Below are 55,353 nucleotides of genomic sequence, written 5' to 3'. Positions count from 1 at the left end.
CCCTGTCGAATTCCGGCCAGCGTGGTTTAACGGGGCGCCTAAGATCAAAAGCAGATCAAGAGCGGCTCGCTTCGCATCGTGGTTACCGTTGAGCTAACAGAGTTATGTAGATACCTATGCTGCGATGGCGCGAGTGGATTCAGCACCGCTATCGCAGGCAAGCCAGCTCCCACAGGGGTAGTGATCAGTTTCAGGTCGCATCGGCATGGCTGACCATGCCCTTGATCACCACCGCTGCCGTGGCCAAGGCCGCCGGTATCACCAATGCGGTGAGCACCTGCTCGAAGTTCCAGCCCAGGCCCAGCAAAGTAGCGCCCATCCACGCCCCCAGGATCGCGCCGAAGCGGCCAATGCCGAGCATCCACGACACCCCGGTGGCACGGCCTTGGGTGGGGTAGAAACGCGCCGCCAGCGACGGCATTGCCGATTGCGCACCGTTGACGCACATCCCGGCGACCAGCACCAGGGTGGCCAACAGCGTGATGTTGCCCAGGCTCTGCCCCACCGCGTAGGCAAACACCCCGGCCAGCAAATAGAAAGTGCCGATCACTTTGTGCGGGTTGAACCGGTCCATCGCCCAGCCCACGCCCACCGCGCTCAGGACGCCACCAAACTGGAACAGCGCGCCGATAAACGCGGCCTGCTCCATGCTCGCGCCGCTGTCACGCATCAAAGTGGGGAGCCAACTGGTCAGCAGGTAAACAATCACCAGGCCCATGAAGTACGTGAGCCACAACAGCAAGGTGCCAGCGCTGTAGGTGCCCGAGAAAATCACTGCGAACACATTGCGGGCCTTGACGGTTTTTTGCTCCGGTACGCTGAAGTGAGTGGCCTGGGCAACGATGTCTGGCTCGATGGGGGCAAGGGTCTTGCGTACCTTGTCGGTGCCGCGATTGCGTACCACCAGGTAGCGGGCAGACTCCGGCAGCCACACCAACAGCACCACCGCCAGGATCAACGGCAAGATGCCGCCTATCAGCAACAGGCTGTGCCAGCCGAACGCGGGAATCAGCTTGGCCGAAATAAACCCACCACCGGCCATGCCGAGGTTGAAGCCACAGAACATGCTGGTCACCAACAAGGATTTATGCCGCTCGGGTGTGTATTCAGACAACAAGGTGGTGGCATTCGGCATGCCGGCGCCCAGGCCCAGGCCGGTGAGAAAGCGCAGCACCAGCAACTGGTCGACATTGGTGCTGTAGGCCGACGCCAGGCTGAACGCACCAAACACCAACACCGCGCCGACCAGCACGACTTTGCGGCCAAAGCGGTCGGCCAGAGGGCCGGAACCGAGTGCGCCAAACACCATGCCGATCAACGCGGCGCTCATCACCGGGCCGAGGCTGGCGCGGTCGATGCCCCAGTCCTGGGACAGTGCCGGCGCGATAAAGCCCATGGCGGCTGTATCGAGGCCGTCGAGAAAGACAATCAGGAAACACAGGATCACCACGCGCCACTGATAGCGCGAAAGTGGCTGGGTGTTGATAAAGGACTGTACGTCCAGGGTGGTACCGACAGAAGGCTGATTCATTATTTTTATTCCACACCGATGGCGGGCTGACGACCTGGGGCCGTCATTCTTATTGGGCAGCTCCTCAGAGCGCTGCCGCACATTAATAAGCCAAGGGAAACACCGTCAATCGAGCCCGCCGGGATCTGTGCGGTCACCGAACAGCTTAGGCAAACAGCTGCGCACTCAGCTCACGGCTGGCGCTGAGCATGCTCGGCAAAAAGCGCTGCTCCAACTCGCTGCGGCTGACCCGACCGGCGTGGGTGCTGACATTCAGCGCGGCCAATACCTGGCCGGACGCGTCATACACCGGCACCGCGATGGAGCGCAGGCCCTGCTCCAGTTCCTGGTCGACAATGCACCAGCCCTGCTGACGCACCTGTTGCAGGCATTCGAATAACGCTTGCGGTGTTGTCAGGGTGCGGCTGGTCTTGGTTTGCAGGTCGGCATGGTCGAGATAATCCTGCAGCGAGGCATCGTCGAGGGCGGCCAGCAGAATGCGGCCCATGGACGTGCAATACGCAGGCAGGCGCCCGCCCACCGACAGGTCAACCGAGATCAGGCGCTGGGTGGTGGCGGAACGGGCGATATAGAGGATGTCATCGCCTTCCAGGGTAGCCATGTTGCAGGCTTCATGGAGCTGCTCGCTCATGCGGTCCAGGTAAGGCTGTGCCGAAACGGCCAGCGGTGTGGACGACAGATAGGCGTGACCGAGGGTCAGCACCTTGGGCAACAGCGAGTAGGTGCGCCCATCCGTGGTGGCGTAGCCGAGCTTGATCAAGGTGTGCAGGCAACGGCGCACGGCGGCGCGGGGAATTTCGGTGCGGTGGCTGATCTGGGCGATGGTCAGGTGACGTTTGCGCTCCTGGAACGCCTGCACCACGGCCAGGCCACGGGCCAGGGACGTCATGAAATCCGGATCACCGGTGAATGCCTGGATGCGCTTGGCCGGTGAAGCCACGATCGGCGGCGCCACTGATGCAAAGGAGTTGCGCAATTGATCGTTCATTTCAACGGGCCTTCTCTTGTTATCACCACGGGAGGGTTGGCGGCTATTACAAGCCGTGCCGGCCGCCCTGCACAAGTCAACGCCGGTAACATTGGGCGATTATCGGACAACCATGCGATTATCGCAATTTGGCCGGCATGGGTGCAGATCCCGCAGATAACGTTCGAGATTTAGCTGATGTCGCCGAAAAGTGTAGGCATTTACCCTTCTATCAGTATGAATACAGATATGAAGATGACGCTGTTCACAAATACGTCGGCGATATGTAACAAAACCCAAGCACGCCGTTGACGCTTTTTAACTTCATGATGATAGTGTTATTCAAATGCGCCGCTATAATGCAACCTGTGCAGAGGTCAGCCCGGTATCACTATCGGGAGGGGAGCTCACCAGGTATTGCAGGCTGCAGGCAACGCCGGTCACAAGTACTCGCTTAAAAGAACGGCCCTCAGGCCCGTATACCAACTTGAACGGTTCGACTGTTCTATTTGGAATCGCCCCGAGCACGACTTTCAGGCATGACACTGCGCAATCAATAACTCAACTCAATTAGGTAATACTGTGACGAAAGATGAACTGCGCGCGGAACTTGAGCGCCAGGAGCAACGTTACAAGGACGTCTACGGCGGGGAAGTCACCACCTACGCCGCGCAACCTGAGCCGGAACGCAAACCATGGCGCAAACGAGCCAGCCTGCTGGATCAGGCATTTGCCCAGGAAATCCAAAAAATCGAGCAGGAACTCAAGACCGAGGAGCCCTGAGCACTTCGGTCGAGTTCAGCGCCTTGCAGTCGCTGCCGGTCAAGCACTGGTTCAGCGGCCGCTGGTCAGTAACCTACAGCCACCCACGAAATTTCATACAAATGTTTCAAGCATGGCATTTTCATGACAAAAGTCCGCCTTCTGCGGCCTGCGCTTTATAAATCAAAGACTTGCCAAAGCCCCGAAAACCCTGGGATACGTGTGTCTTACCGGTTTTTTTTCCAGGAAGATTGTTACCGATGAGCAGCTAATGCATCGATTACTGATGTTTTCTGGCATAATCGCGCCCCCTTACGACCGGGTCAGAAAACCTTCATGATCGATTTATTCAGCGGACTGGATGCTTGGGTTCTCGTGAGCCTGTTGCTCGCCCTGGCCTTTGTCCTCGCCTTCGAGTTCATCAATGGCTTTCATGACACCGCTAACGCGGTGGCCACAGTCATCTATACCAAAGCCATGCCGCCACACCTGGCCGTGTTCTTCTCCGGGGTGTTCAATTTCCTCGGGGTATTGCTCGGTGGTGTCGGTGTCGCCTACGCCATCGTGCACTTGCTGCCGGTGGAGTTGCTGATCAATGTGAATACCGGCCATGGCTTGGCAATGGTCTTCTCGTTGTTGGCGGCGGCGATCACCTGGAACCTGGGCACTTGGTACTTCGGTATCCCCGCCTCCAGCTCCCACACCCTGATCGGCTCGATCCTCGGTGTCGGCCTGGCCAATGCATTGATCAACGACATCCCCCTGGCTGACGGTGTGAACTGGCAGAAGGCCGTGGATATCGGCGCCTCCCTGGTGTTCTCGCCGATGGCGGGCTTCCTGGTCGCCGCCCTGGTGCTGATCGGCCTGAAGTGGTGGCGCCCGCTGTCTAAGATGCACAAGACCCCCGACCAGCGCCGCAAGCTCGACGACAAGAAGCACCCGCCGTTCTGGAACCGCCTGGTCCTGGTGATTTCGGCCATGGCTGTAAGCTTCGTGCACGGCTCCAACGATGGCCAGAAAGGCATCGGCCTGATCATGCTGGTACTGATTGGTATCGTGCCGGCGCAGTTCGTATTGGACCTGGGCAGCACCACTTACCAGATCGAACGTACCCGCGACGCCACCCTGCACTTGAACCAGTTCTACCAGCGCAACCACGAGACCCTCGGTGAGTTCCTGGCCCTGGGCAAAAGCGTGAAGGATGACCTGCCGGGCAAGTTCCGCTGCAACCCGCAGCAGACCGAACCGACGATCAACGCGCTGCTGGGCACCCTCAAGGGCGTCTCGGACTACCACTCGCTGACGGCCGACCACCGCATCGAAGTGCGTCGCTACCTGCTTTGCCTGGATGACACCGCGAAAAAGGTCGGCAAGCTGCCAGGCCTGGACTCCCGTGAGAAGTCAGACCTCGACAAGCTGCGCAAAGACCTGACCGCCACCACCGAGTACGCCCCGTTCTGGGTGATTCTCGCGGTCGCACTGGCCCTGGGCCTGGGCACCATGGTGGGCTGGAAGCGCGTGGTACTGACCATCGGTGAGAAGATCGGCAAGCAAGGCATGACCTATGCCCAGGGCATGTCAGCGCAAATCACCACGGCCACCATGATCGGCTTTGCCAATATCTTCGCCCTGCCAGTGTCCACCACCCACGTCCTGTCTTCTGGCGTGGCGGGCACCATGGTTGCCAACAAAAGCGGCCTGCAAGGTGGCACCGTCAAGACCATCCTGATGGCCTGGGTATTGACCTTGCCAGCGACCGTAGGCCTCTCGGCCGGTTTGTTCTGGTTGGCGTCCAAGGCTTTGGGCAACTGATAGCCAGCCGGCAATAAAAAAGGTGCGATCCGCGAAGGTCGCACCTTTTTTTATTCAAGTTAATTGATGGCAGAAGGTAAAGATGTGGGAGCTGGCTTGCCTGCGATCGCGGTGGGTCAGCTCATATATTTATCAACTTTTACTGCGCTATCGCAGGCAAGCCAGCTCCCACAAGTGGACTGCGGTGCGCTTTGCCAAAAAAAAAGGGCGACCGAAGTCGCCCAAAATGCCTTGCGTGCTCATGTAACCCGGAAAGACTTAAGGTTTTTTACGCTTGTTCGCGTCTTTCCAGATAAAAAATCCAAACCCTACAAAAAACAGCACCATGAGGCTAACAGTCAGCACTCCGGCGAAAACCACATTATCGAAAAACATGACCGGCCTCCTGCACTTGCCCTGTTGCGATAGGGCTAAGTTAATGGAGAAGGCGCAGTGGGAAATTGACCAGGATCAATGTCGCCCACAACGGGGCGTAAAGAAGGGGAATAACTGACCTGCATCAATGGATGCAGGGCGTTTCAACGCTTTTTCGGCTTGTTCTTGGACTTTTTCTTGGGCTTGCCCAAGGGCATGGCTTGTTCAAAGGCTTGGCGCACTTCATTCAAGCGTTTGTCATTGAGGTCGTGCACGCGCTTGGCACGTTCGGCGTTCAGGTCGATCAGCTTGTCGTCATCACTCATGGCTTGGCTTACGTCGTGGCGGGAATGCCTCAATAATGCGGCCTGCCCCGCCCGACGGCAATTAAGCGGGCGACAAAATGCAGGCCATCGACCAAAATCGGCACTTTCTACCCTGCCCAGGAGGCGCATCCAGGTGGCCTTGCACAACGACCTTCCACCGCTGCTGGCCCTGCGCGCCTTCGAGGCCGTGGCGCGGCACTTGAGTTTTATCAAGGCGGCCAACGAGTTGTCGGTGACCCAAAGCGCGCTGAGCCACCAGGTACATAAGCTCGAACACCACCTGGGCAAACCGTTGTTTATCCGGCGCACTCGTGCGATTGACCTGACGTTGGCCGGGCAAGATTACTACGCGCAAATCCGCCCTGCCCTGGACGCCATCGCCGCTGCGACGCGCAACCAACGGGGTGCGCCCAGCGCCAGTGTGTTGCGTATCGGCTTGCTGGCATCCTTTGCCACGTTATGGCTGGCGCCGCGCCTGGCCGAGTTTCTACGGTGCTACCCGCATATCCAGGTGGAGTTGCTGCCCGCCATTCAACTGGCCAACGTCGCCACGGCCGAGGTTGACCTGGCCATCCGCTACGGCAAGGGCGACTGGCCCGAGGTGCGCGCCACACGCCTGATGGCCGAAACCCTGTCACCGGTATGCAGCCCTGGATTCAAAGCCAGGCAGATCGCCAGTGGCGCGCTGTTGATGGCGACCTCCCACCGCCCTTTCGAGTGGACCGATTGGTCGGCCCATTACCAGGTCAACCTTGATCACCACCCCCGCGTGATGCTGCATGACTACAACATCGTGGTCGAAGCGACCGTGGCCGGCCAGGGGATCGCCATGGGCCGCCATCGCCTGATCGAACGCAGGCTCCAGGACGGCAGCCTGGTAGAGGCCTTTGACTGGCCGCCCTATCACAGCGATATCGGCTATTGGCTGATCGCACCTCAGCGCCCGCTCAGTGAGGCGGCTGAGTGCTTCAGCCAGTGGTTGAAGCAGGCGTGTGCCGACGCGTGAGGTTTTTCGATACGTCGGTTGAGATCTATCCGTTTGTCGCCCCTCGCCACCGCCAACATGCTGGAACCTTCTGACACCAGAGGATTTCACCATGACCGATTCCATCCGCCAGCGCGTACACGCCCTCGGCCTGACACTGCCCACGCCCAGCCAACCCGCTGCCAACTACGTCAATCATGTGATCAGCCAACACCAGCTGTTCATCTCGGGACAAATTCCCATGACCGATGGCAAACCTGCCTACCTTGGCCGGCTGGGCGATTCTCTCAGCGATGAAGATGGCGCCCAAGCGGCGGAATTGGCAGCGCTGGGCCTGCTGGGGCAATTGAGCGATGCGCTGGGCGATGACCTGTCGCGGGTGGTGCGCACCCTGCGCCTGGGCGTGTTCATTGCCAGCAGCGCCGACTTCCAGCGCCAAAGCCTGGTCGCCAATGGCGCTTCGAACCTGCTGGTCAACGCCCTCGGCGACAAGGGTCGACACGTGCGCACCGCCGTAGGGGTTTGCAGTCTGCCGGCTGGTGTCGCCGTGGAAGTGGACGCCATTTTCGAGCTGCAGCCATGACCCCGCTGCAAGTCCAGCACTTGCGAGAAGCCACGCCCGGTTGCCAGTCCGGCATCGTGCACTTCAACCACGCCGGGGCGTCCTTGCCCAGCCAGGCGACGCTCGACGCCATCATCGAACAGCTGCAACGCGAAGCCCGCGACGGCCCGATGGAGGCCGGAGAACAGGGTGCCGTCTTAGTGGAAAAGGCCCGCCGAGCCGCCGGCCAACTGCTCAATGCGCCCGCCTCATCGATTGCCTTCGCCAGCAGTGGCTCGACGGCCTGGAGCATGGCCTTCCAGGCGCTGGGGCCATGGCAGCCGGGCGATCGTATTCTAGTGGGGCGCCACGAATGGGGCGGTAACCTGGCGAGCATGGAACTGGCCGTTCAAGCCGGGGCGCGGGTGGACGTCATCCCGTGTGATGCCAGCGGCGCGGCCTGCCCGGTGGCGTTGGAGGCGATGCTGGATGCCAAGGTGAAGCTGATCGACCTCACCTGGCTGCCGGCCAACGGTGGCTTGATCAACCCGGCCCAGGCCATCGGCGATGTGGCCAGGCGGCATACCATTCCCTACTTCATCGACGCGGGCCAAGCCGTCGGCCAGGTGCCGGTGGATGTGCAAGCGTTGCAGTGCGATGTGCTCAAGTCCGCCGGCCGCAAACACCTGCGCGGGCCTCGCGGTACCGCGCTACTGTATATCAGGCCAGATTTTCTGCCACATCTGAACCCGGCCCAACGCGACGTGTTTTCAGCGCCCTGGACCGTCGAGGGCTTCGACCTGCGCAACGACGCCCGGCGCTTTGAAACCAGCGAAGTCTCTTTCGCCCTGCTGGCCGGCCTGGGCAATGCGTTGCACGAGATCAATCAACTGGGGATTGAGCAAGTATGGCAAAGGGTCTCGAAGACCAGCGCGCGAATCCGCGAGGCACTGCGTCAGATACCGGGAATTACCTTGCATGACTTAGGCAGAACGCATTCAGGCTTGATCGCGTTCAACCTGGCCGGCTGGGACAGCTTTGAACTCAAGCAACGCCTGGCCTGCAAGCGCATCAACATCGGCGCCAATGGCGTGGCCTACACCCCGCTGGATATGCAAGCACGTGGGTTGAACAGCATTGCGCGCATCTCCGTCAGCCCGCTCAACACCGATGACGAGATTGAGTTACTGGTGAAGGCGCTGCGCGAACTGAACGATTAAACCTCGATATCCACCCACAGGCCCTGGCGCGGCGCGTCTTCGATCAGCGGCGCCACGGGCACGGTGTTGTCAGCGTTGAGCAAGTCGCCGGGAATCGGCAAATGCTGCTCCGCGTCGTCGTCGGCTTCACGCCGGCGTTTCTGCTGCTCCTGCTGGCGACGCTGCTCTTCGCGCAGCAGAAAGGTCGATTGCTCGGCATCGCCTTTTTTCAGGTCGATCGTGCTCTCGTTGGAGCCCGGTTGAACGGGCACCACCGGCGGAATATCCGGTTTCTGGCGTGCCGGGTCGAGTTGCGACGTGACCGGCACAACACTGACGGGCAGCATGGGTGGCAGCATGATAATTATTCTCCTGATCAACAGGCTGTCGGCGGGTGGCAGGGCGACTTGAGCACCCGCGTGCCAAGCTGTGACTCAGTCGACACTCTCAAGTGCCCGCCACCCGTCGATTCAATTTCCGCCTGCCCGTACAAACAGCGTAGTTTTTGTCAGAGTTCTTGGGCGCCGGGCCGTGTTCCGTTAACATAGTCGGCTTTTTCACGGCGGGAGTCAGGCAGCATGGCGCAGCAGTATCAACCGGGGCAACGCTGGATTAGTGACAGCGAAGCAGAGCTGGGGTTAGGCACCGTTCTGGCACAGGACGGCCGCTTGTTGACCGTGCTCTATCCGGCCACTGGCGACACTCGCCAGTATGCGCTACGGAATGCGCCCCTCACTCGCGTGAGGTTTTCGCCGGGTGACACCATCACCCATTTCGAAGGCTGGAAAATGACCGTACAGGAAGTCGACGACGTCGATGGCCTGCTGGTCTACCACGGCCTCAATGGGCAGAACGAGCAGGTCACCCTGCCAGAAACCCAACTGTCCAACTTCATCCAGTTCCGCCTGGCCAGTGATCGCCTGTTCGCCGGGCAGATCGACCCGCTGGCGTGGTTCTCGCTGCGCTACCACACCCTGGAACACACCAGCCGCCAGTTGCAGTCCTCGCTGTGGGGCCTGGGTGGCGTACGCGCCCAACCGATTGCCCACCAACTGCACATCGCCCGCGAAGTCGCTGACCGTATCGCGCCACGCGTGTTGCTGGCGGACGAAGTGGGGTTGGGCAAGACCATCGAGGCAGGCCTGGTGATCCATCGCCAACTGCTCTCGGGCCGTGCCAACCGCGTACTGATCCTGGTCCCGGAAAACCTGCAGCACCAATGGCTGGTGGAAATGCGCCGCCGCTTCAACCTGCAGGTTGCGCTGTTCGATGAAGAGCGCTTTATCGAAAGCGATGCCACCAACCCGTTCGAAGACACCCAGCTTGCACTCGTTGCGCTCGAATGGCTGGTGGACGACGAGAAGGCCCAGGACGCGCTGTTCGCCGCCGGCTGGGACTTGCTGGTAGTCGACGAAGCCCACCACCTGGTGTGGCACGAAGACAAGGCCAGCGCCGAATACTCGCTGGTCGAACAACTGGCCGAAGTGATTCCTGGCGTGCTGCTGCTGACCGCCACCCCGGAACAACTGGGCCAGGACAGCCATTTTGCGCGCCTGCGCCTGCTGGACCCGAACCGCTTCCACGATCTGCAAGCCTTCCGCGCCGAGAGCGAAAACTATCGCCCGGTGGCCGAAGCCGTGCAGGAGCTGCTGGACAAGGGCCGCCTGTCGCCGACCGCGCACAAGACCATTCAAGGCTTCCTCGGTGACGAAGGTGAAACCCTGCTCACCGCCGTCAACGATGGCGACACCGAGGCCAGCGCACGCCTGGTGCGTGAACTGCTGGACCGCCACGGCACCGGCCGCGTGCTGTTTCGCAACACCCGTGCCGCGGTGCAAGGCTTCCCCGAGCGCAAGCTGCACGCCTACCCGCTACCGAACCCGGACGAATACCTCGAACTGCCCCTGGGCGAACACGCCGAGCTGTACCCGGAAGTCAGCTTCCAGGCGCAACCGGACATCGAGGAAGAGAACCGCTGGTGGCGTTTCGACCCTCGGGTCGAGTGGCTGATCGACCAGTTGAAAATGCTCAAGCGCACCAAGGTCCTGGTGATCTGCGCCCACGCCGAAACCGCCATGGACCTGGAAGACGCCCTGCGTGTGCGCTCCGGCATCCCGGCCACGGTGTTCCACGAAGGCATGAATATTCTGGAGCGTGACCGCGCCGCTGCCTATTTTGCCGATGAAGAGTTCGGTGCCCAGGTGCTGATCTGCTCGGAAATCGGCAGTGAAGGCCGCAACTTCCAGTTCTCCCATCACCTGGTGCTGTTCGACCTGCCGTCCCACCCCGACCTGCTGGAACAGCGTATCGGGCGCCTGGACCGGATCGGCCAGAAACACGTGATCGAACTGCACGTGCCGTACCTGGAAACCAGCCCGCAAGAGCGCCTGTTCCAGTGGTACCACGAGGCGCTCAATGCCTTCCTCAACACCTGCCCGACCGGCAACGCCTTGCAGCATCAGTTCGGCCCACGCCTGCTGCCCTTGCTGGAAGCCGCCGACGACGGCGAGTGGCAAGCCCTGATCGACGAAGCCCGTGCCGAGCGCGAGCGCCTGGAGCAGGAGTTGCACACCGGTCGCGACCGCTTGCTCGAACTCAATTCCGGCGGCGCCGGCGAAGGCGATGCACTGGTCGAGGACATCCTCGAACAAGACGATCAGTTCGCCCTGCCGATCTATATGGAAACCCTGTTCGACGCATTCGGCATCGACAGCGAAGACCATTCGGAAAACGCGCTGATCCTCAAGCCCAGCGAAAAAATGCTCGACGCCAGCTTCCCCCTGGGCGACGACGAGGGTGTAACCATCACCTACGACCGTAACCAGGCGCTGTCGCGCGAAGACATGCAGTTCATCACTTGGGAGCACCCGATGGTGCAGGGCGGCATGGACCTGGTGCTGTCCGGTTCCATGGGCAACACCGCTGTGGCGCTGATCAAGAACAAGGCGCTCAAGCCAGGCACCGTATTGCTTGAACTGCTGTATGTCAGCGAAGTGGTCGCCCCGCGCTCCCTGCAACTGGGTCGCTACCTGCCACCGGCCGCCTTGCGCTGCCTGCTGGATGCCAACGGCAATGACCTGTCGGGCCGCGTGTCGTTCGTGACCTTGAATGACCAGCTGGAAAGCGTGCCACGGGCCAGCGCGAACAAATTCGTGCAGGCGCAGCGCGACCAACTCACACCGCGCATCAACGCCGGTGAAGAGAAGATCGCCCCGCGTCACGCCGAGCGTGTGGCCGAAGCCAAGCGTCGCCTGGCCGCGGATACCGACGAAGAACTGGCGCGCCTGACCGCGCTGCAAGCGGTCAACCCGACCGTACGTGACAGCGAGTTGGTCGCCTTGCGCAACCAGCGCGAGCAAGGCCTGGCCATGCTCGATAAAGCGGCACTGCGACTGGAAGCGATTCGGGTGTTGGTGGCGGGCTGATAATCCGCAGCCAATTAGGAGGCCCGATTAGTGCGGGCCTTTTTATTGGTCTTGAGGGCCTCATCGGGGCATAGGTATCTACACAACTTTGTAGGCTGTAGCAGCCGACGGTAACCACGATGCGAAGCGAGACGCTCTTGATCTTGATCTGCTTTTGATCTTAGGCGCCCCGTTAAACCACGCTGGCCGGAATTCGACAGGGATTTGGGGGGTAAACCGGCAGGGATGCCGGTTTAGCCGCCCCGCGCCATGGATGGCGCGTGGCGGCGACCCCCCAAATCACTGGCGGATTACGGGCACACCGAGCCTGGGCGAGGTGCCGAGTGGTGGGGCAAGAGCGTTTTGCTTACTTTGCCGCTTTTGCAAAGTGAGCCGCCGTCAGGGCGGAACCTTAAGTGGCCGTTACCGCAGGAATGGATATGTACACGGTCCGACTGTGTTGACTGTCAAGCCGTCTTCGCAGGCAAGCCAGCTCCCACAGTTGGATCGCGGTGCGTCAGTTAGATCAGCGTCGGCTGCCAGGCCGTCGCGGGAGCAAGCTCCCTCGCCACAGGTTTAGCGTCGTACCGAAGTTGTGTAGATACCTATGCTCATCGGGGGCAAGCCCCCTCCCACGCTGACCGAGTAGAGTTCAAACAACTCGGTCAAATGTGGGAGGGGGCTTGCCCCCGATAGGCATGGGTATCTACACAACTTTTGTAGCCACTGCCGATGCTAACCACGATGCGAAGCGAGCCGCTCTTGATCTGCTTTTGATCTTGATCTTAGGCGCCCCGTCAAACCACGCTGGCCGGAATTCGACAGGGATTTGGGGGGTAAACCGGCAGGGATGCCGGTTTAGCCGCCCCGCGCCATGGATGGCGCGTGGCGGCGACCCCCCAAATCACTGGCGGATTACGGACACACCGAGCCTGGGCGAGGTGCCGAGTGGTGGGGCAAGAGCGTTTTGCTTACTTTGCCGCTTTTGCAAAGTGAGCCGCCGTCAGGGCGGAACCTTAAGTGGCCGTTACCGCAGGAATGGATATGTACACGGTCCGACTGTGTTGACTGTCAAGCCGTCTTCGCAGGCAAGCCAGCTCCCACAGTTGGATCGCGGTGCGTCAGTTAGATCAGCGTCGGCTGCCAGGCCGTCGCGGGAGCAAGCTCCCTCGCCACAGGTTTAGCGTCGTACCGAAGTTGTGTAGATACCTATGCTCATCGGGGGCAAGCCCCCTCCCACACTGACCGAGTAGAGTTCAAACAACTCGGTCAAAGGTGGGAGCTGGCTTGCCTGCGAAAGGGTCACCTCGGTCTCAAGCTGTAGCCGCAGCCGTCGGCACCTCAACCGCACTCAACCCTTCCTTCATCCGCTTGGCATCACGCACAAAACTGCGCGAGGCCTGGAACAGAAACAGCATGGTCAAGAACAACGCCACTGGAATCAGGTACATGGCGTCATGCAAGCCTACCGCTTTGTAAGCCTCTGTCATCTGCTGCGCCCCAGCCGCATACATCGCCGAATGGGCAAAGTGATCGGACAACGCCCCGACCACCACCGGCCCCATGCCACCGCCGAGCAGATACAGCCCGGCAAAGAACAGCGCCATCGCCGTTGCGCGCAAGCGTGGTTCGACCACGTCCTGGATCGCGGTATACACGCAGGTATAGAAGTTGTAGGCAAACAACCAGCCCACACTGAACAGCGCGACAAACACCCCGATTTCGACACGCCCGGCATGCAATGCCCAGGCGGTGGTGACCGTGGAGATGATCAAGCTGAAGGCGGCGAACAACAGTCGGCCATTGGCGACCCGCTGATGAATCTTGTCGGCAATCCAGCCCCCCAGCGTCAAGCCCACCAAACCGGTCAGGCCGACGATGACACCCGTCGCGACGGCCGCGTCCTGCAACGGCATGAGGAAATAGCGCTGCAGCATCGGCACCAGGAACGAGTTGCACGCATAGGTGGCAAAGTTAAAGCACAACCCGGCCAGCACCAGCCACAGAAAGGTCGGCACAGCCAGCACGCGACGGATCGGGCGGTCGACGCGCTCTTGGGAGACTTGCACGGTTTCCGCCGCACCACGCTTGGGTTCTTTTATGTAGAACATAAACACCGCAAGGATCAGACCCGGCACCGCCGCAATAAAGAAGGGCGCGCGCCAGCTGTCGAACGCCTTGACCATCGCACCGATCGTAAAGAACGCCAGCAACAGGCCCAACGGCAGGCCAAGCATGAAAATCCCCATGGCTCGGGCACGGCGGTGGGCGGGAAAGAGGTCGCCAATCAGCGAATTGGCCGCGGGTGCATAGCTGGCTTCGCCGATGCCAATGCCCATGCGCACCAGCAGGAAGGTCCAGAAACTGCCGACCATGCCGTTGACCGCCGTCAGCCCACTCCAGGCGAACAGGCCCCAGCCCATCAACTTGCTGCGTGAACCGGTGTCGGCCAGGCGCCCGAGCGGCAGCCCGGCAATGGCGTAGACGATGGTAAAAGCGGTGCCGATGATACCGAGCTGGAAGTCGCTCAGGTGCCACTCCATGCGGATGGGCTCAATGATGATCGCGGGAATGGTGCGGTCAAAAAAGTTGAACAGGTTAGCGAGGAACAGCAGGAACAGAATGCGCCAGGCATTCGCCGCTTGGGTCGAGTTCTGCATGGGTCCGTCTCTTTTATTGTTATGAGAGCTGCGATGCCCGATGCATCCTGCTCAGGTCACTGCAACATAGTCAGGCTGGCAGTGATTGTCTGTAATGATTCGTAAAGCTGATAGGGCATGATTTCACCCAGCCAACAGCGGATTTTGCCCACGAAAATATAAGTGCGTGCCCCTCTTCCCAATGGCGATGGCACGGATAGAATGGCGAGCCTTTCGTAGCACCCTCCTCCTACTTTTCTTATTGATGACGCCCATGTCCGAAGCCAGTCCGTGTCTGAATTGCGGTGCCTGCTGTTCACACTTTCGCGTGTCTTTCTTCTGGGGTGAGTGCGCCTCGTCCGGGGGCACGGTGCCCGATGACCTGGTGGTGCAGATCAACCCCAGCCGCGTGGCGATGATCGGCACCGATCAGAAACCTGCACGGTGCTGCAGCCTTGAAGGTGAAGTCGGACAGGCCACCAGCTGCTCTATTTATGAGCAACGCTCCAGCGTATGCCGTGAGTTCGACTCGTCCTGGAGCCAGGGTGTGCAAAATGTCGATTGCGATGCCGCCCGTGCCGCATTCGGCCTGGCGCCGCTGGAAGCCCCACACTTCGAACTCGACCTGCCCATCAGCGCTTAGCACCAAACGCTATGGAAGGCATGTCAAAATAATTTGAGATCAAAACGCCATTACCCATGGCAAATCTTCGGAGACTTCTATACTCGACCCCATCGGTCATCGCCTCTGGCAGTGACATGGCTCTATGACGGGATACGCTATGGAATGGCTGGGGCAGCACTTTTTTACCGACCTTCCAGACAGTGGGCATTTATTACTCAATTGCAGTCATAACCCCTTTCTGGTGCTACTGGCGTACCTGGTCGCCTGCGCAGCGGGCTTCGGTACGCTGGACATGGCCGAACGTGTGGGCCATGTCGAAGACCCCACCGCCCGCCGCCATTGGCGCTGGCTGGGCGCGGGTTGTCTGGCAGGCGGAATCTGGTCGACCCATTTCATCAGCATGCTGGCGTTCCAGGCCCCCATCGCCATTCACTACGAATTGATCATGACGTTCGCCTCGCTGCTGATCGCCCTGATCGCCTCGCTGCTCGCCATGCAGACCCTCAGTCATACCCACCTGCGCTTTCATCAGTACCTGGTGGCTTCGGTGTGGATGGGACTGGGGATCGCGCTGATGCACTACGTGGGCATGTCGGCCATGCGCTCCCAGGCCCAGGTGTACTTCGAAACACGGCTGTTCCTGGCCTCGGTGGCGATTGCCATCGGCGCCAGCCTGGCGGCATTGTTGCTGTCCAGCTACCTGCGCAACGGAACCGGCATGTTTCACCAACTGCTCAAATACGCCGCCAGCCTGGTGCTGGGGGCCGGGATCCTGAGCATGCATTTCACCGGCATGGCGGCCATGCAAATGCTGGTGCCCGCTGGCGCGGATCTTTCATTGCCGGTGGATGGCAGTCCGATTCAACTGGGGTTGTCGGTGGCGGTAATTACCTTGCTGGTGATCGGCAGTAGTGTCAGCGCAGCCCTGGCAGATAAAAAGCTGCAACACAAAGAACGGGACCTGCGCCGGGTCAATGCGCTGCTCAGCGAACTCGATCAGGCCCGCGCTTCACTGCAACAAGTGGCCCACTTCGATGCGCTGACCAGCCTGCTCAACCGCCGTGGTTTCAATCAGATCTTCGCGGAAAAGGTTGCGGAAAAAACCCGAAGCCAAGGCATGCTGGCGGTGATCTTCCTCGACATTGATCACTTCAAGCGCATCAATGACAGCCTCGGCCACGATGCGGGCGACCAGTTGCTCACGGTGCTGGCCGGGCATATCAAGGGCTCGATACGCAGCCATGAAGATGTGGTGGCACGCTTTGGCGGCGATGAATTCTGCATCCTGATCACTATTCATCACCGCGACGAAGCTCGGCAGATGGCCCAGCGCATCATGCAGAAGATGAAAGAGCCCATCGAGCTGGCTGGCCGGCGCATGGTGATGACCACCAGCATCGGCATCAGCCTGTTTCCCGAGGACGGCCACACCTGCGAAGAGCTGCTGAAAACTGCCGACCTGGCGCTGTACCAATCCAAGGACGCCGGGCGCAACAGCTTGCACTTCTTCAGCTCCAACCTGAAAACACGCGCCTTCCTTGAGCTGCAACTGGAGGAAGAACTGCGCGCCGCCTTGCGTACGCACAACCAGTTGGTGCTGTTTTATCAGCCGATCTTCGACATGAAGCTGGGCAAGGTCACGCGCCTTGAAGCCCTGGTGCGCTGGCAACACCCCCAACACGGGCTGCTGGCCCCGGACCGCTTTATCGGCATTGCCGAGAACAACGGGCTGATTGCCGAGCTGGACCACTGGGTATTGCGCCAGGCCTGTCACGACCTGAGCCTGTTGTCTGACCGGGGCTACACCGAGTTGATCATGGCGGTAAACTGCTCGGCGTTGAACCTGGCGCGTGACGAACTGGCCGATGAAATCGAAGACGCCCTGCGCTTCGCCGGCATAGGCACCAACCGACTTGAACTGGAAGTCACTGAAAATGCGCTGATGGGCAACATCAGCAGCACCCTGGCACTGTTGCGGCAAATTCGCGCCCTGGGTGTGTCACTGGCCATCGATGACTTCGGCACTGGCTATTCGTCGCTGGCTTATCTCAAGCGCTTGCCGCTCAACACCTTGAAGATCGACCGCTCGTTTATCCAGGACATTCCCAAATCCACCGCAGACAGTGAAATTGTCCAGGCGGTTATCGGCATGGCCCACACCCTGCACTTGCAGGTGGTCACCGAAGGCGTGGAAACCCAGGCACAGTTCGAGTTGCTGCTCAAGCATGGCTGTGACTACATCCAAGGCTACCTGCTCAGCCCGGCGGTGCCTTTCAATGACATCATCGGCGTGATGCAGGGGATTGCCATGCGCAATCCGCTATATCCGCTCAGCGTGGAGAACAACGACGCTCCACAGCCAAAAGACCCGACGCCAGGGCGTATCGGTCCGCCGTCTATTGTCAGGCCGATTCGCTGAGACCCAGGCACGGGGAGTGATGGTGTGATCGCGGCTTCTCTTCACACCGGGTCATACCTGGAAACAATTGCGCCACACATTCCTTCGGACCTCAACTGTTCCCGTGACGTTTACGTCACCCTCGGCTGTGACCTTTCTCTACGGCAAGGTGCCATCACGCGTTCAGCGGTTACTCGGCTACACACTTCAGCGCGTGAAAAATACGCACCTTTTTCGTGCGCGACATTCTTATGCCGCCCTTTCCTGGATCAGGATCCATGGCGAGACCACCACCGCCCATAAGCTTGGATCCCGTTCGACCAGGTCCAATGCCCGCGTCGCAGACACCTCGCCAAGGGCACCTGCAGCCAGCCAGGCGGCGACTTTGTCACGGTTGTCTTCGGCCATTCCTTCGGCGGCCTCGATCAAATCCAGGCCGGCATCGACCCACAATAGGGCACCCTTGGCAAAGAACGGTTCAAGCTCCTTCCAGGAAATTTCGGCGGTTTCACCGAGCAGCTTGGCATAGAGGGTGCTTGGTTCTTGCGTCATGGGAATTCACCTGAGTAAAAAATCGGCGCAATCATAGCCCCGTCGCTCAGGCAGAAAAACCCAGTAGCAAATGAAGTAGCGATTGAAACTGCCAGGAAAGCCAAGGAATGCCTTGAAAGCGGTTAGCAGCCCGGCGCAATTCTGTCTTTTTCTTTCACTTAAGCGACATACCCAGGTTTTGCCCCCAGCTGCCAGCTTTTCAAGCGATCAACCGGCGCTCTACACTGTACCGGTACAGTTGCCAGGGCAATGCCGGGGGGATATCCGCGATATCTGATCCGGTTCTGCAGCTCACAAGGCCGCTAGAACTATAAAAAATACAACAGTAAGAGTGGAGCACTATGAATAAGGCTACTAAGCAGATTTCCAAACTGTTTGCCGCTATGGTCCTGGCTGGGGTTGCCGGCCATTCGTTCGCAGCCGACACCATCAAGATCGGCATCGCCGGTCCCAAGACCGGTCCGGTGACGCAATACGGCGACATGCAATTCATGGGTGCCAAGCAAGCCATCAAAGACATCAACGCCAAGGGCGGCGTAGACGGCAAGATGCTTGAGGCCAAGGAATACGACGACGCTTGCGATCCAAAACAAGCCGTGGCCGTTGCCAACAAAGTGGTCAATGATGGCGTCAAGTTCGTCGTTGGCCACCTCTGCTCCAGCTCCACTCAGCCAGCATCGGATATCTATGAAGACGAAGGCGTCATCATGATCACCCCCGCTGCCACCAGCCCTGAAATCACTTCCCGTGGCTACAAGCTGATTTTCCGCACCATCGGCCTGGACAGCGCGCAAGGCCCAGCGGCCGGCAACTACATCGCCAACCACGTGAAGCCGAAAATCGTTGCCGTACTGCACGACAAGCAGCAATACGGTGAAGGTATCGCCAGCGCCGTGAAGAAGACCCTTGAAGAAAAAGGCACCAAGGTTGCCGTCTTCGAAGGCCTGAACGCCGGCGACAAAGACTTCTCCTCGATCATCCAGAAACTCAAGCAAGCCAACGTCGACTTCGTCTACTACGGCGGTTACCACCCTGAGCTGGGCCTGATCCTGCGCCAAGCCAAAGAAAAAGGCCTGAACGCCAAGTTCATGGGCCCAGAGGGCGTGGGGAACGACTCTATCTCGCAAATCGCCCAGGGCGCTTCCGAAGGCCTGCTTGTGACCCTGCCGAAGTCCTTCGACACCGACCCAGCCAACAAAGCCATCGTCGAAGAGTTCGCCAAGAACAAGCAGGACCCAACCGGTCCATTCGTGTTCCCGGCCTACTCGGCGGTTGAAGTCATCGCCGGCGGTATCGCTGCTGCGAAGAGCGAAGACACCGCCAAAGTGGCCGAGGCCATCCACGCCGGTACCTTCAAGACCCCTACCGGCGATCTGAGCTTCGACGCCAAGGGCGACCTGAAGGACTTCAAGTTCGTGGTATACGAATGGCACTTCGGTAAACCAAAAACCGAAGTTTCCCCTCAGTAAGCCAGGCGTTACTGGTCAACAAGCCCACTGTGCAAGCAGTGGGCTTTGTTTTACGAGGTTTATGGGCCATGTCACCCGCGATCCGGGCGCTGGCTCACCTGAAAATCTTAAAACCGTCACCAGCGGTTCGCTGGCAAACGCTTCGTGCAACCTGGTCACAGAACAGGGCACCGAGCCGGAAATGACTCCACCAGTGAAATGCGTATCGGGTTTTTAGGAGCGCTGTAATGCCTGAGATCTATCATTTTTTCCAACAGCTGGTTAATGGCCTGACCATTGGCAGCACCTATGCCTTGATAGCCATTGGCTACACAATGGTTTACGGCATCATTGGAATGATCAACTTCGCCCATGGCGAGGTGTACATGATTGGTTCCTACGTGGCCTTTATCGCCCTTGCCGGGCTGGCCATGATGGGGATCCACTCCCTGCCGCTATTGATGACCGCTGCGTTCCTGGCGTCGATCATCGTAACCAGTGCCTATGGCTACAGCATCGAGCGGGTTGCCTACCGTCCCCTGCGGGGCAGCAACCGTTTGATCCCGCTGATTTCTGCCATCGGCATGTCGATTTTCCTGCAGAACACCGTATTGCTGTCCCAGGACTCCAAGGACAAGTCCATTCCCAACCTGATTCCGGGGAGCATCTCCTTCGGCCCGGGTGGCGCACAAGAAGTGCTGATTTCGTACATGCAGATTCTGGTTTTCGTGGTCACCCTGGTGGCCATGCTGGGCCTGACGCTGTTCATCTCCCGCTCCCGTCTGGGGCGCGCCTGCCGGGCCTGCGCCGAAGACATCAAGATGGCCAACCTGCTGGGCATCAACACCAACAACATCATCGCCCTGACCTTCGTCATTGGTGCTGCGCTGGCGGCCGTGGCGGCCGTGTTGCTGAGCATGCAATACGGCGTGATCAACCCCAACGCCGGTTTCCTGGTGGGCCTCAAGGCCTTTACCGCAGCGGTATTGGGCGGCATCGGCAGCATTCCGGGCGCCATGCTCGGCGGGCTGGTGCTGGGTGTGGCCGAAGCCTTTGGCGCCGATATCTTCGGTGACCAGTACAAGGACGTCGTCGCGTTCGGCCTGTTGGTTCTGGTGTTGTTGTTCCGTCCGACCGGCATCCTGGGCCGTCCGGAGGTTGAGAAAGTATGAGCAGATATCTTAAATCGGCGTTTTTCAGCGCCTTGCTGGTATGGGCCGTGGCCTTTCCGGTACTCGGTCTCAAGCTGAGCATTGTCGGCATCAACCTGGAAGTGCATGGCACCGGGCCCGTCACCCTGACCGTCATCGCGCTGTGTTCGGTGCTGATGTTCCTGCGTGTACTGTTCACCCAGCAGGTCGGCGCCTTGTTCAAGGGCAACCGTGGCCCGTTGGTGTCGCCCAAGGTCAGCCAATTTCTGACCCTGCCGCGCACCCAGCGCTACATCATCATCGGGTTGATCATCGCGGCGCTGATCTGGCCGTTTTTCGGCTCGCGCGGCGCGGTCGACATTGCCACGCTGATCCTGATCTACGTGTTGCTGGGCCTGGGCCTGAACATCGTGGTGGGCCTGGCAGGCCTGCTCGACCTGGGTTATGTGGGCTTCTACGCCGTGGGTGCCTACACCTACGCGCTGCTCTCGCACTACCTGGGCTGGAGCTTCTGGATCTGCCTGCCGTTGGCGGGTATGGCGGCGGCCACGTTCGGCTTCCTGCTGGGCTTCCCGGTGCTGCGCCTGCGCGGTGACTACCTGGCCATCGTAACCCTGGGCTTCGGCGAAATCATTCGCCTGTTCCTGCGTAACCTCACCGATATCACCGGTGGCCCCAACGGTATCAGCAGCATTCCCAAGCCGACGTTCTTCGGGCTGTCGTTCGACCGCACCGCGGCCGAAGGCATGCAGACCTTCCACGAGTACTTCGGGATTGCCTACAACCCGGTGAGCAAAGTGGTGTTCCTTTACCTTGTGGCGCTGCTTTTGGCGTTGGCGGCACTGTTCGTGATCAACCGCCTGCTGCGCATGCCCATCGGCCGTGCGTGGGAAGCGCTGCGCGAAGATGAAATCGCCTGCCGTGCCCTGGGCCTGAACCCGACCATCATCAAGCTTTCCGCATTCACCCTGGGCGCTGCATTCGCCGGTTTTGCCGGCAGCTTCTTCGCCGCTCGCCAAGGCCTGGTGACGCCGGAATCGTTCACCTTTATCGAGTCGGCGATCATTCTCGCCATCGTGGTACTGGGTGGCATGGGCTCGCAACTGGGCGTGATCCTGGCGGCCATCGTGATGATCCTGCTGCCGGAAATGATGCGTGAGTTCAGCGAATACCGCATGTTGATGTTCGGCGCCATGATGGTGCTGATGATGATCTGGCGCCCTCAAGGCCTGCTGCCCATGCAACGTCCACACATGGAGCTGCGCAAATGAGCCGCGAGATCCTGAAAGTCGAAAACCTGAGCATGCGCTTCGGCGGTTTGCTGGCGGTCAATGGCGTGGCCCTGACCGTCAAAGAGAAACAAGTGGTAGCGCTGATCGGCCCCAACGGCGCCGGCAAGACCACGGTGTTCAACTGCCTCACCGGTTTCTACAAGCCGAGCGGTGGCAGCATCCTGCTGGACGGCCAACCCATACAGGGCCTGGCCGGCCACGAAATCGCCCGCAAAGGCGTGGTGCGTACCTTCCAGAACGTGCGGTTGTTCAAGGACATGACGGCGGTCGAGAACCTGTTGATCGCCCAGCATCGTCACTTGAACACCAACTTCTTCGCCGGCCTGTTCAAGACCCCGGCGTTTCGCAAGAGCGAGCGCGAGGCCATGGAATACGCAGCGTACTGGCTGGACAAGGTCAACCTGACCGAGTTCGCCAACCGCCCGGCCGGTACCCTCGCCTACGGCCAGCAACGTCGCTTGGAAATCGCCCGTTGCATGATGACCCGCCCGCGCATCCTGATGCTCGACGAACCTGCCGCGGGCCTGAACCCCAAGGAAACCGAAGACCTCAAGGCGCTGATCAGTGTGCTGCGTGAGGAAAACAACGCCACGGTGCTGTTGATCGAACACGACATGAAGCTGGTCATGAGCATCTCCGACCACATCGTGGTGATCAACCAGGGTACGCCGCTGGCCAACGGGACGCCGGAGCAGATCCGCGACAATCCTGAAGTGATCAAAGCCTACTTGGGGGAAGCGTAAAATGCTGCAATTCGAAAACGTTTCCACTTTCTACGGCAAGATCCAGGCCCTGCACAGCGTCAATGTGGAAGTGCGCCAGGGTGAGATTGTCACTCTGATCGGCGCCAACGGTGCCGGCAAATCGACCTTGCTGATGACCTTGTGCGGTTCGCCGCAAGCCTACAGTGGCAGCATCCGCTACATGGGTGAAGAACTGGTGGGCAAGCACTCCGCCGAGATCATGCGCAAGAGCATTGCGGTGGTGCCGGAAGGCCGCCGGGTGTTTTCGCGCCTGACCGTGGAAGAGAACCTGGCCATGGGTGGGTTCTTTACCGACAAGGGCGATTACCAGGAGCAGATGGACAAGGTGCTGCACCTGTTCCCCCGCCTCAAGGAACGCTTCAGCCAGCGCGGCGGCACCATGTCCGGCGGCGAGCAGCAAATGCTTGCCATCGGCCGGGCGCTGATGAGCAAGCCCAAGCTGTTGCTCCTGGACGAGCCTTCCCTGGGCCTGGCACCGATCATCATCCAGCAGATCTTCGACATCATCGAACAGCTGCGCAAGGACGGTGTGACGGTGTTTTTGGTGGAGCAGAACGCCAACCAGGCGCTGAAAATCGCTGACCGTGCCTATGTGCTGGAGAATGGCCGGGTGGTGATGCAGGGCACGGGTGAGCAATTGCTGACCGATCCGAAGGTTCGGGAGGCGTACCTCGGCGGCTAAGAAAGAGTGAGTTCAGAGTGGGAGCTGGCTTGTGTGGGAGCTGGCTTGCCTGCGATAGCATCACCCCGGTGTATCTGAAAAACCGAGGCGTTTGCATCGCGGGCAAGCCCGACTCCCACATTTGCTTTGTATAAGTCATTAAACAGGTGTTGTTTGCAGTTTTTTTCGATGGCTTTGTAACGAATTCCCTCCCCCTTTCTCTAGTGGTGCATGCAGGCAATCAAGCCTGCGCATTCAACCACTGCTGGAGACACACCATGACCACCAAACTGTCCGCTGCCACCCTCGTCCTGGCCCTTGGTTCTGCCCTGAGCCTGTCCGCCCTGACCACCACCGCCCACGCGGCCGACGACATGCAGAAATGCTTCGGCGTGGCTGAAGCCGGCAAGAATGACTGCGCCGCGGGCGCCGGTACTTCCTGCGCTGGCACCTCCAAAACCAAAGACCAGGCCAATGCCTGGAAGCTGGTACCCGCCGGCACTTGCACCAAGACCCCAAGCACCACCTCGCCGACCGGTTTTGGCCAGGAAGCGGCCTTCACCGCCAAATCCTGAACCCCGCGCAGCCTGAGTACTGATGATGACGCTTACAGCCCAACACGCGGTCTCACCGGCTCAGGTGCCCGGCCTCCCCTATCGGGCCGGGCTGGGGCTCAAGACCGAGCACTTCACCGAGGTGCTCGAGACCCGCCCCGACATCGGTTTCTTCGAAGTACACGCCGAAAACTACATGGTGGCCGGCGGCCCGTTTCATCACTACCTGGGGTTGATTCGTGCGCAGTATCCCCTGTCACTGCACGGCGTCGGCCTGTCCATCGGCGGCGAAGCCCCCTTGGATCGCGAGCACCTGGCACGCTTGGCCACGCTGATCGAACGCTATCAACCCCAGTCTTTTTCCGAACACCTGGCCTGGTCCAGCCACGGCCCGGTGTTTCTCAACGACCTGCTGCCCCTGGCCTACGACGCCTGCACCCTGGAGCGGGTATGCGAACACGTGGATCAGGTACAGAGCGCACTCAAGCGACCGATGCTGCTGGAAAACCCCTCCACTTACCTGCAGTTCGAACGCTCTACCCTGGACGAAACCGACTTCATCAGCCAGATCGTCCGCCGTACCGGTTGCGGCCTGCTGCTCGACGTCAACAACGTCTACGTGTCCTGCATCAATCACCAGCGCGACCCGCTGGCCTACATCGACGCCCTGCCATTGCACGCAGTGGGTGAGATTCATCTGGCCGGTTTTGCCGAAGACACCGACAGCCTGGGCGACCGCCTGCTGATCGATGACCACGGCGCGCCGATCGATAACGCCGTATGGCAGCTTTACGCACAGGTACTGGCGCGGACCGGAGCGGTGGCGACGCTGATCGAGCGGGATAACCAGGTGCCCGCGTTCAGCGTGTTGCAAGCAGAGGCCCGGCAGGCCGAATGGTATTTGTCGCAGGTGGCCCGATGAGCATTCAGCAAACATTCGCAGAGGCTTTACTGGCCCCGCAAGCCACCTGCCCCGAGGGCGTGTTCAGCAGCAACGGTGCTGAACCGGCGAGCCGCTTTGCGGTGTATCGAAACAATGTCCATAGCGCTTTGATCAATGCTTTGGCAGCCGCCTACCCGGTGGCGCGGCAACTGGTCGGCGATGAGTTTTTCCGCGCCATGGCCGGTCTGTATGCCCAGGCCCACCCGCCCACCAGCCCCTTGATCAGTGAGTACGGCGGCACGTTCGCTGACTTTATCCAGGGTTTCGAACCAGCCTGGAGCGTGCCCTACCTGGCCGATGTCGCCCGGCTGGAGCGCTTGAGGGTCTGTGCTTATCACGCGGCGGATTGCCAGGTTCTGGATCAGCACTGCGTACTTCGGCAACTGCAAGGTTACGCACAACTGGGGCAACTGCGTGTAGGGCTGCATCCGTCACTTGCCACGTTGGAATCTTCCTACGCGGTGGTATCGGTTTGGGCGGCGCACCAGGCCGACGGGGCCATCACCAGCTTGAACCCCTGGCATGCACAAGGCGCGCTGGTCTTGCGCCAAGGGTTGGTAGTCAAGGTATTCGCCATCGACCGCGGGTCTGTGACCTTTATCAACCGACTCAACCAAGGCGCAGGGCTGGAAATGGCCATAGCTGATGCCCTGCAAGCCTCCGACGAATTCGATTTGCACCTATGTCTCACGCTGTTGATCAGCCACGACGCCATCACCCATTTGCATCTGCAACCAGAGGTATCGCCATGAACTTTCCCGCTCCCTGCCTGGTAAAACGAACCGTCGCACTGTTTGAAAAAATCCCCTACAGCCTGATCGCCTTTATGGCGCGCTTCTCCATTGCGGCGGTGTTCTGGAAGTCTGGCCAGACCAAGGTCGAAGGCTTTGCCATTGACCTGATCAGCGGCACCTTCCAATGGGGTGAGCCCAAACTCGCCGCCTCGACGCTCTTTTTGTTTCGCAGCGAATACCAATTACCTCTGCTGTCGCCAGAGGTGGCCGCGCACCTGGCAACCTTTGCCGAGCACTTTTTCCCGGTATTGATTCTGCTGGGGTTCGCCACGCGCTTCTCGGCCCTGGCCTTGATAGGCATGACCTTGACCATCCAGCTGTTCGTCTACCCTGACGCCTACCCCACTCACGGCACCTGGCTTGCGCTGTTATTGTTGTTGCTTGCCAAAGGCCCGGGCTGCCTGTCCATCGACTACCTGATTGCCCGTCGTTATCGCTAAAGCCGATCCAGCGCTTCGCCGCTGCGCTTGAACCAGTCCACCAGGTAGTCGGCCAACACCTGGGTACGCCGAGGCAAACCGCCCTGGTAGGGATGCACCAGGTACATCGGCATGCTGCGTGTCTGATAATCGCGCAGCAGCCAGCGCAATCGGCCGTCAGCCAGCTCCGTGGGTAGAACGTAGGACGGCAGGCGGGCAATACCGGCGCCGACCAACGCGGCTTTTTTCAACAGGTTGTAGTGGTTGGAGGCGAAGGTGCCGCTCACCTTTACCCGCAGCAATTCGTGTTGCTGGTGGTACAACCATTCCTCGCGGCCACTGTAATGACTGTTGAGCAAACAGCTGTGCGCCGCCAGGTCCGCTGGGGTCTGCGGCTCGCCATGCTGTTCCAGATAAGCCGGGCTGGCGCAGGTCATCTCATGCCAGGCCAGCAAAGGCTTAGCCACCAAGCGTTCATGTTCGATGGCGCCCGAACGTACCCCCAAGTCAAAACCATCCCGTGCCAAGTCTCGGTAGTTGTTATTGAGCTCCAGCTCGATCTGCACCTGCGGGTATTGCTTGGAGAACTCCAGCAGCAAGCCATCGAAGAAGGTTTCACCCAACGACACTGGAACGGTCATACGCACAGGGCCAGCCAAATCATCTTTGAGCCGCGCCAATGCCTGGCGGGCGCGTTCCACCTGCACCACCAATGCTTGTGCCTGGGGCAGCAACGCCGCGCCGGCAGCAGTAAGGCTCAGCTTGCGCGTGGTGCGGTGCAGCAAAACCACGGCAAACTGCGCTTCCAACTGGCTGATGCGCTTGGACAACTGCCCTTTGCTGCAGCCCAATTGTGCGGCCGCCACGGTGAAACTGCCGGCTTCGATCAGCACGGCGAACGCGGCCAGGTCATCCATTTCGCTCATCGACTGTTTCCATTTGAAAACCAAAGGTTGCCTATTAGCACGTTTATCCAGTTAAAAAGCCACATTAGACTGAACGCAAATCCCAACCCCTGTAGGAGCGAGCTTGCTCGCGAAAAACTCAAGATCGCCGCCGTGTAGTCAGTTTTACCGCGTGATCGTTGACGTTCTTCGCGAGCAAGCTCGCTCCTACAGGGCATCAGCCCAAAGGAACAGCACGATGAAAATTCTATTGATCGGTGCCAGCGGCACCATCGGTTCAGCGGTCAAGGCGGAACTGGCCCAGCGCCACGAAGTGATCAGCATCGGCCGCACCAGCGGTGACTTCCAGGTGGATATCAGCGATAGCGCCTCGATCCGCACGCTGTTCGAACAGACCGGCAAGTTCGACGCCCTGATCTGCGCGGCAGGCAGCGTCAACTTCGTGCCCTTGGCAGACATGCACGACAGCGATTTCGAACTGGGCCTGCGTGACAAGCTGATGGGCCAGGTCAACCTGCTGTTGATCGGCCGTGAGTACGCCAACGATGGCGCTTCATTCACTTTCACCAGCGGTATCCTGAACCGTGATCCGATCCGCACCGGCGCTTCGGCGGCCTTGGTCAACGGTGCTCTGGACGCCTTCGTCAAAGCGGCGGCCATTGAATTGCCACGCGGCCTGCGTATCAATTCGGTCAGCCCGACGGTGCTGCTGGAAGCCATGGGCAGCTATGCCCCTTATTTCCGTGGCTACAAACCTGCCCCCGCCGCCGATGTAGCGCTGGCTTACGCCAAAAGCGTCGAGGGCCTACAAACTGGTCAGACCTTTATCGTGGGGTGAGGGTGAGTGCTGTAAGAAACGCCTGAAGCTGGCAAGCGGGCTTGTGATGCACGGCCAGCCTGCGTAACGTGGCGGCACTTGCCTGGAGACCCGATAATGCGCGCCGCCCGTACCCTCGTCCTGTTTGCCTTGCTTCCTGTATTCGCCGCCTGCCAATTGTTCGAAAGCGAGCCGGCCAAGCCATCGACTGTCGGGCTGACCCGTATGCAGGGTGAGTTGACGGCGGTGGACGGCAAACTGCTGTTCCAGCCGTGCGGCGACCAGCGTAGCTACGTGGTCAACGACACCGGCGGCACCAGCGTCCTGCAGGAAGCCGCCTCGCTGGCCGGCCAGCAGGGCAAGCTGTTTGCCGACCTGCGTGGCAAGTTTTCCGGGGTCGCCAGCGGCACCCAGGGTTCAGTGGACCTGCAACAGCTGTATCGCGTCGAACGCTCGACCTCAGCGTGCTCCGACCCGGACTTCAAGCGCATGATCCTGCGGGCCAACGGCCATAAACCCGCTTGGGCAATGAATGTCACGGCCAAGGGCATGGTGCTGGAACGCGAAGGCCATCCACCTTTGGCAGTGCCGTACGTCGAGGAACAACTGGGCGACGGCCGCTTCAACCTGATGACCGAAGCCAACAACCAGCACATCGAACTGTGGGTGGCGCCCCAGCGCTGCGTCGACAGTGTGAGCGGCAGCCTGCAACACATGAGCGCCGAGTTGCGCGTGAACGGCCAGGTGCAGCGTGGTTGCGCAGCATTCGGCGGCTCGCGGGACGACTGATTAGGCCCTGTGCTGTTTTAACCTGACGGAAACTTGCCATTGGGGCTTATAATCGCCGGTTTGCAAAACAGCCGGCCTCCTTGCCCGCCGCCTACCGGATCCTGTCATGTTACGAATCACCGAACTCAAGCTGCCCATCGACCATCCCGAAGAAGACCTGCGCACTGCCATCGTGCAGCGCCTGGGCATCGCCAGTGATGACCTGCTCGATTTCACCCTGTTCAAGCGCAGCTACGATGCGCGTAAAAAGACCTCTGAGCTGTGCTTCATCTACACCGTCGACCTGAACGTGAAGGGTGAAGCCGCCCTGCTGCTCAAGTTTGCCGACGACCGCAATGTCAATCCGGCACCGGATGTCAGCTACAAGGTGGTGGGCCAGGCGCCGGAAGGCCTGGCTGAGCGGCCAATCGTGGTGGGCTTCGGTCCCTGCGGGATCTTCGCCGGGCTGCTGCTGGCACAGATGGGCTTCAAGCCGATCATCCTCGAGCGCGGCAAGGAAGTGCGCCAACGCACCAAGGACACCTGGGGCCTGTGGCGCAAAAGCGTGCTCAACCCCGAGTCCAACGTGCAATTCGGTGAAGGCGGCGCAGGCACCTTCTCCGACGGCAAACTGTACAGCCAGATCAAGGATCCGAAATTCCACGGTCGCAAAGTGCTGCACGAGTTCGTCAAGGCCGGCGCGCCGGAAGAAATCCTCTACGTCAGCAAGCCGCACATCGGTACCTTCCGCCTGACCGGCGTGGTGGAAAACATGCGCGAGCAGATCATCGCCCTGGGCGGTGAAGTGCGCTTCGAGCAGCGGGTCACCGACGTGTTGATCGAAGACGGCCAGTTGAACGGCGTGGTCATCGACGGCGGCGAGCAGATCCTCTCCAAGCACGTGATTCTTGCCCTGGGCCACAGCGCCCGTGACACCTTCCGCATGCTCCACGACCGTGGCGTGTACATGGAAGCCAAGCCGTTCTCGGTGGGTTTCCGTATCGAACACCCACAGTCGCTGATCGACGCCGCACGCCTGGGTAAATACGCCGGCCACCCGAAGCTGGGTGCTGCGGACTACAAGCTGGTGCACCACGCCAAGAACGGCCGTTCGGTCTACAGTTTCTGCATGTGCCCGGGCGGCACCGTCGTGGCTGCGACCTCGGAGCCCCATCGCGTCGTGACCAACGGCATGAGCCAATACTCGCGTAACGAGCGCAATGCCAACTCTGGCATCGTGGTAGGCATTACCCCCGAGGTGGATTACCCGGGTGGCCCGCTGGCCGGTATCGAGTTGCAGGAACGCCTGGAGTCCCACGCCTACATCCTCGGCGGCAGCAACTACGAGGCCCCCGCGCAACTGGTAGGTGACTTCATCGCCGGCAAACCCTCCACCGCGCTGGGCAGTGTGGAGCCGTCCTACAAACCCGGCGTGTCGTTGGGCGACCTGGCCCTGGCCCTGCCGGACTTCGCCATCGAAGCCATCCGCGAAGCCTTGCCGGCGTTCGAGAAGCAGATCAAAGGCTACTCGCTGCACGATGCGGTGCTGACCGGCATCGAGACCCGCACCTCGTCACCACTGCGCATTACCCGCAACGAGTCCATGCAGAGCCTGAACGTCAAAGGCTTGTTCCCGGCCGGAGAAGGCGCGGGGTATGCCGGTGGGATTCTGTCGGCGGGTGTCGATGGGATTCGGATCGCCGAAGCGTTGGCGCGGGATATGCTCGGCATCGAGGCCTAAAGCACTCTGACGGCCAGCATAAATCCCGTGTGGGAGCTGGCTTGCCTGCGAAAGCGGTGGTGCAGTTAAAAATTCAGTGACTGACACTCCGCTTTCGCGGGCAAGCCCGCTCCCACAGGGGATCTGTGCCGGGCGTTGATCCTGTGGGCAATACACGATCAATGTGGGAGCTAGCTTGCCTGCGATAGCGGTGGTGCAGTTAAAAATTCAGTGACTGACACTCCGCTTTCGCGGGCAAGCCCGCTCCCACAGGGGATCTGTGCCGGGCGTTGATCCTGGGGGCAATGCATGGCCAATGTGGGAACTGGCTTGCCTGCGATAGCGGTGGGGCAGTTAAAAATTCAGTGACTGACACTCCGCTTTCGCGGGCAAGCCCGCTCCCACAAGGGATCTGTGCCGGGCGTTGATCCTGTGGGCAATACACGACCAGTGTGGGAGCTGGCTTGCCTGCGATAGCGGTGGTGCAGTTAAAAATTCAGTGACTGACACTCAGCTTTCGCGGGCAAGCCCGCACACAGTTGGATAGTGGCGTGTCAGATATTAGCGCGCAGGATGTTAGCGGGTAGCGCCTCACCGCGCTCGACACTCGCCGCAACCGCCGCGATCAACCCTTCCAGCTCATAGACCTGCCCCGCCAGCCACGCTTGATCGTAATAGGTCGTGGCATAGCGCTCACCACCATCGCACAAGATCGCGACGATCGACCCCGACTCCCCCACTGCTTTCATCTGTTGCGCCGCCATCAGCGCACCGATCAGGTTGGTCCCGCTGGAACCGCCAACCCGTCGCCCCAAACGCTGCGCCAGGTAATGCATGGCCGCCAGGGACAATGCATCCGGCACCTTGACCATGGCGTCAATCACCGCCGGCAGAAACGATGCCTCCACCCGTGGGCGACCAATCCCTTCAATCCGCGAGCCACAGTCCAGGCGCAGGCTGGCGTCACCACTCTGGTAGAAGTCGAAGAACACCGAGCGTTCGGCATCGGCACACAACACCCGCGTGCAATGCTGGCGATAACGCACATAGCGGCCCAGGGTCGCGGTGGTGCCGCCGGTGCCAGGGCTGGAAATCAACCAACTCGGCTCCGGGTGCTGTTCAAAGCGCATCTGCTGGAAGATCGATTCGGCGATGTTGTTGTTCGCCCGCCAGTCGGTGGCACGCTCGGCGTAAGTGAACTGGTCCATGAAGTGACCACCGCTTTCCTGGGCCAGGCGTTCGGATTCGGCGTAGATCTGCGTCGGGTCCTGTACCAGATGGCTCTTGCCACCATAGAAGGCAATCTGGGCGATCTTTTCTTGGGACGTGGTAGCGGGCATGACGGCAATAAACGGCAAGCCGAGCAAGCGCGCGAAGTAGGCTTCAGAGATCGCGGTGGAGCCGCTGGACGCTTCAATAACGGGGGCGCCCGGCTTGAGCCAGCCATTGCACAGCGCATACAGGAACAGCGAGCGCGCCAGCCGGTGTTTCAGGCTGCCGGTGGGGTGGCTGGACTCATCCTTGAAGTACAACTCGATGCCTGGCAAACCCGGTAATGGCAGCGGGATCAGGTGGGTATCGGCGCTCCGCTGGAAGTCCGCTTCAATGATACGAATGGCTTCGCGGGCCCAGGTACGGTGGTCGCTCATGGTGGTTTCTCTAAAGGTTCTCAGCGGTGATCTTAGGATGTTTCCCACGCTTCACACAGATACAGTGACGACGCAATTGGACACACAATTGCTAGTCTTTAACCCACCGATGTTCCGGCCAACCCCTTATAACAAATAAGAATATAACTTTTGTTTTAACAACTAACGGTACGGGTTAGGGTACCCACCTATTGAACCTGGATTGGAGAGCATCCCTTGCCTCTGCGTAGCACTTTTACCCGTTTCTTCCAGTTGGAAGCCGCCAGTGGTCTGTTGTTGATCGCCGCTGCCGCTTTGGCGCTGATTATCAACAACTCACCGTTGTCGCACCTGTACAACGCCTTTCTCGACACGCCGGTGGTGGCTCAGGTTGGCGCGTTGAAAATCGCCAAGCCGGCGCTGCTTTGGATCAACGATGGCCTGATGGCCCTGTTTTTCCTGCTGATCGGCCTGGAGGTCAAGCGTGAGCTGCTCGATGGTCACCTGTCCAAGCCTTCGCAAGTGGTGCTGCCTGGCGCAGCGGCCATCGGCGGCATGGTGGTGCCGGCGCTGATCTACTGGGCGCTTAACAAGGACAACCCGGCCGCCTTGGCCGGCTGGGCGATCCCCATGGCCACCGACATTGCCTTTGCGCTGGGCGTTCTGGCCCTGCTGGGCAAGCGCGTACCGGTGTCGCTGAAGCTGTTCCTGATGACCCTGGCGATCATTGATGACCTTGGCGCCATCATCGTCATTGCCTTGTTCTATTCCGCTGACTTGTCCACGGCATCCCTGGCGGGCGCGGGAGCGTGCTTGATTGCGCTGATCGCGATGAACCGCCTGGGCGTGATCAAGCTGGGGCCGTATATGATCATCGGCCTGATCCTGTGGGTGTGCGTGCTCAAGAGCGGCGTGCATGCGACCTTGGCGGGTGTAACCCTGGCGTTCTGCATTCCACTGCGCACCAAGAATGCCGAAACCTCACCGCTGCTGAGCCTGGAACACGCCCTGCACCCCTGGGTGGCCTACGCCATCCTGCCGCTGTTCGCGTTCGCCAATGCCGGTGTGTCACTCACCGGTGTCAGCCTGGAGAGCTTCACCCACTCCGTGCCCATGGGCATCGCCGCCGGCCTGTTGATCGGCAAGACAGTCGGTGTGTTCGGCCTCACCTGGCTGGCGATCAAGACCGGCATCGCCTCACTGCCCAGCGGCGCCAATTGGGGCCAGGTACTGGGCGTGGCGATCCTGTGCGGGATCGGCTTCACCATGAGCCTGTTTGTCGGCTCCCTGGCGTTTGTGCCGGGCGCCAGTGAGTTTGCCGGTGAAGATCGCATGGGGATTCTGACCGGGTCGATCCTGGCGGCCTTTATCGGGTATGCGGTGACGGCGATGGCAAGTCGCAAGAAAGCCGCCGTTGCATGATTGAAGTAGGAGCGAGCTTGCTCGCGAAAAACTTACAGGCGCCGCGTTCATTCATTGAGCACGCGTTATCGTTAACGTTCTTCGCGAGCAAGCTCGCTCCTACAAAAAAACCCCCAACCGGTCACCCGGTTGGGGGTTTTTCTTCGCCTGTAGCTCAAGGCTTAGCGAGTAACGCGGCTGGTACCGTCGACGGTCATGATGCGTACGCGGTCGCCAATGCGGAAAATTTCATTTTCCTGCACGGCTTGTACGTAGGCACGCATGCTGCCGTCGTCTTCGCGCACGGTAATTTCCACGCCCTGGGTACGGGTCAGGCCTTCTTCGGTGGCCGAGCCCAGCAGGCCGCCCGCAACTGCGCCGATCACAGCAGTCACGATGCTGCCACGGCCGCCACCGATGGCGCTGCCGCCAACGCCGCCGATGACTGCGCCCGCGGCGCCGCCGATTGGGGTCTTGGTCCCTTCGATTTTCACCGGACGCAGGGATTCGATGGTGCCCATGCGAACGGTCTGTACACGACGCGCCTCATCACGAGAGTACGAGTCGCCGGTCAGACTCGAGGCGCAGCCACCCAACAGCAACGACAGGGTGGTAAAGCAGGCAACTAGTAAAACGGACTTACGCATAGCATCAACTCCAAAGGACAGGTATTCATTAAACGCTGTGGCTTGGCGCGTGTCACGGCGCACCAGGCAGAAACTTGCTTTCATTCAGCCTGAGTACAGACTGCCAGCACCAGAGAACTCGACGAACGGTAACCAAGCCAGGGTACGGACCGATGCCATAACCGGCTCGATCAGTGTAGCCGCACAGCCGAAACCGTCCGAAGTCTCTTGAACAGAGACTTCGACGCAACGGTGTTGATTCAGGTGGGATGACGAAAGGTGACGCTCAGGGCGCCAGGCGCTCGCGGCACCATTGGCCGTCTTGCAGGCGGTAGTTGAGGCGATCATGCAGGCGGCTGGCGCGGCCTTGCCAGAACTCGATGCGCTCAGGCAGTAAACGGTACCCTCCCCAATGCTCGGGGCAATCGGGCTGGGTATCGCTGAAACGCTCTTCAGTGGCCTTGAGCAGCGCCTGCAGCTCTTGGCGATCACGAATGACTTTGCTCTGCGGAGAGGCCCAGGCACCCAGGCGACTGCCCAACGGGCGCACCTGATAATAAGCATCCGACTCTTCAGGCGTGACCTTGGCCACGCGCCCTTCAATGCGTACCTGGCGCTCCAGGGTGGGCCAGAAGAAGGTCATGGCCGCAAACGGCCGCGCCGCGAGTTGTTCACCCTTGGCGCTCTGATAGTTGGTGAAGAAGGTAAAGCCCTGTGCATCCAGGCCCTTGAGCAGCAGGATGCGGCAGTGCGGGCGGCCGTCCTGATCCACTGTCGCCAGCGTCATGGCATTGGCCTCCACTGGCGGCTGTTCGGTTTTCACCGCATCAGCAAACCATTGGTGGAACAACGCAAACGGCTCGTCCGGGGCCTGGGCCTCGCTCAAACCGTCCCGTGTGTAGTCACGGCGCATATCGGCCAGTGCCTGGGTCATGCGGCTTTATCCTTGTGGTTCAACAGCTCAATTCTTCGCCTGATCGTTCGAAGCGGGTGCCGCCTTGGCTTTTGCCGTGGCAGGTTTCTTCGCAGCCGGCTTGGCCGCAGCCTTTTTAGCCGCTGGCTTGGCCGCCGCTTTCTTGGCCGTGGCCTTTTTGGCAGGCGCTTTGGCCGCCGGTGCTGGCGCAGGCACATTCTGCACTGCGACCATTTCGGCCACGGGCGGGGTCTTGCCGGAGTTGTACTTGCTCAGCAGTGCCAACATCGTTGTACGCTGAGTGAACATGATTTCCATGCGACGGTTCAGCGCACGCCCCTGATTGCTGTCGTTGGCGGCACGCGGCATAAGGTCGCCCATGCCACGCAGCATCAAGCGATCCTGTTTCAGACCACTCAGGCTGAAAATCGAGGCAATGGACTGCGCGCGTTCCTTGCTCAACGCCTGGCTGGCGGGGGCGCTGCCCGTGGCATCAACGTGGCCCAGCACCAGTACGGCGGTCTTCGGGTCAGCTTCAACGGCCTTGGCCACCCGCGTGAACGGGCCCAGGGTCACCGGCAGCAACATGGCCGGACGCTTCGGGTTGTAGGAACCGTCTACCGGGGCAATCACCACCAGGGTGTTGTCACGGCGCTCCAGTTGCAGGTTGCTGTCCTTGATGGCCGCACGCAGGCGTGGTTCGTATTCGTCCAGCCAGGCTTGGGTGATCTTCGGGTCAGGCATTGGTACGTTGGTCACATCGACCTTGGCCAATGGCTTTGGCTTGCTTTCGAACGGCCACCACCAGCGCGGCTCGCTGTCGGTCTTGGCGACGACAGGTGCCGCGTCCGAGGCCGGGGTTGCCGCCTTGAGGTCGGCTTTCAGGTCAGCCTTGGCGTCGGCGGCTTTGTCTTCGGCACTCTTGGTGGAAAACGGCCACCAGCTGTAACCGGTGTCGGCTTTGGCAGCCGGGGCAGCGGCAGCAGCGGTGACAGGCTCAACAGGCTTGGCACCGGCGGCCGGCTTGGCGTCGGGCTTGGCATCCGGCTTGGCGTCGGTCATGGCCACTGGATCCTTGGTCGCCGCTTTGTCAGATCCAAATGACCACCAATGCCCACCTTCGGCATCATTTTGTGGAGTTTGTGCACAACCCGTAATAGTGAGGCACAGCGCCAGTGCCAAAGACTTGTTCGATAACATGAGATATCCACAAAATGAGAAAAAACCAGAGGGTCGCAGGACCCGTTAAACAGACGCTAAAAGTACATTCAAGTTACAACATGTCGTTCAGCATCTTTTTTATACTTGCCTTTGTAACAAAAAACTGTGAAACAGCAAGGGGTTTATAGACAACCGGCCAATATTCCGACCAACTTCTGGGCCCGCGGGTCCATAAGTACGTAAGGCCCCAGGGTATTAGTCACAAAACCGAAGGCTACATCATGTTCAGGGTCGGCAAACCCGACTGAGCCCCCTGCCCCGGGATGCCCGAATGCACGTGGCCCGAGGCCGAACGTGGCATTGGGCAACTGCGGTTGATCCAACATGCAGCCCAGGCCGAAGCGGGTTTGGGTCAATAAGGTTTTATCCAGCCCGATACTGTGCTCGCGGGTCAATTGTTCGAGCATGTCGCTTTCCAGCAAACTACCGTCCAACAAACCACTATAAAACCCGGCCAGGCTGCGCGCATTACCGTGGCCATTCGCCGCAGGCTGCTGCATGCGTCGCCATTCGGGCTTATTAGTGCTGGTCAGAATAGACGGTGGATTGGCAAATGCACGGGTAGTCATCGCCGCCGGCTCGCGCATCATTACTTGAAGTAACCGTTGCGCGGCTTCATCCCCCATAGTGCCTTTGCTGCGCGCTATATGAGCGACGCGATAAAACTCTTCATCCGCCAGGCCTACATGGAAGTCCAGCCCCAATGGGCGTGCCACCCGCGCCACGATCGACTCCCCCGGCCCGCGCCCGTCGGCGCGGCGCAACAGTTCGCCAACCAGCCAGCCGTAGGTGATCGCCTCATAGCCGTGGCCCTGGCCCGGTGTCCACCACGGGGCCTCGGCCGCCAGGGTATCGACCATCAATTGCCAGTCGTACAACGCTTCGGTAGGCAGCATTTCGCGGATGGCGGGCAGCCCGGCCTGGTGGCAGAGCAACTGGCGCAGCGTGATCGCGTCCTTGCCAGCAGCGGCAAACTCCGGCCAGTACTCGGCCACCGGCGCATCAAGCTTGAGCTTGCCTTCGGCCACCAGTTGCAGGGCAGTCACTGCCGTAAAGGTCTTGGTGCAGGAGAACAGGTTGACGATGGTATCGCTGTGCCAGGCCTCGGCACCGTCCTTGTCGGCAGTACCGGCCCACAGGTCGACGACGGTTTGCCCGCCGATCTGGATGCACAGCCCGGCACCACGCTCCTGAGGATCATCGAACAGGGCGGCGAAGGCTTCGCGCACCGCTTCGAACTGCAGCTCGTAATGACCCTGAATCTGCACCTAAGTCCCCTCGGAAAACACCATGAAAAGTGGTCGCCATTCTTTCAGCCATTGTAGGTTTTGTGAACCCGTCAACGATGAATCAATGACCATTTCCAGCGTGTCCACCGGCATGCCCAGCCCCCTGCCCCGCGCCTTTGCCGTCGCGCCCCGGCTTGCCGGCTTCACTTTCACGCATCGCTTGGGTGGCCTTGGCTTTTTGCGCCTCACGGCCCAACTGGTCGAGCGCGGCCAGGTTGCTCTTGCGCACCGTCTCGACAAAGCCCTGGAAGGGTACATCGGTGATGCCGACCAGGCCGAAATGGCCGTTTTCACCATCCAGCAGACGCCCGGTTACCGGCTGGTCCAGGTATTGAAACCAATGCACCCCGACAATCGACGGCTCGGCCACCGCCTGCTTGAGGAAGGTGGAGTACGCCGCGCCGCGCTCTTCTTCGCGGGCCAGTTGCGTCACGCCGCCCCAGAACGGGCCGCGGTCGGCGGAGCCAAAGTTGAATTCGGTGATCAGTACCGGTTTGTCCAGCGCACGCAGCGCGGCGAAGTCATAACCGTCCTGGGGTTTCAGGGTGTACATGTTGAAGCTCAGCACGTCGCAATACTGCGCGCACGAAGCGACGGCCTCGGGCGTGCTCACCGCAAAACGGCCGCCCAGCAACAGCTGGTTGGGCGCGTGCCACTTCAGCGAGTCGGAAATGGTCTTGAAGTAAGCATCGGCGAAGGTCTTCTGGAAATATTTGAAGTCGGCTTCGATTTCCGGGTGTTCAGGGCTGGGCATCGGCGGCTCGAAGCCTGGGTCTTCCATCAGTTCCCAACCAGCCAGTTGAATACCCCAGGCTTTGGAAAGGCCCTCTTCATTGCGGTATTTATCGCGCAGTTGCTTGAGGAAGGCGCGCTTGGCCGGCACGTCGGTGGTCATGCGCAGGGTGCCGTACGCCAGGGCGTAGCGGGATTTTGCATCCTCGCCAGGACCGGCCCAGGCCAGTTCGTTGTCGGCAAAGAAACCGATCAGCCAAGGATCGTCACGGTGATCGCGTGCGGCAATAGCCACTGCGCGCTCGGTGGCCATGGCAAAGCGCGGGTCGAACGGATCGGGCATGCCGCCCCACCAGTCGGTGCCGGTGCTGATGCTGGCATAGTCACCGACAATCGACAGCGGCAAGGTGTACGGCACACGGTCGGCAGTGGCCAGGTCCGGATCGCTCCAGTTGCCGACGGTGTTGAAGCCCCAGGCTTGCAGGCGATCGAGGGTATGGGTCACCCAGCGTGGCTGGTCCAACGCGTCACCGCCGTAAGTGCGCTGCAAGTTGGCCCCATAGAAATCGTACCAACGCCCGGAGCCAAAACCGCGACCTTCGCCGGCGCCGTTGCCGGTGCGGCTGTCGTCGCTGCCGTAGTACTTGTCAAAGGGTTCGCCGGCCTTGGGCAGCGCCGCGAACATCCACTCGCGCCCCGCCACGTAGGTCTGGCTGTTGTCCGGCGCCACGGTGTTCACCCCCAGCGAGTAGAACGGATGCCCCTGCGGCGTCACCAGGTACCAGCGGCCGTCGCGCTTCTGGGTGCGGAAAAAACCGCTGGCGTCGAAGGCCGGGCCCTTCTTCCAGCCACCGTATTGATCCAGGGAGGACTTGTCCCGCTCGGCCAGCCAGGTCTTGAGCTGCTGTTGTTCCTTGGCGGCCGATGCCTTGAGTTGCTCGTCGCTGCTGACCTTCTCCGGCCAGCGTGCGCGGTTGGATTGGCCATAGGCATCCACCAGTTCAGTGTAGGCAGCCTTCAATACCGGCTCGCTGTCCTGCACGCCAAAGCGCTCCAGCAGGATACTTTGAGCGGCATTGGGCTTGAGCATCGACAGGGTCACCGAGACGATCTGGCTGCGGTCGATTTCCCCGGCGCTGGCGGCCAGCAATACCCGTTGGCCATCCACAGTCATCGGCATCGGCGGGCCGGCCTTCATGCCCTGGCTCAGCGGTGAGTTGGCTTGCAGCGGGACGAGCAGCGTCTGGGCCGGGCCGGCAGGCAGGTCGATGCGGCTGACGAGCGTCTTGCCGTCGGCGCTCTGCACCTTGACGTAAAGGGTCAGCGCCCAGTTCATCGCGCTCTGGATACGCAGGCTCATGGCGCTCGATTGCGACCAGTCCCACGTCCCCGTCTGCGGGCTGAGCACCAGGCTCGGCTCGGCCGCTGGGTTGAAGGTGATGCGGCGCAGCACCTCGCCTTCGGGCGTTTGTTCGGCATTGTATTGCGGCAGGCTGGCGTCCTGGGTCGCCACCTTGACCACATCGGCCGGCCGGACGAAGTTGAACAGCGTTTGTTGCCCCTCGGGCGCCGCCATCAACGGCGCAGCGAACAGCAGGGCAAAAAGAGCGGGCAGCGTGCGAATCATACGAACAAGGTTCTCCCAAACGGCCGGTGACTGGCCTGATGATAGTGATGAGATAGACCACAGAGTGGGCGAATCCGCCCACGGTGGCTTAAGAAATTTCGCGCCTGAACGGCGGCAATGCATTGAGGATCGCCTTGCCATAGCGCTGGGTAACCAGGCGACGGTCGAGCAAGGTGATGGTGCCGCGGTCTTCTTCGGTACGCAGCAGACGCCCGCAGGCCTGCACCAGCTTCAGTGAAGCATCCGGCACCGAGATTTCCATGAACGGGTTGCCGCCCCGGGCTTCGATCCATTCGGCCAGTGCGGCCTCGACCGGGTCATCCGGCACCGAGAACGGGATCTTGGCGATCACCACGTGTTCGCAGTAGGCACCGGGCAAGTCCACGCCTTCGGCAAAGCTGGCCAGGCCGAACAACACGCTGGAATCCCCACCGTCGACCCGCGCCTTGTGCTTGTTCAGGGTTTCCTGCTTGGACAGGTTGCCCTGGATAAACACCTGCTTGCGCCAGTCGCGGTCGAGGCCGTCGAACACGTCCTGCATCTGTTTGCGCGACGAGAACAGCACCAGGGTGCCGCGGGAGCCTTCCACCAACGACGGCAGATCACGAATGATCGCCGCCGTGTGCGCTGCCGCGTCCCGTGGGTCGGCCTTGAGGTCTGGCACCCGCAGCACGCCGGCGTCAGCGTGATGAAACGGGCTGGGCACCACGGCGGTGACGGCCTTTTTCGGCAGGCCGGCACGCATGCGGAAGCGGTCAAAGGTGCCCAGGGCCGTCAGCGTGGCCGAGGTTACCAGGCAGCCATAGGCGACGTTCCACAGGTTGCGGCGCAGCATTTCAGCGGCGAGGATCGGACTGGCGTTGACCTCGATATCGAACAGCGCACCGCTTTCCGACAACGTCAGCCAACGGGCCATGGGCGGGTTGTCTTCCGGGTCTTCGACGGTAAAGGCGGTCCACAGCTCCCAATTGCCTTGGGAACGAGACAGCAAACTGCCGAACAAGGGATACCACTCTTCGGCCTGGTTGCTGGCGATGCCGATATTGACCTCGCCATCCATGCCTTCCTTGAGCAAGTCCGTCAGGCGGGTGAACAGGTCGGTCAGGCGTGAAAAGCCTTTCTTCAGCTCAATGCCCATTTCGCGCATGTGCTCGGGAATCATCCCGCCGACAAAACGGTGGCGCGGGCGCTCTCGGCCCTCGACGTCTTCACCGGGCTTGAAGTCCGCAACCTGCTCGCAGGCGCTGAACATGAACTGCTGCTGGGTCTTGATCTCGCGCGCCAGCTCCGGCACTTGCTCGATCAACTTGCCCAGGTCGCCGGGCAACGGGTGCTGGGCCAGTAACTTGGTGAGGTTCTTGGCAGTGGTTTCCAGCCAGTCGGCCGTGGAGCGCAAGCGGGTGTAATGGGCGAAATGGCCAATGGCCTTGTCTGGCAGGTGGTGGCCTTCGTCGAACACATAGAGGGTGTCGCGTGGGTCGGGCAGTACCGCACCGCCACCCAGGGCCAGGTCAGCCAATACCATGTCGTGGTTGGTGACGATGACATCTACCTTGCCCATGCCTTCGCGCGCCTTGTAGAAGGCGCACTGGCCGAAGTTGGGGCAATGGCGGTTGGTGCATTGGCTGTGGTCGGTGGTCAGGCGCGCCCAGTCTGAATCTTCCAGGGCGGTGGGCCAACTGTCGCGGTCGCCGTCCCATTTGTTGCCGGCCAGCTTCTCAATCATGCTGGTAAACAGCTTCTGGCTGGCCTCATCCACCTCGATCTTGAAACCTTCTTCTTCGAACAAGGAGGCGGTGGCGGTTTGGGCGTGGCCTTCCTGCAGCAATACGTCGAGCTTGGACAGGCACATATAGCGGCCACGGCCCTTGGCCAGGGCGAAGGTAAAGCTCAAGCCGCTGTTGCGCATCAGGTCGGGCAAGTCTTTGTAGACAATCTGCTCTTGCAGCGCGACGGTAGCGGTGGCGATCACCAGGCGCTTGCCAGCAGCCTTGGCCGTGGGAATCGCGGCCAGGCTGTAGGCCACGGTCTTGCCGGTACCGGTACCGGCCTCGACGGCCACTACCGCAGGCTCACCCTCGCGGCGGCCTTCGTCGTCGGTGTCGATATCCCCGAGGACTTTTGCCACTTCGGCGATCATCAGGCGTTGGCCGTAGCGCGGTTTCAAGCTCTTGGCTTCGAGAAAACGCGAATAGGCGCCCTGGATCGTGGTTTTGAGTTCAGTGCTGATCATGGATAGTCGGGCGCAAAAAACGCTGGATAAATTTTCAGTGGTTCGGATCGGCCGCTATCATACCCCGCTAATTAATCCCGCGCAGAACGGAGTACCACAATGACCGCGTTTAGCCTCGCTTATACCCTGCATGTACTGGCCGCATTGATCTGGGTCGGCGGCATGTTTTTCGCCTGGATGATCCTGCGCCCCGCCGCCATGGCGGCGCTTGAGGGCCCTGCCCGGCTCAAGCTGTGGGCAAATGTGTTTCAACGTTTTTTTGTGTGGGTGTGGGTGGCGGTGGTGCTTTTACCGATCAGCGGCATCGGTTTGCTGCAACTGCGCTTCAGTGGTTTTGAGACCGCGCCGCGTTATGTGCAGGTGATGATGGGGTTGTATCTGGTGATGACGGCGTTGTTTATCCGAATCCAGGCCTTGAAGTTCCCGGAGCTGAAGGCAGCGGTGGCGGCTGAGGATTGGTCGGCGGGCGCGGCTGCGCTGGGACAGATTCGCAGGTTGGTGGGGATTAACTTGATCGTGGGGTTGGTGGTGGTGGCGGTGGCTTCGGCTCGGCCGATGTTCTGAGGCGAGTCTTACACCGCTATCGCGGGCAAGCCCGGCTCCCACACTGGAATGCATTCCAAATGTGGGAGCCGGGCTTGCCCGCGATAGCGTCAGGCCAGGCGACTCAGAGCCGCTGGATAGTCACAGACCCCGCAGGCCCAGCCGGCCCCGGTTGTCCCTCCAACCCTGGCCGGCCCTTTTCGCCGCCGTCCGCGCGGTACACCAGGCAGCCCTTGGACTGCCCGCCCTTGCCGGGTTTACCTGCAACACCCGCCAGGCCTCCAGCCCCGCCATCGACCCAGACCTTGATCTGTTCAGCCGGGAATTCCTGCGGCAACTCCAGGCGCACCTGCGCGCCCGCCGCCCCTGGCCGGCCATCGCCGCCGTTATCGCCATTAAAGCCGCGCCCGGCTGAACCCCAAGTGCAACCCGGGTCCACGCCGTTGGCACCGTCCAGGCCCGCATATCCTTGGGCTCCAGCGCCACCACGGGCATCCACCGACAGCGCTTCGGCAGTCAGCGAGTTAATGCGCAAGTTCAGATCACGCCCAGCCTTGGCGGGTTTTTCGTGGGTGCCGGGGGCGCCCCGTGAGGTGATCTGGCTACCGTGCTCCAACTGCGCCTCGCGTACCTGCATTTGCAAGGCGGTATTGCCAGGCACAATGGTGATGCGTGCGTCGCGCCCCAAGTGCAGCTCATCTACCGTGACTTGGCTGATGGTGGCCGGAATCAGCAAGGTGCCGTAGTCCGCGACGTCCAGGCGCTCGAGCTGCAACACGCTGGTGCTGCTGGGCAAGCGCATCAACGAATTGGTTTCGACACTGACGCTCTGGGCCAGGGCAACGGGGCTGACCAACAGGGCCAACAGAAAAACCTTACGCATCATGGGGCTCCTGAGTGTTTTCAAATTTTTCTTTGAGCGCACAGTAACGACTTCTACCGGCGATTTGCCAGTGAAGGATCAAAAAACTTCAATTCCACCTTGGTGGGTATCGACCGCCGCGCTCTAGGCCCACGCGCCCAGCCGCGCTAGTCTCTACGGTCTTGATGCGAGGATCTGCAATGACCGCTGGAATTTCTGCCCGTACACCCCAACAAGCCTTGGCGGCCCTGCTGGACCTTCACAGGCCAAAACGCCTGTTGTTAGTGGGCGCCAGCCAATTTCCTGCGCTGGATGCCTTCAAAGCTGCGCACCCGGACACCGAAGTGTTCTATGCCGCGCCAGGACCGTTGCCGGAAGACCTCGCCGTGCAGCGCTTTGACCTCGCGCTGGTGGTCGACTGCCTGGAGCACCTGTCCAAACCCCAGGGCCTGACCCTGCTCGGAGGCATCCGTAACCTCAACGCCAGCCGCATTGCCGTACTGGTCGACCTGGGTGCCTGCGACTGGAAGGACACCGACTTTTTCTCCCTGGCCCTGCAAGCCGGCGAACGCTTCCAACGCGATGATCAGGTGCTGACGCTGTTTACCTATGATCTGCTTGACTATAAACAGGTGCCGGACTGGCTCAACGCCCGCTTCTGGGCCAACCCGGAAAACTTCGGAAAGTATTGGTGGTAACCCGATGAGTACATCCATTTGCCCGTGCGGCAGCGGCAATCTGCTGGATGCCTGCTGCGGCCATTATCACGCCGGTCACCCGGCCCCCTGCGCCAGCGCGTTGATGCGCTCGCGCTACAGCGCCTATGTGCTGGGCCTGGTCGATTACCTGGTCGCCACTACGCTGCCTGCGCAACAGGCCGGCCTGGACCGCGACGCCATTGCCGCCTGGAGTGCGCAGAGCACCTGGCTGGGCTTGGAGGTGGAAAGCTCCGAGGTATTCGGCGGCCAGCCTGAGCACGCCTTTGTCACCTTTACCGCGCGCTGGCACGACGCTGCCGGTGAACATAGTCACCGCGAGCAGTCTTCTTTCGTACAGAATGAAGGGCGCTGGTACTTCATCGACCCTACGGTAGAAGTGAAGGCCGGACGTAACGATGCCTGTTTGTGTGGCAGCGGGCAGAAATTCAAGAAGTGCTGTTCCAGCTACTTCTAATCACTCGACGGGGATAGCGCCATGCTTCGGATGTATAGCTTGATGCTGGCGTTGACCCTGGGCCTGACCGGCTGCGCGTCCTGGTTCGAAGACGACGCGCCGCCCCCCCACGTTTCCCTGGTCAAGGTCGAAGTGGTGCGGGCCAAGCTGCTGGAACAGAAATTCAAGCTGTACTTTCGCGTGGACAACCGCGACGACGCCGACCTGACCGTGCGCGGCCTGGTCTACAAGGTCAGCCTGGGCAATCTGGTGTTGACCGAAGGCGAGTCAAACGAGTGGCTGACCGTACCGCCACGCGGTCATAAATTCTTCAAGGTCTCGGTGCGCACCAACCTCTGGCCACAGGTGCGTGAGGTGGTGCAGATGCTGAAAAATCCCGACCGGCCCGTGCCTTATCGTTTAGAGGGCGAACTGAAAACCGGATTATTCATCGGTAATGACGTGCAGGTGGCACACAATGGCGAGATAATCCCCGGCGATTTTATTCCGGAGCAACATCGATGACACAGCAACCCCATGTCCATGGTCCTGACTGCAACCACGATCATGATCATCATGATCATCATGATCATCATGATCATCATGATCACGACCACGGCCATGTCCACGGCCCGAACTGCGGCCACGCTCACCAGGAGCCGGTGCGCAATGCGTTGAAGGACGTAGGTCGCAACGATCCTTGCCCGTGCGGCAGCGAGAAAAAATTCAAGAAGTGCCACGGCGCTTAAGCTGTACTGAAGATCAAAATGCCGGCGGCCCCCCACCCCAGCCTTGATCCAAGGTTGCAGGCGATCAAATGTGGGAGCGGGCTTGCTCGCGAATGCGTTACGTCAATTGATACAGACACTGACTGATACACTGCTTTCGCGAGCAAGCCCGCTCCCACACAGTTCTGCGCCTGACTCAAGTTCTAATGCTTAACCCAAAACTCCCGCTTGCGTCGTTTCGCCGCGCTCACTAACGTAGCGCCTTTACTGACGCTACCCCCCGCAGGAGCTTTGCCATGGCCTCGCCAGCCCTCTTACATTTTCTTCCCCGGTTCGGCGTTGCCGCGGCAGTGGTCAGTGCCTTGGGCCTGGCCGGTTGCCAGCTCCAGAACACCCAGGACACCCTGCCGCCCGTTGCCGGCGTGCAGCCAATCAAGGGCCTGGCACAGAATGTGTCGGTGCGCCGCAATGCCCAAGGCATGCCGCTGATCGAAAGCAACACCTTCCACGACGCTCTGTTCAGCCTCGGTTACGTGCACGCCAGCGACCGCATCACCCAGATGGTCACCCTGCGCCTGCTAGCCCAGGGCCGCCTGGCGGAAATGTCGGGGCCGCAAGTGCTGGACGTCGACCGTTTCATGCGGGCGGTCAACCTCAAGAAAAGCGCTGGCGAGTTGTATAGCGCCTCATCGCCGCGCCTCAAACGCTTCTTTGAAGTGTATGCCCGAGGCGTCAACGCCTACCTGTTCCGTTATCGCGACAAGTTGCCGACGGACCTGGCCCAGAGCGGCTACAAGCCCGAGTACTGGAAGCCGGAAGATTCGGCGCTGCTGTTCTGCCTGCTCAATTTCAGCCAGTCGAGCAATCTGCAGGAGGAGCTTTCGTCCCTGATGCTGGCGCAGAAGGTCGGCGTCGACAAACTGGCCTGGCTCACCCCAAGCGCACCGGACGAACCCGTCCCGCTGGCCGAAGCCGACAAGCTCAAAGGCGTCAACGTGAACCAGATCACCGGCCTCGCCGGGCTGGAGACGGTGGGCCAGCAATTGCGCGGCCTCAATGCCCTGGGCGTCACCACCTCAAGCAACTGGGCCATTGGCCCGCAACGCAGCCGCAGCGGCAAGAGCCTGTTGGCCAACGACATCGCCGCGCAGCCACAAGCACCGTCGCCGTGGAACTACGTACAGATTCGTGCGCCCAAATACCAGGCCGTCGGTGCTTCGATTGCCGGCCTGCCGACCCTGCTGGCGGGTTTCAACGGCAAAGTGGCGTGGAGCATGAGCGCGGTCAAGGGCGACACCCAGGACCTGTTCCTGGAGAAGGTCAAACGCCAGGGCAGTGCACTGTACTACGAGAACAACGGCAAATGGCTGCCGGCCGGCGTGCGCAACGAAACCTTCTTCATCAAGGGCCAGCGCTCGATTCGCGAAGTGGTGTACGAAACCCGCCACGGCGCTCTGCTCAACAGCAGCCAGGCGCTCACCAGCGGTCTTGGCCTGGCCTTGCAAACCGCCGACTTCAAGGACGACAAGAGCCTGGATGCGTTCTTCGACCTGTCCCGTGCACAAAACGCCGGCAAGGCCTCGGATGCTACCCGCGAGATTCGCGCCATCGCCCTGAACATGATCTTCGCCGACGCCAGCAACATCGGCTGGCAGGTCACCGGCCGTTTCCCCAACCGCCGCGAAGGCGAAGGCCTGTTGCCATCGCCGGGCTGGGACACGCGCTTTGACTGGGACGGCTACGCCGACGCGATGCTGCACCCGTACGACCAGGACCCGGCCCAAGGCTGGATCGGCACCGCCAACCAGCGTACCGCGCCGCGTGGCTACGGCATGCAACTGTCCAACGCCTGGGATGCACCGGAGCGCAGCGAGCGCCTGGCGCAACTGGCCAACGCCGGCAAGCATGACAGCCGCAGCCTGATCGCCATGCAATACGATCAGACCACCCTCTTCGCCGCCAAGCTCAAGAACATGTTCCAGGCTCCGGGCATGGCCCAGCCGCTCAAGCAGGCCATCGAGGCCCTGCCGACAGCGGAACGTGCCAAGGCCCGCGAAGCAATGGAGCGCCTGATGGCCTTCGATGGCCGGCTGGCAACCACCTCGGCTGACGCGGCAATCTACGAACTGTTCCTGCAGGAAAGCGCGCGGCAGATCTTCCTGGACAAACTCGGCCCGGAAAACAGCGCCAGTTGGAAAGCCTTCGTCAGCAACGCCAGCCTGTCCTACTCGGCCATCGCCGACCACCTGCTGGGCCGTGAAGACAGCCCATTCTGGGATGACACGCGTACACCGCAAAAAGAAGACAAACCCGCGATCCTGGCTCGCACCCTGGCCGCCGCCATCACTACTGGCGACAGCCAACTGGGCGCCGACCACAAGGCCTGGCAGTGGGGCAAGCTGCACAGCACCACGTGGAAAAATACCAGCGGCCAGGTCATCCGCGGTCCCTTTGCCAGCGGTGGCGACCACAATACCTTGAACCCGGCGCCGTATAGCTGGGGCCAGGATTTCAACGCGACCCAGGTGTCGGCGCTGCGCATGATCATCGACTTCGGCCAGGCGGAACCGATGATGGGCCAGGGCGGCATCGGCCAATCCGGCAACCCGGCCAGCCCGAACTATGCCAACGGCATCGACCCGTCGCTGAAAGCGCAGTACCTGAGCTTCCCGATGCAGCCGCAGAACTTTGAAAAGGTGTATGGCAAGACAAGGTTGACCCTGACGCCCGGTAAGTAACCGGGCTTCCCTGACGAAACTGGATAACGCTGTGGGAGCTGGCTTGCCTGCGATAGCAGCCGACGGTAACCACGATGCGAAGCGAGCCGCTCTTGATCTGCTTTTGATCTTGATCTTAGGCGCCCCGTCAAACCACGCTGGCCGGAATTCGACAGTGATTTGGGGGGTAAACCGGCAGGGATGCCGGTTTAGCCGCCCCGCGCCATGGATGGCGCGTGGCGGCGGCCCCCCAAATCACTGGCGGATTACGGGCACACCGAGCCTAGGCGAGGTGCCGAGTGGTGGGGCAAGAGCGTTTTGCTTACTTTGCCGCTTTTGCAAAGTGAGCCGCCGTCAGGGCGGAACCCTAAGTGGCCGTTACCGCAGCAATGGATATGTACACAACCCAACTGTGTTGACTGCCAGGCCGCCTTCGCGAGCAAGCCCGCTCCCACAGTTGGATCGCGGGGCATCAGGCCGACATCGAAGACAAGCCCACCTTTGCACTGCCCGCATTCAAATAGAACTTCTAGACCCAGCCCCGCCTCATAAGTAACAAGCCCACCGCCCCGGCAACTCCATGGACCTTGTCATCGCCCGCCCCGAAGGCCTCTACTGCCCTGCCGGTGATTTTTATATCGACCCCTGGCGCCCAGTGGAACGTGCGGTCATCACCCACGCCCACGGCGACCACGCCCGCACCGGCAATCAACACTACCTGGCCGCCGCCCCCGGCGAAGGTATCCTGCGCTGGCGCCTGGGCCAGGACATCAACCTGCAAACCCTGGCCTACGGTGAACGGTTGGTGCATCACGGCGTGACCTTGAGCTTCCATCCGGCCGGGCACGTGCTCGGTTCGGCCCAAGTGCGCCTGGAATACCAGGGCGAGGTCTGGGTGGCGTCCGGCGACTACAAGGTCGAACCCGATGGTACCTGCGCGCCCTTCGAACCGGTGCGTTGCCACACCTTTATCACCGAATCCACCTTCGGCCTGCCGATTTACCGCTGGCAGCCCCAGGCGCAGATTTTTGCCGGGATCAATGACTGGTGGCAGGCCAATATCGCCAGCGGCAAAGCCAGCGTGTTGTTCTGCTACTCCTTCGGCAAGGCCCAACGCATCCTCCATGGGCTGGACGCCAGCATCGGCCCGATCCTCAGCCACGGCGCGGTCGAACCGTTGAACCGGGTTTACCGCGAAGCGGGCATCTACATCCCCGAGACGCTGTATGCCGGCGACTTCAAAAAGACCGACCCACTGCTGCGCCAAGCCCTGATCATCGCCCCGCCCTCCGCTGGAGGCAGTACCTGGATGCGCCGCTTTGGCGACTACAGCGACGCCTTCGCCAGCGGCTGGATGCGCCTGCGCGGTACCAGACGGCGGCGCGGCGTGGACCGTGGCTTCGTGCTCTCGGACCACGCCGACTGGCCGGGCCTGTTATGGGCCATCGAACAAACCGGCGCGCAACGGGTGATGGTCACCCATGGTTCGGTGGGTGTGTTGGTACGCCACCTGCGGGAAAAGGGCTTGGATGCCCAAGGCTTCAGCACCGAATACGGCGATGACGAAGAAGAGGCCACGGCATGAAAGCCTTCGCTGAGCTGTACGCCAACCTCGACGCCACCACTTCCAGCAATGCCAAGCTCGACGCCCTGCAAGCCTACTTCATGCAGGCGCCGCCAGCAGATGCCGCTTGGGCCGTTTACTTTCTTAGCGGCGGGCGGCCACGACAGCTGGTGCCGACGCGCCTGCTACGGGACATGGCCACCGAAGCGGCCGGTATCGAACCCTGGCTGTTCGAAGAGAGCTACCAGTCCGTGGGTGACCTGGCCGAGACCATCTCCCTGCTCCTGCCAGAATCCACCTACACCTCCGAAGACGGCCTGGCCGTGTGGCTGGAGGAAAAACTGCTGCCCCTGCGCGGTCTGCCACCCTTGGACCTGGCAGACCGGCTGCCGGCCCTGTGGGCACAACTGGACCAACCGAGCCTGATGGTGTGCATCAAGTTGATCACCGGCAGCTTTCGGGTGGGCGTCTCAAAACTGCTGGTGACCCGCGCCCTCGCTGCCATGGCCGACCTCGACAGCAAGCGCGTGGCGCAGCGGTTGGTGGGCTACACCGATTTGTCGAACCGTCCCACAGCCGAAGGCTATCTAAAGCTGATTGCCGCCGAATCCTCCGACGAACACGCGCAACGTGGCGGGCAACCCTATCCGTTTTTTCTGGCTCACGGACTGGCGCAACCAGTGGAGCAATTCGACACCCTGCTCGGTTCACCCGCCGATTGGCAGGTGGAATGGAAGTTTGATGGCATCCGCGCACAACTGGTCAAGCGCGAGGGACGCCTGTGGGTCTGGTCTCGCGGTGAAGAGTTGCTGACTGAACGCTTCCCCGAACTCCATAGCCTGGTCGGTGGCCTGCCCGACGGTACGGTGATCGATGGCGAAATTGTGGTGTGGAAAGACTCGGTACAACCCTTCGCGTTGCTGCAACAGCGCATTGGCCGCAAGACCCTGAGTAAAAAAGTCCTTGAGGATGCGCCGGTGGCGGTGCTCGCCTACGACTTGCTGGAGTATCAGGGCGACGACTGGCGCAACCACATCCAGGCCGAACGTCGCACCCAATTGGAACAGGTCATCGCTGCGTGCAACCAACCGGTGTTATTGCCTTCGCCCTTGCTGGAAGGCAAGTCCTGGGCAGCCTTGGCCGAGCAGCGCGAAGCCTCTCGCAGCCTGGGCGTGGAAGGCATGATGCTCAAGGATCGCAACGGCCTCTACGGCGTGGGCCGCACCAAGGACATGGGCCTGTGGTGGAAATGGAAGGTCGACCCCTTCAGCGTCGACGCCGTGTTGATCTACGCCCAGCGCGGCCATGGCCGGCGCGCCAGCCTCTACAGCGACTACACCTTCGCGGTATGGGACGGCCCACCGGGAAGCGAGCGCACACTGGTGCCGTTCGCCAAGGCATATTCCGGGCTGACCGACGAAGAAATGCGCAAGGTCGACGCCATTGTGCGCAAAACCACGCTGGAGAAGTTCGGCCCGGTCAGCAGCGTGACGCCGAGCATGGTGTTTGAGTTGGGTTTTGAAGGGATTGCCCTGTCCAAGCGGCACAAGAGCGGGATTGCGGTGCGGTTTCCGCGGATGCTGCGCTGGCGCCAGGACAAGGCGGTGGATGAAGCGGACAACCTGGCCACGCTACAAGACTTGCTGACTTGACATAGCTCCCACATGCCAGGTCTACCTTTGACCCGAAATAGTGCGCTCATTTGCTGACGCCCATTTTTGGGCGCCGCCTACACTTGGACCTGCCTTATCCCACCGTTTAAAAAGCCCATCCGGAACTATGGTGCAGAAATTGCTACTTGTGATGGGTCTGACACCGTTCAGTAACAGTCCTAATCGCGCCACAAGCGCTTATCTTGGTTTCCAGGGATTACATAATGAAAAAAGCATTGCTGACCCTTTCTGCACTGGCTCTGTGCATGGCTGCTGGTGTTGCTACAGCCAAGGAATACAAGGAATTGCGTTTTGGTGTCGACCCTTCCTACGCACCGTTCGAATCCAAGGCCGCCGACGGCAGCCTGGTGGGCTTCGATATCGACCTGGGCAATGCGATCTGCGCGGAGCTGAAGGTCAAGTGCAAGTGGGTCGAAAGTGACTTCGACGGCATGATCCCGGGCCTCAAAGCCAATAAATTCGATGGCGTGATCTCGTCGATGACCGTGACCCCCGTGCGCGAGAAGGCCATCGACTTCTCCTCCGAGCTGTTCTCGGGCCCGACTTCGCTGGTGTTCAAGAAAGGCGCTGGCTATTCGACGCCAGAATCCCTCAAGGGCAAATCGGTAGGTTACGAGCAAGGCACCATCCAGGAAGCCTACGCCAAGGCCGTACTGGATAAAGCCGGGGTGACCACCAAGGCTTACGCCAACCAGGACCAGGTGTACGCCGACCTGACCTCCGGGCGCCTCGACGCTTCCGTGCAGGACATGCTCCAAGCCGAACTGGGCTTTCTCAAGTCGCCAGCCGGTGCTGGCTATGAAGTGAGCGCCGCCATCGACGACCCGCTGCTGCCGTCGAAAACCGCCATTGGTATCAAAAAAGGTAACACTGAACTCAAGGCGCTTTTGGATAAAGGTATCAAAGCGTTACACGATGATGGCACCTACGCCACTATCCAGAAGAAACACTTTGGCGATCTGAACCTGTACAGCGGCAAGTAAAGCCTGGGGCGCCCTGCTTCAGGTGGGGCGCTTTTTTATCGCCATAGGTCCTGATTTATGTTCGAAGATCTGTTGCAAACCCTTGGGCTGAGCGCATTCAGCCTGAAGGGTTTCGGCCCGCTGTTGCTGCAAGGCACCTGGATGACCATCAAGTTGTCGGTGCTGTCCCTGGCCGTCAGCGTATTGCTGGGCCTGCTCGGCGCAAGCGCCAAACTGTCCAGCCTGGCCATTGTGCGTATCCCCGCCCAGCTCTATACCACTCTGATTCGCGGTGTACCGGACCTGGTGCTGATGCTGTTGATTTTCTACAGCCTGCAAACCTGGCTCAGTGGCTTTACCGACTTTATGGAATGGGAATACATCGAGATCGACCCGTTCAGCGCCGGGGTGATCACCCTGGGCTTTATCTACGGTGCGTATTTCACCGAAACCTTTCGCGGTGCGATCCTCGCCGTGCCCCGCGGCCAACTCGAAGCCGCCACCGCTTACGGGCTCAAGCGCGGGCAGCGGTTTCGCTACGTGACCTTCCCGCAGATGATGCGTTTTGCGCTGCCGGGCATCGGCAATAACTGGATGGTGATGCTCAAGGCCACCGCACTGGTGTCGATCATCGGCCTCGCAGACTTGGTAAAAGCCGCCCAGGACGCTGGCAAGAGCACCTATCAACTGTTTTATTTCCTGGTGCTGGCGGCGCTGATCTACCTGTTGATCACCAGCGCCTCCAACTTTGTCTTGCGCCGACTTGAACGTCGCTACTCCGCAGGCGCCCGGGAGGCCGTGCGATGATTGAGCTATTGCAGGAATACTGGCGCCCTTTTCTTTACAGCGACGGCCAGCACATCACCGGCCTGGCCATGACCTTGTGGCTGCTCAGCGCCTCATTGGTCATCGGTTTTCTGGTGTCGATTCCACTGTCCATCGCCCGCGTTTCGCGCAAGCGCATGGTGCGTTGGCCCGTGCAGTTCTACACCTACCTGTTTCGTGGCACGCCGCTCTATATCCAATTGCTGATCTGCTACACCGGCATCTACAGCCTTGCCGCCGTACGAGCACAACCGGTGCTGGATGCGTTCTTTCGCGACGCGATGAACTGCACCCTGCTCGCCTTCGCCCTCAACACCTGCGCCTACACCACGGAAATTTTCGCCGGGGCAATCCGCAGCATGGCCCACGGCGAAGTCGAGGCGGCCAAGGCTTACGGCCTCAGCGGCTGGAAGCTGTACGCCTACGTGATCATGCCTTCTGCGTTGCGACGCTCGTTGCCCTACTACAGCAACGAAGTGATCCTGATGCTGCACTCGACCACCGTGGCCTTTACCGCGACGATCCCGGACATCCTCAAAGTGGCACGGGATGCCAACTCTGCCACCTTCATGACCTTCCAGTCATTTGGCATTGCCGCATTGATCTATCTGACGGTGACCTTTGCCCTGGTCGGCCTGTTTCGCCTGGCGGAGCGGCGTTGGCTGGCCTTTCTCGGGCCGAGCCACTAAGGAGCTTGCATGCACCATCAGCTACATGACCTGATCGCACCGGTGCCCGGCACGGCGCGGCAGATCCACAGTTTTCACTTCGGCCCGCAGCAGCCCGAAGGCAAGGTGTACATCCAGTCCTCCCTGCATGCCGATGAATTGCCAGGCATGCTGGTGGCCTGGCATTTAAAGGCGCGCCTGGCAGAACTTGAAGCGACCGGGCGCTTGCGCAGCGAAATCGTGCTGGTGCCCGTCGCCAACCCGGTGGGCCTGGAACAGGTATTGATGGATATCCCCTTGGGCCGCTACGAACTGGAAAGCGGGCAGAACTTCAATCGCCTGTTTGTCGACCTCAGCGAAGACGTCGGCAACCAGGTCGAAGACCTGCTGGGCGATGATCCACAGCGCAATGCCCAATTGATCCGCAGCGCACTGTCCCGCGCCCTGGCCGCGCACACCGCCCAGACCCAGTTGCACTCCCAACGCCTGGTTCTGCAACGCCTGGCCTGTGATGCCGACGTGGTGCTGGACCTGCATTGCGACTTCGAAGCCGTGGCGCACCTGTACACCACGCCCGAAGCCTGGCCACAGGTAGAACCGTTGGCGCGCTACCTGGGCTCGGAGGCCAACCTGTTGGCCACCGATTCCGGTGGGCAGTCTTTTGACGAGTGTTTCACCCTGGTGTGGTGGCAGTTGCAGCAACGCTTCGGCGAACGCTACCCGATCCCCATGGGCAGCTTGTCGGTGACCGTCGAGCTGCGTGGCCAGGGCGATGTCAACCACGGCCTCGCCGCGCTGGACTGCCAGGCCATCATTGATTATTTGATCCACTTCGGCGCCATTCGCGGCAATGCAGCCCCCTTGCCTGCCCTGGCCTACCCGGCTACGCCGCTGGCGGCGGTGGAGCCGGTAACCACCCCGGTGGGTGGCTTGCTCGTGTTCAGCGCCCTGCCGGGGGAATACCTGGAGGCGGGGCAATTGGTCGCTGAAATCATCGACCCCATTACCGACCGCGTAACGCCTGTGCACTGCCAGCAGGCCGGGCTGCTTTACGCCCGTTCGCTACGCCGCATGGCCACGGCCGGCATGGTGATCTGCCATGTTGCCGGCACACAGGCCTACCGCAGCGGTTATCTACTTTCGCCTTGAGGATGCACGCCCCATGTACAAACTGACCGTTGAAGGCCTGCACAAAAGCTATGGCGACAATCAAGTGCTCAAAGGTGTGTCGCTCAAGGCCAAGACCGGTGATGTGATCAGCCTGATCGGCGCCAGTGGCTCAGGCAAGAGTACCTTCCTGCGCTGTATCAACTTTTTGGAAACCCCCAACGATGGCGCCATGACCCTGGACGGCCAGGCAATCCGCATGGTCAGCGACCGCCATGGCATGCGCGTGGCCGACGACGCCGAGTTGCAACGCTTGCGCACACGGCTGGCGATGGTGTTCCAGCACTTCAACTTGTGGAGCCACATGAGCGTGCTGGAAAACATCACCATGGCCCCCCGCCGCGTGCTGGGTTGCAGCAAGAAGGACGCCGAAGACCGTGCGCGCCGCTACCTGGACAAAGTCGGGCTGCCGGCGCGCGTGGCTGATCAATACCCGGCGTTCCTCTCCGGCGGCCAGCAGCAGCGTGTCGCCATCGCCCGCGCCCTGGCCA

At 60.7% G+C, this 55,353-nt stretch carries 50 protein-coding genes (1 of these 50 cut by a window edge); 34 read left to right on the top strand and 16 right to left on the bottom strand.

Annotated elements, in window-relative coordinates:
• Nucleotides 1-190: 190 nt before the first annotated feature.
• Nucleotides 191-1,531 carry an MFS transporter gene (locus tag JJD66_RS16045; protein ID WP_198714918.1) on the bottom strand — a complete coding sequence of 447 codons (1,341 nt, stop codon included), beginning with the start codon at nt 1,529-1,531 and terminating at the stop codon, nt 191-193.
• Between the two features lie 145 nt (nt 1,532-1,676).
• Nucleotides 1,677-2,519: a pca regulon transcriptional regulator PcaR gene (gene pcaR / locus JJD66_RS16040; protein ID WP_003189296.1), complete on the bottom strand. Its 843-nt coding sequence runs from the start codon at nt 2,517-2,519 to the stop codon at nt 1,677-1,679.
• A gap of 561 nt (nt 2,520-3,080) precedes the next feature.
• Between pcaR and JJD66_RS16035 the strand changes: the two genes are divergently transcribed.
• Nucleotides 3,081-3,281 carry a hypothetical protein gene (locus JJD66_RS16035; RefSeq protein ID WP_003189295.1) on the top strand — a complete coding sequence of 67 codons (201 nt, stop codon included), beginning with the start codon at nt 3,081-3,083 and terminating at the stop codon, nt 3,279-3,281.
• A gap of 315 nt (nt 3,282-3,596) precedes the next feature.
• A complete protein-coding gene (locus JJD66_RS16030; RefSeq protein WP_003189291.1) occupies nt 3,597-5,072 on the top strand; it encodes an inorganic phosphate transporter in 1,476 nt (491 codons plus the stop codon).
• 258 nt (nt 5,073-5,330) lie between these two features.
• On the opposite strand, the gene ccoM is transcribed toward JJD66_RS16030, so the two are convergent.
• On the bottom strand, nt 5,331-5,447 hold the full coding sequence (ccoM, locus tag JJD66_RS28315) for a cytochrome c oxidase subunit CcoM (RefSeq protein WP_019817835.1): 117 nt from the start codon (nt 5,445-5,447) through the stop codon (nt 5,331-5,333).
• A 143-nt stretch (nt 5,448-5,590) separates the two neighbouring features.
• On the bottom strand, nt 5,591-5,752 hold the full coding sequence (locus JJD66_RS16020; protein WP_005785860.1) for a hypothetical protein: 162 nt from the start codon (nt 5,750-5,752) through the stop codon (nt 5,591-5,593).
• A gap of 133 nt (nt 5,753-5,885) precedes the next feature.
• Between JJD66_RS16020 and JJD66_RS16015 the strand changes: the two genes are divergently transcribed.
• The 3 genes from JJD66_RS16015 to JJD66_RS16005 all read left to right on the top strand — a co-directional run bounded on the left by JJD66_RS16015 (nt 5,886) and on the right by JJD66_RS16005 (nt 8,498).
• The gene (locus JJD66_RS16015; protein ID WP_198714919.1) at nt 5,886-6,758 is read left to right on the top strand and encodes a LysR substrate-binding domain-containing protein; all 873 of its coding nucleotides are present in this window, start codon (nt 5,886-5,888) and stop codon (nt 6,756-6,758) included.
• A 91-nt stretch (nt 6,759-6,849) separates the two neighbouring features.
• Nucleotides 6,850-7,320: a RidA family protein gene (locus JJD66_RS16010; RefSeq protein WP_200648560.1), complete on the top strand. Its 471-nt coding sequence runs from the start codon at nt 6,850-6,852 to the stop codon at nt 7,318-7,320.
• Nucleotides 7,317-8,498, top strand: a complete 1,182-nt coding sequence (locus tag JJD66_RS16005) for an aminotransferase class V-fold PLP-dependent enzyme (RefSeq protein WP_200648559.1) — start codon at nt 7,317-7,319, stop codon at nt 8,496-8,498. The genes JJD66_RS16010 and JJD66_RS16005 overlap by 4 nt, the downstream gene beginning before the upstream one ends.
• Here JJD66_RS16005 and JJD66_RS16000 read toward each other — a convergent pair.
• Nucleotides 8,495-8,836 (bottom strand): hypothetical protein, encoded by a 342-nt coding sequence (locus tag JJD66_RS16000; RefSeq protein WP_014717286.1) that lies wholly within the window; start codon nt 8,834-8,836, stop codon nt 8,495-8,497. The genes JJD66_RS16005 and JJD66_RS16000 overlap by 4 nt on opposite strands.
• Nucleotides 8,837-9,055: 219 nt before the next feature.
• Between JJD66_RS16000 and rapA the strand changes: the two genes are divergently transcribed.
• Nucleotides 9,056-11,902 (top strand): RNA polymerase-associated protein RapA, encoded by a 2,847-nt coding sequence (rapA, locus tag JJD66_RS15995; protein ID WP_200648558.1) that lies wholly within the window; start codon nt 9,056-9,058, stop codon nt 11,900-11,902.
• 1,292 nt (nt 11,903-13,194) lie between these two features.
• Here the strand turns inward: rapA and JJD66_RS15990 are convergent.
• Nucleotides 13,195-14,541, bottom strand: a complete 1,347-nt coding sequence (locus JJD66_RS15990; RefSeq protein WP_105226057.1) for a spinster family MFS transporter — start codon at nt 14,539-14,541, stop codon at nt 13,195-13,197.
• 253 nt (nt 14,542-14,794) lie between these two features.
• Between JJD66_RS15990 and JJD66_RS15985 the strand changes: the two genes are divergently transcribed.
• Nucleotides 14,795-15,163: a YkgJ family cysteine cluster protein gene (locus JJD66_RS15985; RefSeq protein WP_057975629.1), complete on the top strand. Its 369-nt coding sequence runs from the start codon at nt 14,795-14,797 to the stop codon at nt 15,161-15,163.
• Between the two features lie 139 nt (nt 15,164-15,302).
• The gene (locus JJD66_RS15980; RefSeq protein WP_198716506.1) at nt 15,303-17,564 is read left to right on the top strand and encodes a putative bifunctional diguanylate cyclase/phosphodiesterase; all 2,262 of its coding nucleotides are present in this window, start codon (nt 15,303-15,305) and stop codon (nt 17,562-17,564) included.
• A 228-nt stretch (nt 17,565-17,792) separates the two neighbouring features.
• Here JJD66_RS15980 and JJD66_RS15975 read toward each other — a convergent pair whose 3' ends face one another.
• Nucleotides 17,793-18,095, bottom strand: a complete 303-nt coding sequence (locus JJD66_RS15975; protein ID WP_105226055.1) for a DUF2288 domain-containing protein — start codon at nt 18,093-18,095, stop codon at nt 17,793-17,795.
• Nucleotides 18,096-18,436: 341 nt separating this feature from the next.
• On the opposite strand from JJD66_RS15975, the gene JJD66_RS15970 reads away from it, so the two are divergent.
• The 9 genes from JJD66_RS15970 to JJD66_RS15930 all read left to right on the top strand — a co-directional run bounded on the left by JJD66_RS15970 (nt 18,437) and on the right by JJD66_RS15930 (nt 26,142).
• Nucleotides 18,437-19,564, top strand: a complete 1,128-nt coding sequence (locus JJD66_RS15970; RefSeq protein WP_200648557.1) for a branched-chain amino acid ABC transporter substrate-binding protein — start codon at nt 18,437-18,439, stop codon at nt 19,562-19,564.
• A 227-nt stretch (nt 19,565-19,791) separates the two neighbouring features.
• Nucleotides 19,792-20,715, top strand: coding sequence for a high-affinity branched-chain amino acid ABC transporter permease LivH (livH, locus tag JJD66_RS15965; RefSeq protein ID WP_003193535.1), 924 nt, complete (start codon nt 19,792-19,794; stop codon nt 20,713-20,715).
• Nucleotides 20,712-21,965 (top strand): high-affinity branched-chain amino acid ABC transporter permease LivM, encoded by a 1,254-nt coding sequence (locus JJD66_RS15960; protein ID WP_034125955.1) that lies wholly within the window; start codon nt 20,712-20,714, stop codon nt 21,963-21,965. The genes livH and JJD66_RS15960 overlap by 4 nt, the downstream gene beginning before the upstream one ends.
• A complete protein-coding gene (gene livG / locus JJD66_RS15955) occupies nt 21,962-22,729 on the top strand; it encodes a high-affinity branched-chain amino acid ABC transporter ATP-binding protein LivG (RefSeq protein WP_003193538.1) in 768 nt (255 codons plus the stop codon). Before JJD66_RS15960 ends, livG begins: the two co-directional genes overlap by 4 nt.
• Nucleotide 22,730: 1 nt before the next feature.
• On the top strand, nt 22,731-23,432 hold the full coding sequence (locus tag JJD66_RS15950) for an ABC transporter ATP-binding protein (protein ID WP_003193540.1): 702 nt from the start codon (nt 22,731-22,733) through the stop codon (nt 23,430-23,432).
• A 257-nt stretch (nt 23,433-23,689) separates the two neighbouring features.
• Entirely contained in the window at nt 23,690-23,986 is a 297-nt protein-coding gene (locus tag JJD66_RS15945) for a BufA1 family periplasmic bufferin-type metallophore (protein WP_034125953.1), read from the top strand.
• Between the two features lie 22 nt (nt 23,987-24,008).
• Entirely contained in the window at nt 24,009-24,887 is an 879-nt protein-coding gene (bufB, locus tag JJD66_RS15940; RefSeq protein WP_200648556.1) for an MNIO family bufferin maturase, read from the top strand.
• Nucleotides 24,884-25,660: an HvfC/BufC N-terminal domain-containing protein gene (locus tag JJD66_RS15935; protein ID WP_200648555.1), complete on the top strand. Its 777-nt coding sequence runs from the start codon at nt 24,884-24,886 to the stop codon at nt 25,658-25,660. The genes bufB and JJD66_RS15935 overlap by 4 nt, the downstream gene beginning before the upstream one ends.
• Nucleotides 25,657-26,142, top strand: a complete 486-nt coding sequence (locus JJD66_RS15930) for a DoxX family protein (protein ID WP_200648554.1) — start codon at nt 25,657-25,659, stop codon at nt 26,140-26,142. The genes JJD66_RS15935 and JJD66_RS15930 overlap by 4 nt, the downstream gene beginning before the upstream one ends.
• Here JJD66_RS15930 and JJD66_RS15925 read toward each other — a convergent pair.
• Entirely contained in the window at nt 26,139-27,047 is a 909-nt protein-coding gene (locus JJD66_RS15925; RefSeq protein ID WP_200648553.1) for a LysR family transcriptional regulator, read from the bottom strand. The two genes, JJD66_RS15930 and JJD66_RS15925, sit on opposite strands and share 4 nt — an antisense overlap.
• Before the next feature lie 217 nt (nt 27,048-27,264).
• Here JJD66_RS15925 and JJD66_RS15920 point away from each other — a divergent pair, with 217 nt between their 5' ends.
• The 3 genes from JJD66_RS15920 to JJD66_RS15910 all read left to right on the top strand — a co-directional run bounded on the left by JJD66_RS15920 (nt 27,265) and on the right by JJD66_RS15910 (nt 30,352).
• Nucleotides 27,265-27,864, top strand: a complete 600-nt coding sequence (locus JJD66_RS15920; RefSeq protein WP_105226051.1) for a short chain dehydrogenase — start codon at nt 27,265-27,267, stop codon at nt 27,862-27,864.
• Nucleotides 27,865-27,960: 96 nt separating this feature from the next.
• Complete coding sequence (locus tag JJD66_RS15915; RefSeq protein WP_034125947.1) at nt 27,961-28,632, top strand: COG3650 family protein; 672 nt, start codon at nt 27,961-27,963, stop codon at nt 28,630-28,632.
• Between the two features lie 106 nt (nt 28,633-28,738).
• Nucleotides 28,739-30,352: an NAD(P)/FAD-dependent oxidoreductase gene (locus JJD66_RS15910; RefSeq protein ID WP_019817841.1), complete on the top strand. Its 1,614-nt coding sequence runs from the start codon at nt 28,739-28,741 to the stop codon at nt 30,350-30,352.
• A 533-nt stretch (nt 30,353-30,885) separates the two neighbouring features.
• Here the strand turns inward: JJD66_RS15910 and JJD66_RS15905 are convergent.
• Complete coding sequence (locus JJD66_RS15905) at nt 30,886-31,980, bottom strand: PLP-dependent cysteine synthase family protein (protein WP_200648552.1); 1,095 nt, start codon at nt 31,978-31,980, stop codon at nt 30,886-30,888.
• Between the two features lie 216 nt (nt 31,981-32,196).
• Here JJD66_RS15905 and nhaA point away from each other — a divergent pair, with 216 nt between their 5' ends.
• Complete coding sequence (nhaA, locus tag JJD66_RS15900) at nt 32,197-33,381, top strand: Na+/H+ antiporter NhaA (RefSeq protein ID WP_054917905.1); 1,185 nt, start codon at nt 32,197-32,199, stop codon at nt 33,379-33,381.
• A gap of 161 nt (nt 33,382-33,542) precedes the next feature.
• On the opposite strand, the gene JJD66_RS15895 is transcribed toward nhaA, so the two are convergent.
• From JJD66_RS15895 to dinG, 6 genes are all read right to left on the bottom strand, one after another.
• Nucleotides 33,543-34,007: a glycine zipper 2TM domain-containing protein gene (locus JJD66_RS15895; protein WP_003189251.1), complete on the bottom strand. Its 465-nt coding sequence runs from the start codon at nt 34,005-34,007 to the stop codon at nt 33,543-33,545.
• Nucleotides 34,008-34,272: 265 nt separating this feature from the next.
• Nucleotides 34,273-34,920, bottom strand: a complete 648-nt coding sequence (gene pdxH / locus JJD66_RS15890) for a pyridoxamine 5'-phosphate oxidase (protein WP_105226048.1) — start codon at nt 34,918-34,920, stop codon at nt 34,273-34,275.
• A 27-nt stretch (nt 34,921-34,947) separates the two neighbouring features.
• Nucleotides 34,948-36,099, bottom strand: a complete 1,152-nt coding sequence (locus JJD66_RS15885; RefSeq protein WP_200648551.1) for an OmpA family protein — start codon at nt 36,097-36,099, stop codon at nt 34,948-34,950.
• A 143-nt stretch (nt 36,100-36,242) separates the two neighbouring features.
• Entirely contained in the window at nt 36,243-37,388 is a 1,146-nt protein-coding gene (locus tag JJD66_RS15880) for a serine hydrolase domain-containing protein (protein WP_060764380.1), read from the bottom strand.
• Between the two features lie 82 nt (nt 37,389-37,470).
• Nucleotides 37,471-39,768 (bottom strand): beta-galactosidase, encoded by a 2,298-nt coding sequence (locus tag JJD66_RS15875; RefSeq protein WP_200648550.1) that lies wholly within the window; start codon nt 39,766-39,768, stop codon nt 37,471-37,473.
• 88 nt (nt 39,769-39,856) lie between these two features.
• A complete protein-coding gene (gene dinG / locus JJD66_RS15870) occupies nt 39,857-42,001 on the bottom strand; it encodes an ATP-dependent DNA helicase DinG (RefSeq protein WP_014717263.1) in 2,145 nt (714 codons plus the stop codon).
• Between the two features lie 99 nt (nt 42,002-42,100).
• On the opposite strand from dinG, the gene JJD66_RS15865 reads away from it, so the two are divergent.
• A complete protein-coding gene (locus JJD66_RS15865; RefSeq protein ID WP_105226044.1) occupies nt 42,101-42,565 on the top strand; it encodes a CopD family protein in 465 nt (154 codons plus the stop codon).
• A gap of 103 nt (nt 42,566-42,668) precedes the next feature.
• On the opposite strand, the gene JJD66_RS15860 is transcribed toward JJD66_RS15865, so the two are convergent.
• Entirely contained in the window at nt 42,669-43,427 is a 759-nt protein-coding gene (locus JJD66_RS15860; protein ID WP_200648549.1) for a collagen-like protein, read from the bottom strand.
• A gap of 179 nt (nt 43,428-43,606) precedes the next feature.
• Between JJD66_RS15860 and JJD66_RS15855 the strand changes: the two genes are divergently transcribed.
• The 12 genes from JJD66_RS15855 to JJD66_RS15800 form a co-directional block, all read left to right on the top strand.
• Entirely contained in the window at nt 43,607-44,104 is a 498-nt protein-coding gene (locus JJD66_RS15855; protein ID WP_200648548.1) for a DUF6231 family protein, read from the top strand.
• A gap of 4 nt (nt 44,105-44,108) precedes the next feature.
• A complete protein-coding gene (locus JJD66_RS15850) occupies nt 44,109-44,579 on the top strand; it encodes a YchJ family protein (protein WP_034125936.1) in 471 nt (156 codons plus the stop codon).
• Nucleotides 44,580-44,600: 21 nt separating this feature from the next.
• Nucleotides 44,601-45,083 (top strand): LEA type 2 family protein, encoded by a 483-nt coding sequence (locus JJD66_RS15845; RefSeq protein ID WP_054897983.1) that lies wholly within the window; start codon nt 44,601-44,603, stop codon nt 45,081-45,083.
• Entirely contained in the window at nt 45,080-45,307 is a 228-nt protein-coding gene (locus tag JJD66_RS15840) for an SEC-C metal-binding domain-containing protein (RefSeq protein WP_200648547.1), read from the top strand. Before JJD66_RS15845 ends, JJD66_RS15840 begins: the two co-directional genes overlap by 4 nt.
• 275 nt (nt 45,308-45,582) lie before the next feature.
• On the top strand, nt 45,583-48,024 hold the full coding sequence (locus JJD66_RS15835; protein ID WP_200648546.1) for a penicillin acylase family protein: 2,442 nt from the start codon (nt 45,583-45,585) through the stop codon (nt 48,022-48,024).
• A 559-nt stretch (nt 48,025-48,583) separates the two neighbouring features.
• Nucleotides 48,584-49,588 (top strand): ligase-associated DNA damage response exonuclease, encoded by a 1,005-nt coding sequence (locus tag JJD66_RS15830; RefSeq protein WP_054897985.1) that lies wholly within the window; start codon nt 48,584-48,586, stop codon nt 49,586-49,588.
• Nucleotides 49,585-51,219 carry an ATP-dependent DNA ligase gene (locus tag JJD66_RS15825; RefSeq protein ID WP_198714765.1) on the top strand — a complete coding sequence of 545 codons (1,635 nt, stop codon included), beginning with the start codon at nt 49,585-49,587 and terminating at the stop codon, nt 51,217-51,219. The genes JJD66_RS15830 and JJD66_RS15825 overlap by 4 nt, the downstream gene beginning before the upstream one ends.
• A 224-nt stretch (nt 51,220-51,443) precedes the next feature.
• On the top strand, nt 51,444-52,223 hold the full coding sequence (locus tag JJD66_RS15820; protein ID WP_014717255.1) for a transporter substrate-binding domain-containing protein: 780 nt from the start codon (nt 51,444-51,446) through the stop codon (nt 52,221-52,223).
• 57 nt (nt 52,224-52,280) lie between these two features.
• The gene (locus JJD66_RS15815) at nt 52,281-53,009 is read left to right on the top strand and encodes an ABC transporter permease (RefSeq protein WP_003189227.1); all 729 of its coding nucleotides are present in this window, start codon (nt 52,281-52,283) and stop codon (nt 53,007-53,009) included.
• The gene (locus JJD66_RS15810) at nt 53,006-53,716 is read left to right on the top strand and encodes an ABC transporter permease (RefSeq protein WP_054917884.1); all 711 of its coding nucleotides are present in this window, start codon (nt 53,006-53,008) and stop codon (nt 53,714-53,716) included. Before JJD66_RS15815 ends, JJD66_RS15810 begins: the two co-directional genes overlap by 4 nt.
• Before the next feature lie 9 nt (nt 53,717-53,725).
• Nucleotides 53,726-54,844 (top strand): succinylglutamate desuccinylase/aspartoacylase family protein, encoded by a 1,119-nt coding sequence (locus JJD66_RS15805; RefSeq protein WP_198714767.1) that lies wholly within the window; start codon nt 53,726-53,728, stop codon nt 54,842-54,844.
• Between the two features lie 13 nt (nt 54,845-54,857).
• A protein-coding gene (locus JJD66_RS15800; RefSeq protein ID WP_034126849.1) for an ABC transporter ATP-binding protein crosses the window boundary here: on the top strand, nt 54,858-55,353 show its 5' portion. The gene runs 269 nt beyond the window's last position; only the first 496 of its 765 coding nucleotides appear in the window; it begins with the start codon at nt 54,858-54,860; the stop codon falls past the right edge of the window.

This window comes from Pseudomonas sp. MF6751 (assembly GCF_016613265.1).
Taxonomy (GTDB): Bacteria; Pseudomonadota; Gammaproteobacteria; order Pseudomonadales; family Pseudomonadaceae; genus Aquipseudomonas; species Aquipseudomonas fluorescens_BV.
This window is presented reverse-complemented; position numbering and strand designations above follow the sequence as displayed.

What these genes read in the sequence shown, in the direction of transcription:
- JJD66_RS15905 (WP_200648552.1), bottom strand. Translation starts at nt 31,980, where the DNA reads ATGAGCGACCACCGTACCTGGGCCCGCGAAGCCATTCGTATCATTGAA.
- JJD66_RS15805 (WP_198714767.1), top strand. Translation starts at nt 53,726, where the DNA reads ATGCACCATCAGCTACATGACCTGATCGCACCGGTGCCCGGCACGGCG.
- JJD66_RS16030 (WP_003189291.1), top strand. Translation starts at nt 3,597, where the DNA reads ATGATCGATTTATTCAGCGGACTGGATGCTTGGGTTCTCGTGAGCCTG.
- JJD66_RS15945 (WP_034125953.1), top strand. Translation starts at nt 23,690, where the DNA reads ATGACCACCAAACTGTCCGCTGCCACCCTCGTCCTGGCCCTTGGTTCT.
- JJD66_RS15990 (WP_105226057.1), bottom strand. Translation starts at nt 14,541, where the DNA reads ATGCAGAACTCGACCCAAGCGGCGAATGCCTGGCGCATTCTGTTCCTG.
- JJD66_RS15885 (WP_200648551.1), bottom strand. Translation starts at nt 36,099, where the DNA reads ATGTTATCGAACAAGTCTTTGGCACTGGCGCTGTGCCTCACTATTACG.
- livH (WP_003193535.1), top strand. Translation starts at nt 19,792, where the DNA reads ATGCCTGAGATCTATCATTTTTTCCAACAGCTGGTTAATGGCCTGACC.
- JJD66_RS15950 (WP_003193540.1), top strand. Translation starts at nt 22,731, where the DNA reads ATGCTGCAATTCGAAAACGTTTCCACTTTCTACGGCAAGATCCAGGCC.
- JJD66_RS16005 (WP_200648559.1), top strand. Translation starts at nt 7,317, where the DNA reads ATGACCCCGCTGCAAGTCCAGCACTTGCGAGAAGCCACGCCCGGTTGC.
- JJD66_RS15970 (WP_200648557.1), top strand. Translation starts at nt 18,437, where the DNA reads ATGAATAAGGCTACTAAGCAGATTTCCAAACTGTTTGCCGCTATGGTC.
- JJD66_RS15845 (WP_054897983.1), top strand. Translation starts at nt 44,601, where the DNA reads ATGCTTCGGATGTATAGCTTGATGCTGGCGTTGACCCTGGGCCTGACC.
- JJD66_RS15915 (WP_034125947.1), top strand. Translation starts at nt 27,961, where the DNA reads ATGCGCGCCGCCCGTACCCTCGTCCTGTTTGCCTTGCTTCCTGTATTC.
- JJD66_RS15875 (WP_200648550.1), bottom strand. Translation starts at nt 39,768, where the DNA reads ATGATTCGCACGCTGCCCGCTCTTTTTGCCCTGCTGTTCGCTGCGCCG.
- JJD66_RS15930 (WP_200648554.1), top strand. Translation starts at nt 25,657, where the DNA reads ATGAACTTTCCCGCTCCCTGCCTGGTAAAACGAACCGTCGCACTGTTT.
- JJD66_RS15855 (WP_200648548.1), top strand. Translation starts at nt 43,607, where the DNA reads ATGACCGCTGGAATTTCTGCCCGTACACCCCAACAAGCCTTGGCGGCC.
- JJD66_RS15850 (WP_034125936.1), top strand. Translation starts at nt 44,109, where the DNA reads ATGAGTACATCCATTTGCCCGTGCGGCAGCGGCAATCTGCTGGATGCC.
- JJD66_RS15920 (WP_105226051.1), top strand. Translation starts at nt 27,265, where the DNA reads ATGAAAATTCTATTGATCGGTGCCAGCGGCACCATCGGTTCAGCGGTC.
- JJD66_RS16020 (WP_005785860.1), bottom strand. Translation starts at nt 5,752, where the DNA reads ATGAGTGATGACGACAAGCTGATCGACCTGAACGCCGAACGTGCCAAG.
- JJD66_RS15835 (WP_200648546.1), top strand. Translation starts at nt 45,583, where the DNA reads ATGGCCTCGCCAGCCCTCTTACATTTTCTTCCCCGGTTCGGCGTTGCC.
- JJD66_RS15810 (WP_054917884.1), top strand. Translation starts at nt 53,006, where the DNA reads ATGATTGAGCTATTGCAGGAATACTGGCGCCCTTTTCTTTACAGCGAC.
- JJD66_RS15830 (WP_054897985.1), top strand. Translation starts at nt 48,584, where the DNA reads ATGGACCTTGTCATCGCCCGCCCCGAAGGCCTCTACTGCCCTGCCGGT.
- JJD66_RS15860 (WP_200648549.1), bottom strand. Translation starts at nt 43,427, where the DNA reads ATGCGTAAGGTTTTTCTGTTGGCCCTGTTGGTCAGCCCCGTTGCCCTG.
- pcaR (WP_003189296.1), bottom strand. Translation starts at nt 2,519, where the DNA reads ATGAACGATCAATTGCGCAACTCCTTTGCATCAGTGGCGCCGCCGATC.
- JJD66_RS16010 (WP_200648560.1), top strand. Translation starts at nt 6,850, where the DNA reads ATGACCGATTCCATCCGCCAGCGCGTACACGCCCTCGGCCTGACACTG.
- JJD66_RS15895 (WP_003189251.1), bottom strand. Translation starts at nt 34,007, where the DNA reads ATGCGTAAGTCCGTTTTACTAGTTGCCTGCTTTACCACCCTGTCGTTG.
- JJD66_RS15980 (WP_198716506.1), top strand. Translation starts at nt 15,303, where the DNA reads ATGGAATGGCTGGGGCAGCACTTTTTTACCGACCTTCCAGACAGTGGG.
- JJD66_RS16045 (WP_198714918.1), bottom strand. Translation starts at nt 1,531, where the DNA reads ATGAATCAGCCTTCTGTCGGTACCACCCTGGACGTACAGTCCTTTATC.
- ccoM (WP_019817835.1), bottom strand. Translation starts at nt 5,447, where the DNA reads ATGTTTTTCGATAATGTGGTTTTCGCCGGAGTGCTGACTGTTAGCCTC.
- JJD66_RS15910 (WP_019817841.1), top strand. Translation starts at nt 28,739, where the DNA reads ATGTTACGAATCACCGAACTCAAGCTGCCCATCGACCATCCCGAAGAA.
- pdxH (WP_105226048.1), bottom strand. Translation starts at nt 34,920, where the DNA reads ATGACCCAGGCACTGGCCGATATGCGCCGTGACTACACACGGGACGGT.
- JJD66_RS15820 (WP_014717255.1), top strand. Translation starts at nt 51,444, where the DNA reads ATGAAAAAAGCATTGCTGACCCTTTCTGCACTGGCTCTGTGCATGGCT.
- JJD66_RS15925 (WP_200648553.1), bottom strand. Translation starts at nt 27,047, where the DNA reads ATGAGCGAAATGGATGACCTGGCCGCGTTCGCCGTGCTGATCGAAGCC.
- JJD66_RS15815 (WP_003189227.1), top strand. Translation starts at nt 52,281, where the DNA reads ATGTTCGAAGATCTGTTGCAAACCCTTGGGCTGAGCGCATTCAGCCTG.
- JJD66_RS15985 (WP_057975629.1), top strand. Translation starts at nt 14,795, where the DNA reads ATGTCCGAAGCCAGTCCGTGTCTGAATTGCGGTGCCTGCTGTTCACAC.
- livG (WP_003193538.1), top strand. Translation starts at nt 21,962, where the DNA reads ATGAGCCGCGAGATCCTGAAAGTCGAAAACCTGAGCATGCGCTTCGGC.
- JJD66_RS15825 (WP_198714765.1), top strand. Translation starts at nt 49,585, where the DNA reads ATGAAAGCCTTCGCTGAGCTGTACGCCAACCTCGACGCCACCACTTCC.
- JJD66_RS16000 (WP_014717286.1), bottom strand. Translation starts at nt 8,836, where the DNA reads ATGCTGCCACCCATGCTGCCCGTCAGTGTTGTGCCGGTCACGTCGCAA.
- dinG (WP_014717263.1), bottom strand. Translation starts at nt 42,001, where the DNA reads ATGATCAGCACTGAACTCAAAACCACGATCCAGGGCGCCTATTCGCGT.
- JJD66_RS15960 (WP_034125955.1), top strand. Translation starts at nt 20,712, where the DNA reads ATGAGCAGATATCTTAAATCGGCGTTTTTCAGCGCCTTGCTGGTATGG.
- JJD66_RS15865 (WP_105226044.1), top strand. Translation starts at nt 42,101, where the DNA reads ATGACCGCGTTTAGCCTCGCTTATACCCTGCATGTACTGGCCGCATTG.
- rapA (WP_200648558.1), top strand. Translation starts at nt 9,056, where the DNA reads ATGGCGCAGCAGTATCAACCGGGGCAACGCTGGATTAGTGACAGCGAA.
- bufB (WP_200648556.1), top strand. Translation starts at nt 24,009, where the DNA reads ATGATGACGCTTACAGCCCAACACGCGGTCTCACCGGCTCAGGTGCCC.
- JJD66_RS15935 (WP_200648555.1), top strand. Translation starts at nt 24,884, where the DNA reads ATGAGCATTCAGCAAACATTCGCAGAGGCTTTACTGGCCCCGCAAGCC.
- JJD66_RS15975 (WP_105226055.1), bottom strand. Translation starts at nt 18,095, where the DNA reads ATGACGCAAGAACCAAGCACCCTCTATGCCAAGCTGCTCGGTGAAACC.
- JJD66_RS15840 (WP_200648547.1), top strand. Translation starts at nt 45,080, where the DNA reads ATGACACAGCAACCCCATGTCCATGGTCCTGACTGCAACCACGATCAT.